Source organism: Microbacterium sp. CH1 (assembly GCF_001595495.1).
Classification (GTDB): Bacteria; Actinomycetota; Actinomycetes; order Actinomycetales; family Microbacteriaceae; genus Microbacterium.
Window position 1 is genome coordinate 140867 of the sequence record NZ_LOSO01000004.1, and the last position, 57375, is coordinate 198241.

Annotated in this window: 51 protein-coding genes and 1 tRNA gene (2 of these 52 only partly in view); 32 read left to right on the forward strand and 20 right to left on the reverse strand. The window is 71.9% G+C overall.

Going from position 1 to position 57375, the window contains the following annotated elements; all coding sequences use genetic code 11:
• Positions 1-4, forward strand: partial view of a dipeptide ABC transporter ATP-binding protein gene (locus tag AUV07_RS02660; protein WP_062633645.1) — the final stretch only. 1670 nt of this gene lie to the left of the window's left edge; 4 of the gene's 1674 nt are visible here — the last part of the coding sequence; its start codon lies off the left edge, out of view; its stop codon occupies positions 2-4.
• Between the two features lies 1 nt (position 5).
• Entirely contained in the window at positions 6-572 is a 567-nt protein-coding gene (locus AUV07_RS02665) for a PH domain-containing protein (RefSeq protein WP_062633647.1), read from the forward strand.
• Positions 573-579: 7 nt separating this feature from the next.
• Here the strand turns inward: AUV07_RS02665 and AUV07_RS02670 are convergent, their stop codons facing one another.
• Entirely contained in the window at positions 580-1386 is an 807-nt protein-coding gene (locus tag AUV07_RS02670; protein ID WP_231868182.1) for a CPBP family intramembrane glutamic endopeptidase, read from the reverse strand.
• 128 nt (positions 1387-1514) lie between these two features.
• Here AUV07_RS02670 and typA point away from each other — a divergent pair, with 128 nt between their 5' ends.
• Together typA and AUV07_RS02680 are read left to right on the forward strand one after the other, a co-directional pair.
• Complete coding sequence (gene typA / locus AUV07_RS02675) at positions 1515-3428, forward strand: translational GTPase TypA (protein WP_062633649.1); 1914 nt, start codon at positions 1515-1517, stop codon at positions 3426-3428.
• Positions 3429-3614: 186 nt separating this feature from the next.
• A complete protein-coding gene (locus tag AUV07_RS02680) occupies positions 3615-4499 on the forward strand; it encodes a hypothetical protein (RefSeq protein WP_062633652.1) in 885 nt (294 codons plus the stop codon).
• A 109-nt stretch (positions 4500-4608) separates the two neighbouring features.
• Here AUV07_RS02680 and AUV07_RS02685 read toward each other — a convergent pair whose 3' ends face one another.
• Positions 4609-5157, reverse strand: coding sequence for a helix-turn-helix domain-containing protein (locus tag AUV07_RS02685; protein ID WP_062633654.1), 549 nt, complete (start codon positions 5155-5157; stop codon positions 4609-4611).
• Between the two features lie 105 nt (positions 5158-5262).
• On the opposite strand from AUV07_RS02685, the gene AUV07_RS02690 reads away from it, so the two are divergent.
• From AUV07_RS02690 to AUV07_RS02715, 6 genes are all read left to right on the forward strand, one after another.
• Entirely contained in the window at positions 5263-5973 is a 711-nt protein-coding gene (locus AUV07_RS02690; RefSeq protein ID WP_025102950.1) for an AzlC family ABC transporter permease, read from the forward strand.
• Positions 5970-6284, forward strand: coding sequence for an AzlD domain-containing protein (locus tag AUV07_RS02695; RefSeq protein ID WP_062633656.1), 315 nt, complete (start codon positions 5970-5972; stop codon positions 6282-6284). The genes AUV07_RS02690 and AUV07_RS02695 overlap by 4 nt, the downstream gene beginning before the upstream one ends.
• 40 nt (positions 6285-6324) lie before the next feature.
• Positions 6325-6735 carry a hypothetical protein gene (locus AUV07_RS02700; protein WP_060922743.1) on the forward strand — a complete coding sequence of 137 codons (411 nt, stop codon included), beginning with the start codon at positions 6325-6327 and terminating at the stop codon, positions 6733-6735.
• Between the two features lie 9 nt (positions 6736-6744).
• Positions 6745-7065: a ferredoxin gene (gene fdxA, locus AUV07_RS02705; RefSeq protein ID WP_017203330.1), complete on the forward strand. Its 321-nt coding sequence runs from the start codon at positions 6745-6747 to the stop codon at positions 7063-7065.
• 9 nt (positions 7066-7074) lie between these two features.
• Positions 7075-8187 carry a succinyldiaminopimelate transaminase gene (gene dapC / locus AUV07_RS02710; RefSeq protein ID WP_062633658.1) on the forward strand — a complete coding sequence of 371 codons (1113 nt, stop codon included), beginning with the start codon at positions 7075-7077 and terminating at the stop codon, positions 8185-8187.
• Positions 8188-8377: 190 nt separating this feature from the next.
• Positions 8378-9667, forward strand: a complete 1290-nt coding sequence (locus AUV07_RS02715) for a citrate synthase (protein WP_025102954.1) — start codon at positions 8378-8380, stop codon at positions 9665-9667.
• Between the two features lie 79 nt (positions 9668-9746).
• Here AUV07_RS02715 and AUV07_RS02720 read toward each other — a convergent pair whose 3' ends face one another.
• Together AUV07_RS02720 and dapD are read right to left on the reverse strand one after the other, a co-directional pair.
• A complete protein-coding gene (locus tag AUV07_RS02720; protein ID WP_062633660.1) occupies positions 9747-11114 on the reverse strand; it encodes a DEAD/DEAH box helicase in 1368 nt (455 codons plus the stop codon).
• Between the two features lie 237 nt (positions 11115-11351).
• On the reverse strand, positions 11352-12305 hold the full coding sequence (dapD, locus tag AUV07_RS02725; protein WP_062633662.1) for a 2,3,4,5-tetrahydropyridine-2,6-dicarboxylate N-succinyltransferase: 954 nt from the start codon (positions 12303-12305) through the stop codon (positions 11352-11354).
• Between the two features lie 66 nt (positions 12306-12371).
• On the opposite strand from dapD, the gene dapE reads away from it, so the two are divergent.
• The 3 genes from dapE (at position 12372) to AUV07_RS17220 (ending at position 14911) form a co-directional block, all read left to right on the forward strand.
• The gene (gene dapE / locus AUV07_RS02730; RefSeq protein ID WP_062633664.1) at positions 12372-13445 is read left to right on the forward strand and encodes a succinyl-diaminopimelate desuccinylase; all 1074 of its coding nucleotides are present in this window, start codon (positions 12372-12374) and stop codon (positions 13443-13445) included.
• Positions 13427-14644, forward strand: coding sequence for a hypothetical protein (locus AUV07_RS02735; protein WP_062633666.1), 1218 nt, complete (start codon positions 13427-13429; stop codon positions 14642-14644). The genes dapE and AUV07_RS02735 overlap by 19 nt, the downstream gene beginning before the upstream one ends.
• 93 nt (positions 14645-14737) lie before the next feature.
• Positions 14738-14911, forward strand: coding sequence for a DUF3117 domain-containing protein (locus AUV07_RS17220; protein ID WP_071328210.1), 174 nt, complete (start codon positions 14738-14740; stop codon positions 14909-14911).
• A gap of 81 nt (positions 14912-14992) precedes the next feature.
• On the opposite strand, the gene AUV07_RS02740 is transcribed toward AUV07_RS17220, so the two are convergent.
• Entirely contained in the window at positions 14993-15631 is a 639-nt protein-coding gene (locus AUV07_RS02740) for an O-methyltransferase (RefSeq protein WP_025102959.1), read from the reverse strand.
• A gap of 90 nt (positions 15632-15721) precedes the next feature.
• Between AUV07_RS02740 and AUV07_RS02745 the strand changes: the two genes are divergently transcribed.
• Positions 15722-16096 (forward strand): twin-arginine translocase TatA/TatE family subunit, encoded by a 375-nt coding sequence (locus tag AUV07_RS02745; RefSeq protein ID WP_025102960.1) that lies wholly within the window; start codon positions 15722-15724, stop codon positions 16094-16096.
• A 9-nt stretch (positions 16097-16105) separates the two neighbouring features.
• On the opposite strand, the gene AUV07_RS02750 is transcribed toward AUV07_RS02745, so the two are convergent.
• Genes AUV07_RS02750 through AUV07_RS02765 form a run of 4 tightly spaced genes read right to left on the reverse strand, consistent with a single transcriptional unit; the run spans position 16106 to position 19530 of the window.
• Positions 16106-16600: a YcxB family protein gene (locus tag AUV07_RS02750; protein WP_025102961.1), complete on the reverse strand. Its 495-nt coding sequence runs from the start codon at positions 16598-16600 to the stop codon at positions 16106-16108.
• A 22-nt stretch (positions 16601-16622) separates the two neighbouring features.
• Complete coding sequence (locus AUV07_RS02755; RefSeq protein ID WP_062633668.1) at positions 16623-17744, reverse strand: Mrp/NBP35 family ATP-binding protein; 1122 nt, start codon at positions 17742-17744, stop codon at positions 16623-16625.
• Entirely contained in the window at positions 17741-18262 is a 522-nt protein-coding gene (locus tag AUV07_RS02760) for a DUF1003 domain-containing protein (protein WP_025102963.1), read from the reverse strand. Before AUV07_RS02760 ends, AUV07_RS02755 begins: the two co-directional genes overlap by 4 nt.
• Complete coding sequence (locus AUV07_RS02765; protein ID WP_025102964.1) at positions 18262-19530, reverse strand: magnesium transporter MgtE N-terminal domain-containing protein; 1269 nt, start codon at positions 19528-19530, stop codon at positions 18262-18264. Before AUV07_RS02765 ends, AUV07_RS02760 begins: the two co-directional genes overlap by 1 nt.
• An 87-nt stretch (positions 19531-19617) precedes the next feature.
• On the opposite strand from AUV07_RS02765, the gene AUV07_RS02770 reads away from it, so the two are divergent.
• Entirely contained in the window at positions 19618-20346 is a 729-nt protein-coding gene (locus AUV07_RS02770) for a general stress protein (RefSeq protein WP_062633670.1), read from the forward strand.
• Positions 20343-21020: an alpha/beta hydrolase family protein gene (locus AUV07_RS02775; protein ID WP_157523881.1), complete on the forward strand. Its 678-nt coding sequence runs from the start codon at positions 20343-20345 to the stop codon at positions 21018-21020. The genes AUV07_RS02770 and AUV07_RS02775 overlap by 4 nt, the downstream gene beginning before the upstream one ends.
• A 33-nt stretch (positions 21021-21053) precedes the next feature.
• Here the strand turns inward: AUV07_RS02775 and AUV07_RS02780 are convergent, their stop codons facing one another.
• Positions 21054-22475, reverse strand: coding sequence for an aminopeptidase P family protein (locus AUV07_RS02780; protein WP_062633672.1), 1422 nt, complete (start codon positions 22473-22475; stop codon positions 21054-21056).
• Positions 22476-22510: 35 nt separating this feature from the next.
• Positions 22511-23533: an endonuclease/exonuclease/phosphatase family protein gene (locus tag AUV07_RS02785; protein WP_062633674.1), complete on the reverse strand. Its 1023-nt coding sequence runs from the start codon at positions 23531-23533 to the stop codon at positions 22511-22513.
• 114 nt (positions 23534-23647) lie between these two features.
• Here AUV07_RS02785 and AUV07_RS02790 point away from each other — a divergent pair, with 114 nt between their 5' ends.
• Both AUV07_RS02790 and AUV07_RS02795 read left to right on the forward strand, forming a co-directional pair.
• Positions 23648-24511 carry a PHP domain-containing protein gene (locus AUV07_RS02790; protein ID WP_062633676.1) on the forward strand — a complete coding sequence of 288 codons (864 nt, stop codon included), beginning with the start codon at positions 23648-23650 and terminating at the stop codon, positions 24509-24511.
• A 62-nt stretch (positions 24512-24573) separates the two neighbouring features.
• Positions 24574-25482: a DUF817 domain-containing protein gene (locus AUV07_RS02795; RefSeq protein ID WP_062633678.1), complete on the forward strand. Its 909-nt coding sequence runs from the start codon at positions 24574-24576 to the stop codon at positions 25480-25482.
• Between the two features lie 6 nt (positions 25483-25488).
• On the opposite strand, the gene AUV07_RS02800 is transcribed toward AUV07_RS02795, so the two are convergent.
• Entirely contained in the window at positions 25489-27009 is a 1521-nt protein-coding gene (locus AUV07_RS02800; RefSeq protein ID WP_062633681.1) for a DEAD/DEAH box helicase, read from the reverse strand.
• Between the two features lie 193 nt (positions 27010-27202).
• On the opposite strand from AUV07_RS02800, the gene AUV07_RS02805 reads away from it, so the two are divergent.
• On the forward strand, positions 27203-27916 hold the full coding sequence (locus tag AUV07_RS02805; protein ID WP_060923156.1) for a ferritin-like fold-containing protein: 714 nt from the start codon (positions 27203-27205) through the stop codon (positions 27914-27916).
• Between the two features lies 1 nt (position 27917).
• Here AUV07_RS02805 and AUV07_RS02810 read toward each other — a convergent pair whose 3' ends face one another.
• Both AUV07_RS02810 and AUV07_RS02815 read right to left on the reverse strand, forming a co-directional pair.
• Positions 27918-28205, reverse strand: coding sequence for a hypothetical protein (locus tag AUV07_RS02810; RefSeq protein WP_062633683.1), 288 nt, complete (start codon positions 28203-28205; stop codon positions 27918-27920).
• Positions 28206-28212: 7 nt separating this feature from the next.
• Positions 28213-28437, reverse strand: a complete 225-nt coding sequence (locus tag AUV07_RS02815; RefSeq protein ID WP_025102974.1) for a DUF3107 domain-containing protein — start codon at positions 28435-28437, stop codon at positions 28213-28215.
• Positions 28438-28588: 151 nt separating this feature from the next.
• Here AUV07_RS02815 and AUV07_RS02820 point away from each other — a divergent pair, with 151 nt between their 5' ends.
• Positions 28589-31798: an ATP-dependent helicase gene (locus tag AUV07_RS02820; RefSeq protein WP_062633685.1), complete on the forward strand. Its 3210-nt coding sequence runs from the start codon at positions 28589-28591 to the stop codon at positions 31796-31798.
• Positions 31795-35277 carry an ATP-dependent DNA helicase gene (locus tag AUV07_RS02825; RefSeq protein ID WP_062633687.1) on the forward strand — a complete coding sequence of 1161 codons (3483 nt, stop codon included), beginning with the start codon at positions 31795-31797 and terminating at the stop codon, positions 35275-35277. The genes AUV07_RS02820 and AUV07_RS02825 overlap by 4 nt, the downstream gene beginning before the upstream one ends.
• On the opposite strand, the gene AUV07_RS02830 is transcribed toward AUV07_RS02825, so the two are convergent.
• Positions 35223-36569: a hypothetical protein gene (locus AUV07_RS02830; protein ID WP_231868177.1), complete on the reverse strand. Its 1347-nt coding sequence runs from the start codon at positions 36567-36569 to the stop codon at positions 35223-35225. The genes AUV07_RS02825 and AUV07_RS02830 overlap by 55 nt on opposite strands.
• A gap of 64 nt (positions 36570-36633) precedes the next feature.
• Here AUV07_RS02830 and nudC point away from each other — a divergent pair, with 64 nt between their 5' ends.
• Both nudC and AUV07_RS02840 read left to right on the forward strand, forming a co-directional pair.
• Positions 36634-37515 carry an NAD(+) diphosphatase gene (gene nudC, locus AUV07_RS02835; protein ID WP_062633691.1) on the forward strand — a complete coding sequence of 294 codons (882 nt, stop codon included), beginning with the start codon at positions 36634-36636 and terminating at the stop codon, positions 37513-37515.
• Complete coding sequence (locus AUV07_RS02840) at positions 37512-39233, forward strand: ATP-dependent helicase (RefSeq protein WP_062633693.1); 1722 nt, start codon at positions 37512-37514, stop codon at positions 39231-39233. Before nudC ends, AUV07_RS02840 begins: the two co-directional genes overlap by 4 nt.
• Positions 39234-40051: 818 nt before the next feature.
• Here AUV07_RS02840 and AUV07_RS02845 read toward each other — a convergent pair.
• Positions 40052-41452 carry a zinc-dependent metalloprotease gene (locus tag AUV07_RS02845; protein ID WP_062633695.1) on the reverse strand — a complete coding sequence of 467 codons (1401 nt, stop codon included), beginning with the start codon at positions 41450-41452 and terminating at the stop codon, positions 40052-40054.
• 118 nt (positions 41453-41570) lie between these two features.
• On the opposite strand from AUV07_RS02845, the gene AUV07_RS02850 reads away from it, so the two are divergent.
• The 4 genes from AUV07_RS02850 (at position 41571) to AUV07_RS02865 (ending at position 47867) form a co-directional block, all read left to right on the forward strand.
• Positions 41571-42662, forward strand: coding sequence for a YlbL family protein (locus AUV07_RS02850; RefSeq protein WP_082802825.1), 1092 nt, complete (start codon positions 41571-41573; stop codon positions 42660-42662).
• A 133-nt stretch (positions 42663-42795) separates the two neighbouring features.
• The gene (locus AUV07_RS02855; protein WP_231868183.1) at positions 42796-45642 is read left to right on the forward strand and encodes a UPF0182 family membrane protein; all 2847 of its coding nucleotides are present in this window, start codon (positions 42796-42798) and stop codon (positions 45640-45642) included.
• A gap of 228 nt (positions 45643-45870) precedes the next feature.
• Positions 45871-46761: a hypothetical protein gene (locus AUV07_RS02860; RefSeq protein WP_062633700.1), complete on the forward strand. Its 891-nt coding sequence runs from the start codon at positions 45871-45873 to the stop codon at positions 46759-46761.
• A gap of 263 nt (positions 46762-47024) precedes the next feature.
• Complete coding sequence (locus AUV07_RS02865; RefSeq protein ID WP_062633702.1) at positions 47025-47867, forward strand: universal stress protein; 843 nt, start codon at positions 47025-47027, stop codon at positions 47865-47867.
• 15 nt (positions 47868-47882) lie between these two features.
• On the opposite strand, the gene AUV07_RS02870 is transcribed toward AUV07_RS02865, so the two are convergent.
• Positions 47883-48758 carry an aminoglycoside phosphotransferase family protein gene (locus AUV07_RS02870; protein ID WP_062633703.1) on the reverse strand — a complete coding sequence of 292 codons (876 nt, stop codon included), beginning with the start codon at positions 48756-48758 and terminating at the stop codon, positions 47883-47885.
• 87 nt (positions 48759-48845) lie between these two features.
• Positions 48846-48919, reverse strand: a tRNA-Met gene (locus tag AUV07_RS02875).
• A 78-nt stretch (positions 48920-48997) separates the two neighbouring features.
• Here AUV07_RS02875 and AUV07_RS02880 point away from each other — a divergent pair.
• Positions 48998-49807, forward strand: a complete 810-nt coding sequence (locus tag AUV07_RS02880) for a carbon-nitrogen hydrolase family protein (protein WP_062633706.1) — start codon at positions 48998-49000, stop codon at positions 49805-49807.
• Between the two features lie 10 nt (positions 49808-49817).
• Here AUV07_RS02880 and AUV07_RS02885 read toward each other — a convergent pair whose 3' ends face one another.
• On the reverse strand, positions 49818-51020 hold the full coding sequence (locus tag AUV07_RS02885) for an aminotransferase class I/II-fold pyridoxal phosphate-dependent enzyme (RefSeq protein WP_062633813.1): 1203 nt from the start codon (positions 51018-51020) through the stop codon (positions 49818-49820).
• 95 nt (positions 51021-51115) lie between these two features.
• On the opposite strand from AUV07_RS02885, the gene AUV07_RS02890 reads away from it, so the two are divergent.
• Genes AUV07_RS02890 through AUV07_RS02900 form a run of 3 tightly spaced genes read left to right on the forward strand, consistent with a single transcriptional unit; the run spans position 51116 to position 55407 of the window.
• Positions 51116-52675 (forward strand): S1C family serine protease, encoded by a 1560-nt coding sequence (locus AUV07_RS02890; protein WP_082802827.1) that lies wholly within the window; start codon positions 51116-51118, stop codon positions 52673-52675.
• Between the two features lie 45 nt (positions 52676-52720).
• Positions 52721-53974, forward strand: a complete 1254-nt coding sequence (locus AUV07_RS02895; RefSeq protein ID WP_062633708.1) for a CDP-glycerol glycerophosphotransferase family protein — start codon at positions 52721-52723, stop codon at positions 53972-53974.
• On the forward strand, positions 53971-55407 hold the full coding sequence (locus AUV07_RS02900) for a CDP-glycerol glycerophosphotransferase family protein (protein ID WP_062633710.1): 1437 nt from the start codon (positions 53971-53973) through the stop codon (positions 55405-55407). The genes AUV07_RS02895 and AUV07_RS02900 overlap by 4 nt, the downstream gene beginning before the upstream one ends.
• Positions 55408-55416: 9 nt before the next feature.
• On the opposite strand, the gene AUV07_RS02905 is transcribed toward AUV07_RS02900, so the two are convergent.
• On the reverse strand, positions 55417-56442 hold the full coding sequence (locus AUV07_RS02905) for a glycosyltransferase family 2 protein (RefSeq protein WP_062633817.1): 1026 nt from the start codon (positions 56440-56442) through the stop codon (positions 55417-55419).
• 149 nt (positions 56443-56591) lie between these two features.
• Here AUV07_RS02905 and AUV07_RS02910 point away from each other — a divergent pair, with 149 nt between their 5' ends.
• Positions 56592-57375, forward strand: partial view of a CDP-glycerol glycerophosphotransferase family protein gene (locus AUV07_RS02910; protein WP_062633712.1) — the 5' portion only. 497 nt of this gene lie beyond the right edge of the window; the window shows 784 of its 1281 coding nt (coding positions 1-784); it begins with the start codon at positions 56592-56594; its stop codon lies beyond the right edge, outside the window.

The following is a 57375-nucleotide window of genomic DNA, read 5'->3' on the forward strand; positions in this document are numbered from 1 at the left end:
CTGAGGTGGCATCTCCCGGACACCCCGAGGGCGCACGGACCTTCCGTGCGCCCTCGGGCACCGTCGTCTTCGTGCTCAGCATCCTGCTGGTGCTGTTCCTGCTCGGGGACACCGTCGTCAACGGCAGCATCGTGCAGGCGCTTCTCGTGGCGCCCTGGCTGCTGCTCGGTCTGTGGATCGTCTACGAGACCGCTTTCGTCTCCTTCGTCCGCGTGGATCAGGACGGGGCCGTGGTGCAGAACCTCCTGCGTCGCACGACCGTCGGCTGGGCGCATGTGCAGGACATCGACATGCGCTGGCAGCTCGAGTTCACGCTGGACGACGGCCGCAGCCTGAGCTGCTGGGGCGGACCGGCGAAGGCGCGTCCGCCCCGTCCGTCCCGCGAGGAGGACGCTGAGGTGAAGGTGCCGTCGGCTCTGCGGGTGCTCACGAGCATCCGCGACCTGTGGAGCGCGGCACCCTCGACGGCGGACGCCCCGATCCGACGCAGCTGGGACGGCCCGGCCCTCATCGCCCTCGCCGTCATCGTGCTGTGGGCCGTCGCGGCGCTCGTCGTCGTCAACCTCGGCTGAGCGCGCCTCAGCCGGGAAGACCGAACAGGGCGGGCCAGGTCGCCGCGGCCCAGGGGTAGCCGACGAACGCCGCCGCGTCGATGAGGAAGTGCGCCACCAGGAACGGCAGCAGCCGACCGGTGCGGTGATAGAGCCACCCGAAGAGCAGTCCCATCGCGAGGTTGCCGATGAACGCGCCGGGCCCCTGATAGAGGTGGTACGTCGCACGGAGCACGGAGGTCGAGACGATGATCGTCCACGGCGACCATCCGAGCTGCCGCAGGCGGGCGAACAGGTACCCGAGCACGACGAACTCCTCCTGGAGCGATGCGCGGGCGGCGGCGAGCAGGAGGATCGGCACGGTCCACCAGTGCGCGTCCAGACCCGCGGGGTTCACGGCCACGAACAGTCCGAGCGCCCGCCCGCCGAGGTAGAGCGCCAGCCCCGGCACGCCGATCGCGAGGACGAGGAGCACGCCGCGGCCGACGTCGCCGGCCACCCGGGTGCCGTCCAGGCCGAGGCGCTCCAGGTGCGGGCGACGGCGCTGCCAGAGCAGGAAGCAGACGAGGAGCACCGGCACCAGGGCGAAGCCGATCGACAGCACCTGGTAGATGAGGTCGAACACCTCCCGGTCGCTGCGGGAGGGGTTGAGGGTGGCGGTCTGATCTGCGAGAGGCGTGTCGTCCGTGAGTCGATAGGCGAGCTGCACGATCGCGTAGATCGCGGACTGGCCCAGTCCCAGGGCGAGCACGATGGCGATCTCCCACCACAGGCGTGCCCGACCCTCACGCGGTTCGTCGCGCCGGATGGGCGCGGTCGACGGCGTCTGCGGCACCGGGGGAGTCGGGTCGGCGAGGGTCACGGGACGATGGTACGACGTGCGTTCAGGAACCCGATCCGCGCGTACGTTATCCTGGAACGTCGGCTTCCCGGCGCAACCCCACACTCTTTGAGGACCCTTGTATGGCGCACGCCCTCCGCTCTGACCTCCGCAACGTCGCAATCGTCGCCCACGTCGACCACGGCAAGACCACGCTCGTCGACGCGATGCTCCGCCAGACGGGCTCCTTCGGCGAACACTCGCACGTGGAGGAGCGCGCGATGGACTCCAACGATCTGGAGCGCGAGAAGGGCATCACGATCCTCGCCAAGAACACGGCGATCACCTACAAGGGCAAGCACGCCGGCGGCAAGGAGATCACGATCAACGTGATCGACACCCCCGGCCACGCCGACTTCGGTGGCGAGGTCGAGCGCGGCCTGTCGATGGTCGACGGCGTCGTGCTGCTCGTGGACGCGAGCGAGGGCCCGCTGCCGCAGACCCGCTTCGTGCTGCGCAAGGCACTCGAGGCGAAGCTCCCCGTCATCCTCCTGGTCAACAAGACCGACCGTCCGGACGCCCGGATCGCCGAGGTCGAGGAGGAGGCGCACGACCTCCTGCTGGGCCTGGCCTCCGACCTCGTCGACGACGTGCCCGACCTCGACGTCGACGCGCTGCTCGACGTGCCGGTGGTCTACGCCTCCGGTCGCGCCGGTGCCGCGTCGCAGAACCGTCCCGCCGACGGCTCGCTGCCCGACAACGACGACCTCGAGCCGCTGTTCGAGGCCATCCTCGAGCACGTCCCGGCCCCGGCCTACGACGACGAGGCCCCGCTGCAGGCCTGGGTCACGAACCTGGACTCCAGCCCCTTCCTCGGTCGCCTCGCCCTGCTGCGCGTCTTCAACGGCACGCTCAAGAAGGGCCAGACGGTCGCGTGGGTCCGCTCCGACGGCTCGACCAGCAACGCCCGGATCACCGAGCTGCTGAAGACGCGCGCCCTGGAGCGCTACCCGGCCGAATCCGCCGGCCCCGGCGACATCGTCGCCATCGCCGGTTTCGAGGACATCACGATTGGCGAGACCATCGCCGACCCCGAGGACATCCGTCCGCTGCCGGCCATCACGGTCGACGACCCCGCGATCTCCATGACGATCGGCACGAACACCTCGCCGCTCATGGGCAAGGTCAAGGGGCACAAGCTCACCGCCCGCATGGTGAAGGACCGCCTGGACCGCGAGCTCATCGGCAACGTGTCGCTCAAGGTCGTCGACATCGGCCGTCCCGACGCCTGGGAGGTGCAGGGCCGCGGTGAGCTGGCCCTCGCGATCCTCGTCGAGAACATGCGCCGCGAGGGCTTCGAGCTCACGGTCGGCAAGCCGCAGGTGGTCACCAAGAAGATCGACGGCAAGGTCTACGAGCCGTTCGAGCACCTGACCATCGACACGCCGGAGGGGCACCTCGGCGCGATCACGCAGCTCCTCGCGAACCGCAAGGGTCGCATGGAGAACATGACCAACCACGGCACCGGCTGGGTGCGCATGGAGTTCGTCGTGCCCTCGCGTGGTCTCATCGGCTTCCGCAGCGAGTTCCTCACGACCACCCGCGGCACGGGTATCGCCAACGCGATCTCGCACGGCTACGAGCCGTGGGCGGGGCAGATCACCACCCGCCAGAACGGCTCGATCGTGGCCGACCGCTCGGGTGTCGTCACCCCCTTCGCGATGATCGCGCTGCAGGAGCGCATGTCGTTCTTCGTGCAGCCGACCGAAGAGGTCTACGAGGGCATGGTCATCGGCGAGAACTCGCGCGCCGACGACATGGACGTCAACATCACCAAGGAGAAGAAGCTCACCAACATGCGCTCCTCCACGGCCGACAACTTCGAGTCGATGACGCCGCCGCGCATCCTCACGCTGGAGGAGAGCCTGGAGTTCGCACGCGACGACGAATGCGTCGAGGTGACTCCGGAGAAGGTCCGCATCCGCAAGGTGATCCTCGACCAGACCGTCCGCGGTCGCGAGGCCTCGCGTCTCAAGCGTCAGGACGCGAACGCCTGATCGCACCGCACTCCTTTCGAGAGGGCCCCACGCCGCCGCCTGGCCGCGTGGGGCCCTCTCTCATGAAAATCCCAGGTGAGGGCTAGTTTTCGTTCAGGTTGATGACGCAGACTCGTTGACTTGCGCCCGGGGCGAGCTCCCGATGAGTCCCCGATATGGGCGTACGACGACCCGAAAGTCAAAGCCTTGCTTCAGAAGACCCGTGCGCTTCGGCGCGCCTCCGACGCGGCAGCCGCTCGCGCCACCGTCACCCGTACACCCCTGATCGCCCTCGGCGCCGCCACGGTCGCGCTCGTCGGCATCACCCTCAGCGTCGGCCTCGCCTCTGCCCCGGCCGCCGGCGCCGAGCGCTCCGACGCCGTGTCCGCCGTCACGAGCCACGACCTCGGCACCGAGCCCCTCAGCCGTATCGCCGATCAGGCCGTCATGACGGTCTCGAACGCGACCGATGCGGTCGCCGCGGCGAAGAGCCTGTCCACGGAGGTCGCCGCGTCTGGCCTCGACGTGGGCGCGGCGGCGTCCGTGGACACCACCGCTCTCGAGGACGACCTGGAGACCCTCGCCGATCGATCCACCCTCCCGCTGGTCCTCATCACCGTGACGGCCGAGCAGGCCGAAGCCGAGACCGAGAAGGTCGTGACGGCCACCGCAGACCTCCAGGAGGCCTTCACGGCCGCGCAGGAGAAGAAGGCGGCCGAGGACGCCGCCCGCGCCGCCGAAGAGCAGGCGGCAGCCGCGGCGGCCGCACTCGCCGCCGCCAACACACCGGACGGCGCTCGCGCCACGGCGCGGCAGATGATGGCGGACCGCTATGGCTGGGGCGGGGACCAGTTCTCCTGCCTGAACTCGCTGTGGAACAAGGAGTCCGGCTGGAACTACCAGGCGTACAACAACGACGGGGGAGCGACCGGCATCCCGCAGGCGCTGCCCGGCAGCAAGATGGCCACCGCGGGTGCCGACTGGCAGACGAACGCCGCCACCCAGATCGCCTGGGGCCTCAAGTACATCGCCGACGCCTACGGCGCCCCGTGCAGCGCGTGGGGACACTCCCAGGCCATGAACTGGTACTGAGCCGCAGAGCTTCTCGTCGACCCGGCCCCTTGGGGGCGAACCGGCCCCTTGCGTACGAACGCAAGGGGCCGGTTCGGCTGCAAAGGGGTGGGTCGAGGGTGTGAGAACCTCAGCGGAGCTCGGAGATGAGCACGGCGCTCGTGCCGGGCGCGATGGCCTCGAAGACGTGCGCGGCGTCGCCGGCATACGTCAAGTAGTCGCCCGGGTTCAGCACCACGGCATCCTCGGGCGGGCCGACCCGCGCCTGCCCGGCGATGAGGATCACGTGCTCGATCGTGCCCGCATGGTGGGGGTCCGAGCGTCGGGGGTCGCCGGGCTCCGCCTGGATGAGGTACACGTCGCGCCGGGCGCCCGGAGGGCTCGCGGAGAGGAGAGTGGCGCTGTACGCGGCGGCGGAGGACGGCACCCCCGCGAGGTCCTCCGCCCGGATCAGTGTCGGGGCGTTGGCCTGCTGGTCGACGAGCACCGCGAAGGGCACGCCGAGCGCGACGCCCAGCGCCCACAGCGTCTCGACGCTCGGGTTGCCGGCACCGCTCTCGAGCTGGGAGACCGTCGCCTTGGAGATGCCGGCCCGCCGGGCGAGCTCGGAGACGGACAGGTTCGCCGCCTCGCGCTCGCGGCGGAGCGTGCGGGCGATGCGGGTGCGGAGATCGTCCATGCGTTCATCATGGCAAACGATCGTTCGCTTGACTATGCATCGGGGCATGTTCAGAATGATGATCGTGTGTTCAGTGAAGCGAACGTCGTGGCGGAGCGGACCTCGATGACCGCAGAGCGTGAGGTGTGGCGCGAGGCGCTCGGCGTGGTGCTCGCGACGAGCGCCTACGGGATCTCCTTCGGCGCGCTCGCCGTGGCGGCCGGCCTCGACGTGTGGCAGACATGCGTGCTCAGTCTCCTGATGTTCACCGGGGGATCGCAGTTCGCCTTCGTGGGAGTCTTCACTGCCGGCGGACTGGCCGCCCTGCCCTCGGCGATCGCGTCCGCCGCCCTGCTCGGGGTGCGCAACGTCGCCTACGGGATGCGCATGTCGCCGGTCGTCGGCGGGGGACCGGCACGACGAGCGCTCGCCGCGCACTTCACGATCGACGAGTCCACCGCCGTGGCGATCGCGCAGGACGATCCGCGCCTGCGCCGGGTGGGATTCTGGGTCACGGGTGTCGGCATCTTCCTCGGCTGGAACCTCACCACGCTCGTCGGTGCGCTGGTCGGCGACGTGCTCGGCGACCCGAAGGCCTGGGGTCTGGATGCGGCGGCCGCCGCGGCGTTCCTCGCCCTGCTGTGGCCGCGTCTGCGTCAACGGCAGGCGGTCGCCGTCGGGATCGCGGCCGCCGTGATCGCGGCCGCCCTCACCCCGTTCCTCCTGCCCGGACTCCCGGTGCTCGTCGCCGCTCTCGTCGCGATCGTCGTCGGATGGTTCAACTGGCTCGGAACGCCGCGACCCGCGGGCGCCGGCGAAGGGGAGGGGTCCGCATGACCCTCTGGAGCGCCATCCTCCTCGCGGCCCTGATCTGCCTCGCCCTGAAGGCCGTGGGCTATCTCGTGCCGCCGAAGGTGCTCGAAGCGCCGCGCCCGGCCCGTATCTCTGATCTCCTCACCGTCGCGCTGCTCGCCGCCCTCGTCGCGGTGCAGTCGCTCGGCGACGGGCAGGCCATCACCGTCGACGCGCGTGTCCCCGCCCTGCTCGTCGCAGCGGGACTCCTCTGGCTGCGGCAGTCGTTCCTCGTGGTGGTGGCCGCCGCCGCCCTCGTCGCCGCGCTGCTGCGGCTGGGGGGTCTCGCCGCCTGACACGTCGTTCCGCCGGACAGCGCCCGGGTAGGATCGGGGGGTGCGCGGGAAGTGGTTGTCGAGGGTGCTGTCCTGGGTGGCTGCTGCCCTGGTGGGTGGGGTCTACGGCGTGGCCGGGACCATCGCGCACAGCGTCATGTGGGGGCCGATCCCGATCGGCCTCATCGTCGCCGCCATCGCCTGCGCCGCGATCCTCATCGCCGTCCGTGCGCTCACCCACGACCGGGGAGCGGCCGTGGCCGCCGGTCTGGGGATGCTGGGCATGATCGTGCTCATCTCGGGCGTCGGCCCCGGCGGCTCCGTCGTCGTGCAGGACACCCTCGCCGGGCGCATCTGGACGTATCTCGCTGCCGGCATCGTGCTGCTCGTCATCGCGTGGCCGTCGTTCTCCCGGCAGCCGGTCCGCCCCGCCACGCCGTCCTCGGAGGAACCCGAGGTCCACGGGTCGTAGACTGAGGGGGTGACGTATGTGATCGCCCTCCCGTGCGTCGATGTCAAGGATCGCGCCTGCATCGACGAGTGCCCCGTTGACTGCATCTACGAGGGCGAACGGTCGCTCTACATCCACCCCGACGAGTGCGTGGACTGCGGAGCGTGCGAGCCGGTGTGCCCGGTCGAGGCGATCTACTACGAGGACGACCTGCCCGACGAGTGGCAGGACTACTACAAGGCCAACGTCGAGTTCTTCGACGAGATCGGCTCGCCCGGCGGCGCCGCCAAGGTCGGCGTCTACCCGTTCGACCACCCGATCATCGCCGCGCTCCCGCCGCAGGGCGAGTAGGCCCGCTCCGTGAGCGTCCGCGACCTCGCCGACTACCCGTGGGACGCCGTGGTCCCGTATCGTGAGCGCGCCGCCCGGCACCCGGGCGGTCTCGTCGACCTCTCCGTCGGCTCGCCCGTCGACCCCACGCCGGAGATCGTCCGTCGGGCCCTCGCGGCGGCGACCGACGCCCACGCCTACCCGCAGACCGCCGGCACCCCCGCGCTCCGGGAGGCGATCGTCGACTGGTACGCCCGCCGCCGCGGCGTCCCGGACCTCCGGGTCGACAACGTGCTGCCGACGATCGGCTCCAAGGAGCTCGTCGCGCTCCTGCCCACGCTGCTGGGGCTCGGCGCCGGCGATATCGTGGTGCATCCTCGCGTCGCCTACCCGACGTATGAGGTCGGCGCGCGGGTGGCAGGGGCGACGCCCCTCGCGGTCGACGACCCGGCGGAGTGGCCGGAAGGCGCCAAGCTCATCTGGATCAACACCCCGGGCAACCCCGACGGCCGCACCTGGACGGTCGACGAGCTCGCCGCGGCGGTGCAGCGGGCGCGGGAACTGGGTGCCGTGCTGGCCAGCGACGAGTGCTACGCCGAGCTCGGCTGGGACGGCCCCTGGACGGACGAGGCCATCCCGTCGGTGCTCGACCCCCGGGTGACCGGCGGCACGCGGGCGAATCTGCTCAGCGTGTACTCGCTGAGCAAGCAGTCCAACCTCGCGGGCTATCGGGCGGCCTTCGTGGCCGGCTGCGCCCGCGTGGTCGGTGAGCTCCTCGCCGCGCGCAAGCACCTCGGCCTCATGCCGCCCGCGCCGGTGCAGCAGGCGATGATCGTCGCCCTCGGTGACGACGCACACGTCGCGGCGCAGAAGGAGCTCTACCGTGAGCGGCGGGCGCTGCTGCTGCCCGCCGTCGAGGCTGCCGGCTTCCGCATCGACGGCTCGCAGGCCGGGCTGTACCTCTGGGCGACCGAGGGGCGCGACGCCTGGGAGTCGATGGCGCGTCTCGCCGACCTCGGGATCCTCGCGGGCCCCGGGCACTTTTACGGCGCCTCGTCGCCTGCGCACGTGCGGCTGTCGCTGACGGCGCCGACCGACCGCGTCGCGGAAGCAGCGCGACGCCTGCGCGGCGCGGATCTGTAGGATCCCTCCCTGGTGCAGCCATCCCTTTGGCGGTTGTCACAGTAGGCCTGCGTGACGACTAGGCTGTAAAGGCGATTCGGTCGGCACCCGGCCCGGCGCTCGGCGCCAGAGATATCGCCAGTTCCGGCTTGATCAAGAACTTGCTGACGCCCGCGATGCCGGGGCGATCAGACAGAAGGAGGAGGTCCGCGTGAGCGCTGCGGCAGACCAGACGGCGAAGCTGACGATCGGCGACACCACCGCCGAATTCCCCCTGGTGCGCGGTACCGCGGGCCACGACAGCATCGACTTCTCGACGCTGACCCGTCAGACCGGCTACACCGGGCTCGACTACGGCTTCGTCAACACCGCATCCACGAAGTCGGACATCACCTTCATCGACGGAGACAAGGGCATCCTGCGCTACCGCGGCTACCCGATCGAGCAGCTCGCCGGCAGCACCAGCTACCTCGAGGTCGCATGGCTGCTCATCTACGGGGAGCTCCCGTCCGCCGGAGAGCTGGCCGAGTTCGACGAGAAGATCCGTCGGCACACGCTGCTGCACGAAGACCTCAAGCGCTTCTTCTCGGCGCTGCCACACACCGCGCACCCCATGTCGGTGCTCTCCTCCGCCGTCGCCGCCCTGTCGACGTACTACGAGGGGCAGACTGACCCGCACAACCCCGAGCACGTCGAGCTGAACACCATTCGCATGCTCGCCAAGCTGCCGGTCATCGCCGCCTACGCGCACAAGAAGAGCGTCGGCCAGGCGTTCCTCTACCCGGACAACTCGCTCGGCTTCGTGGAGAACTTCCTCAAGCTGAACTTCGGCGTGAACTCCGAGCCGTACGAGATCAACCCGACCATGGTGAAGGCCCTCGAACTGCTGCTCATCCTGCACGAGGACCACGAGCAGAACGCCTCGACCTCCACCGTCCGCCTCGTCGGCTCGACGGGGGCGAACCAGTTCGCCTCCGTCTCGGCCGGCATCCAGGCCCTCTCCGGGCCCCTGCACGGTGGTGCGAACGAGGCTGTGCTGACCATGCTCGGCCAGATCCGCGACTCGGGCCAGAGCGTCTCCCGGTTCGTCGAGCGGGTGAAGAACAAGGAAGAGGGCGTGAAGCTCATGGGCTTCGGGCACCGGGTCTACAAGAACTACGACCCGCGCGCCAAGCTCGTCAAGGAGGCCGCGGACGAGGTGCTGAGCTCGCTCGGCGTCACCGACCCGCTCCTGGACCTCGCGAAGGAGCTCGAGGAGATCGCCCTCGCGGACGACTACTTCCGTGAGCGTCGTCTGTATCCGAACGTCGACTTCTACACGGGCGTGATCTACAAGGCGATGGGCTTCCCCACGCGGATGTTCACGGTCCTCTTCGCGATCGGACGCCTGCCCGGCTGGCTCGCCCAGTGGCGCGAGCTCCAGCTCGACCCGCAGACGAAGATCGGCCGTCCGCAGCAGCTCTACACCGGGTCGCCGGAGCGCGCCTTCCCGACGCGCTGAGCGCGGCGCCGCAGACGCCGAAGGCCCCCTCGCACCGGAGTGCGAGGGGGCCTTCGTCGTCGTCAGGCGCGAGCCGGGATCAGCGTCCCTGGCCGCCGCGCGCGCCCTGGCGGCCCTGGCCGCCCTGGCGCCGCGCACCCGGCGCGCCCTGGCCGGCCGAGCGCGGACGGCGACGACGGCGGGAGGGCGGGGTGGTCGCGGTGCTCTTCTCGCCGCCCGCGGGCCGCTGCTTCGCAGAGCGCTGCTGCTGCGGCTGCGGGGGAGCGGGGCGCACGTGCGGAGCCCGCTCGGGGACGAGCTCGGTGACGGCGTCGGCGGTGAGGTTCTCCAGCGGTGCCGTGATCGCGGCCTTGCGCAGGAGGTCCTTCACGTCGCGGCGCTGCTCAGGCAGGACCACGGTGACGACCGTGCCGGCGGCGCCGGCGCGCGCCGTGCGGCCCGAGCGGTGCAGGTAGGCCTTGTGCTCGACGGGCGGATCGACGTGGACGACGAGGTCGACGTTGTCCACGTGCACACCGCGCGCCGCGACATCGGTCGCGACGAGGACGCGGACGCCCCCGTCGGCCGGGTCGGTGGAGAAGGCGCCGAGGTTGCGCTCCCTGGCGTTCTGGGACAGGTTGCCGTGCAGGTCGACGGCCGGGATGCCGGCGGCGGTGAGCTGCTTGGCGAGCTTCTTCGCCTGGTGCTTGGTGCGCGTGAAGAGGATGCGACGGCCGGTGCCCGAGGCGAGATCGCGCACCAGCACGGTCTTGTTCTCGGGGGAGTCGACGACGAGCACCCGGTGGGTCATCTCGCCGACGGGCACGCTCGCCTCGTCGACCTCGTGGCTGACGGCGTTCGTGAGGAACCGGCGGGCGAGGGTGTCGATGCCGCGGTCCAGCGTCGCGCTGAAGAGCAGGCGCTGACCGTCGGCGGGCGTCGCCGAGAGGATGCGGGTGACGCCGGGGAGGAAGCCCAGATCGGCCATGTGGTCCGCCTCATCGAGCACGGTGACCTCGATCGCGCTGAGACGCACGACCTGCTGCTTCATGAGGTCTTCCAGACGGCCGGGGCAGGCGACGACGATGTCGACGCCGCCCTGCAGCGCCTGCTCCTGCGGACGCTGGCTGACGCCGCCGAACACGGTGGTGACACGAAGGCCGACGGCCTCCGCGAGCGGGGCGACGGTCGCGGCGATCTGGGTGGCGAGCTCGCGGGTGGGGGCGAGCACGAGGCCGCGGGGAAGGCCGGAACGACGCTTGTAGCCGGAGGCCGCCAGGCGGGCGACGAGCGGGAGCGCGAAGGCGATGGTCTTGCCGCTGCCCGTGCGTCCGCGACCGAGGAGGTCACGGCCGGCGAGCGAGTCAGGCAGGGTGTCGCGCTGGATCGCGAACGCCTCGGTCTTTCCGGAGGCGGCGAGAACGGTGGCGAGCTCGGCGGGAACGCCGAGATCGAGGAAGGAAGGCATGCAGAGAACTCCGTCAGCGCACGAGAACGGCGCGGGATAGTGGGGTGAGGTGGGCGAAGACGCAGCGAGTGCGCGTCCGTTCGCCGTGCGAATGGCCAGTTCGGGCTGGAGAGGGGAGCGCGGACGCTCGCTTCGGTCCTCGGAGACCCCTAGACGACGACGATGCTGACCGGCCGGCGGCGCGGGCAACGGAGCCAGTCTACCAGCGGAGACCGGTCGAAGGCTGCAGGCGGGCTGTCAGGCGTGGAGCGCCTCGTTGAGCGTGACGCCGACGCCGGCGCGGCGGACCGCCTCGACGGCACCCGTGAGGGAGTTGCGACGGAAGAGGAGGCCGTCCTGGCCCGAGAGGTCGGCGCCCTTCACGGTCTTCCGTCCGCCCTCGGCCGTCGCAGGACCATCGGCGAGCACGATCTTCGTCCCGGCGGTGACGTAGAGCCCGGCCTCCACGACGCAGTCGTCGCCGAGGGAGATGCCGATGCCGGCGTTCGCGCCGAGAAGCGTGCGGGCGCCGATCGACACGCGATGCGACCCGCCGCCGGAGAGCGTGCCCATGATCGAGGCGCCGCCGCCGATGTCGCTGCCGTCGCCGACCACCACGCCCTGCGAGATGCGCCCCTCGACCATCGAGGCGCCGAGGGTGCCGGCGTTGAAGTTGACGAAGCCCTCGTGCATGACCGTGGTGCCGGGGGAGAGGTGGGCGCCGAGCCGCACACGCGAGGCGTCGGCGATGCGCACCCCGGCGGGCTGCACGTAGTCGGTGAGACGAGGGAACTTGTCCAGGCCCTGGATCTGGATCCCGGCGCGCTGGAGCTGCGGACGCAGGCGCGCGGCATCGGCGGGGAGCAGCGGGCCGGCATTGGTCCAGGCGACGTTCGGCAGATGACCGAAGATGCCGTCGAGGTTGAGGGCGTTCGGCCGCACGAGCAGGTGCGACAGCGCGTGCAGACGCAGATAGGCGTCCGCGGTGGAGGCCGGGGCGGCGTCCAGGTCGATAGTGAGCTCGACCACCGCGAGGGTGACGTCGCGGCGCTCGTCCGGTCCGGTCTGTGCGTCGAGCGCGGTGCGCGCGGCGGCGACCTCGGTCTCGGACGGCGCGGACGAGCGGACCTCCGGGTACCACGCGTCGAGGACCGTGCCGTCGCTCGCGGTGGTCGTCAGGCCGAGTCCCCAGACAGATCGTGCGTCGCTCATGCCTCCACGGTATCGCGCCGACGAGGGTGTCCCGTCCCGCATGACGGGCATCAGTAGGCTGGGGGCATGGTGCTCGATCTGACCGCGTCCTCCGCCGACATCACCCGCGCGATCTGCGACGTCCCGAGTGTTTCTGGCGACGAGAAGACACTGGCCGACCTGATCGAGGAGGCCGTGTCCGGTCTGCCGCACCTGGAGGTCATCCGGCACGGCAACACGGTCGTCGCCCGCACGGATCTCGGTCGGGCGCAGCGCATCGCGATCGCCGGGCACATCGACACCGTGCCCCTCAACGACAATCTGCCCACGCGCGACATCGAGATCGACGGCGTGCCGTATCTGTGGGGCCGCGGCACCGTCGACATGAAAGCCGGGGTCGCGGTGCAGCTCAAGCTGGCCGCCGAGCTCACCGACCCCGCGATCGACGTGACCTGGATGTGGTACGACAACGAGGAGGTCGCGGCCTCCCTGAACGGCCTCGGGCTTCTCGCCGCCGCGCGTCCCGATCTGTTCCAGGCTGATTTCGCCATCCTCGGGGAACCGTCGAACGGCCAGGTCGAGGGCGGGTGCAACGGCACGCTGCGAGCGATCGTGCGGACCACGGGCGTCCGCGCGCACAGCGCCAGGGCCTGGATCGGTGAGAACGCGATCCATCGCGCGGCGCCCATCCTCACCCGGCTGTCCGAGTACCGGGCCCGGGAGGTGCTGGTGGAGGGCCTGCTCTATCGGGAGGGGCTCAGTGCGGTCCGCATCGCGGGTGGAGTCGCGGGCAACGTCATCCCGGACGCCTGCGAGGTCGAGGTCAACTACCGCTTCGCGCCGAACAAGTCCGCGGCCGACGCCGAGGCCCACGTCCGGGCGGTCCTCGCCGGCTTCGACGTCGAGATCACGGATGCCGCCGAGGGCGCCCGCCCCGGGCTGGACGCCGACATCGCGCGCCGGTTCGTCGCGGCGGTCGGCGCGGAGCCGCAGCCGAAGTACGGATGGACCGACGTGGCGCGCTTCTCGGCCCTCGGCATCCCGGCCGTGAACTACGGGCCCGGTGACCCGCATCTCGCCCATCACGACGAGGAGCGTGTGCCGCTCGCCCAGATCGACGCCGTCGAGCGGGGTCTGCGCGCATGGCTCACGTCGCACTGACGCTCGCACGGCGCTGGGCGCGGATGCCGCTGGCTCTGCGCATCGGCATCATCTACGTCCTCGCACGGGTCGTGACGACCGGATTCCTCATCGCCGCGGCCTCCCTGTCCACGGTATTCTCGCGCTTCGGCGGCGACGCCGGTCTCGTGGACTTCGTCCTCGGATGGGATGCCCAGTGGTACTGGCAGGTGGCGGTGCACGGCTATCCCGCCGACCTCCCGCTGACCGACGACGGGGAGGTGGCCGAGAACGCGTGGGCCTTCATGCCCGTGTTCGCGTACGCCGCGAAGGCGTTGGGCTTCCTGTTCGGCTCCTGGGGCGCCGGAGCGCTCGTGCTCGCGCTCGTCGCCGGCTACCTGGCCTGTCTCGCCCTGCATCGTCTGCTCCGCGACCGCATCGGGAACGCGGCGGCGCTGTGGGCCGTCGTCTTCTTCGCCGCCGGCCCCCTGGGCGCCCTGTTCCAGGTCGGCTACGCGGAGACGCTCTTCCTGCTGCTGCTCTTCCTCGCGCTGGACGCGACGATCCGCCGGAACTACGCCTGGCTGTACGTGCTGATCCCGGTGCTGGGGTTCACTCGCCCCGGCGTGCTCGCCTTCGCCCTGTACCTCGGCCTGCACGGGATCCTCCGCTGGACGCACCGTCGCACGGATCCGCTCGGGGGCAGGGAGGTCGTGCACATCGTCGCCCTCGGCGCACTGGCGACGGCGACCGGGTTCGCGTGGCAGGTGATCGCCGGTGTCGTGACCGGGGACCCCGGCGCCTACCTCGCCACCGAGCTCGCCTGGCGCCGGCACTGGGTCACCGGGGGCGTCGAGGGGTTCGTGCCCTTCGAGGGCTGGGTGCAGGCATCGCAGTTCTGGTTCGAGCTGTGGGGCCTGCCGGCCGGCTGGGGGCCGGTCGCGCTCATCGTGCTCGTGGTCGCGGCGGCCGCCGCGCTGCTGCTGTCCCCGCAGGTGCGGGCGCTCGGCCCCGACCTCCGTCTCTGGAGCGCGAGCTACCTGCTCTACCTGCTCGCGGTGTTCTTCCCGCAGTCGAGCACGTTCCGCCTGCTGCTGCCCCTCAGCCCGGCGTGGGGTGCGGTCGCGGTGCCCCGGTCACGAACCTGGCGCCTGGGGGTGCTGGCACTGTGCCTCGTCGGCCAGTGGGTGTGGATCTACCACGTGTATGCCCTCGGCAGTACGTTCTGGCAGGTGCCCTGACGACGCGGGGGAGCGGATTGTGTCCCCGTGACGTCCACGGCGCGGTCGCACCCGATAAACTCGTCCCATACCACCGGAGGAAAGGGAGCCACGATGGCAGCGATGAAGCCGAGGACCGGAGACGGACCCATGGAGGCCGTGAAAGAGGGACGACTCATCATCGTGCGTGTTCCGCTCGAAGGAGGAGGCCGCCTGGTCGTCTCCGTGAACGACGCCGAGGCCAAGGAGCTTCACGACGTGCTCGGTGCCGTCGTGGCCCCGGCCTGATCGTACCTGGTCCGCTGCAGCGCGACCGAAGAGGGCGAGGGATCCGCGGATCCCTCGCCCTCTTCGCGTCGGCGGACCCGGTCAGGCCCGGTCGTCGAGGCGGATCAGCTGCAGCAGGCCCTCGCCCGCGGGCGAGACCGTGGCCAGCACCGCCGAGGATTCCTGCGTCTCCTGGACGAGCGATCGGTAGGCGGAGGTGACGTCGTCGCGCTGGACAGGGTCGGCCACCCGGCCCCCGGCGAGGATGCGCGGCACGAGCACCAGGCCGCCGGTGCGGGCGAGGCGGAGACCATGCGAGACGTACTCGATGACGTTCTCGGGGTCGGCGTCGACGAGGACGATGTCGTACGACGCCTCGTTCATGCGGGGGAGCACGTCGATCGCGCGGCCGGCGATGAACCGCGCGCGGGTGGCGGGCACCTTCGCGTCCGCGAACGCCTGACGGGCGGCGGCGAGGTGCTCGGGCTCGTTGTCGATCGAGGTCAGCACCGCGTTCGGGGCCCCGCGCAGCAGCCAGAGTCCGGAGACACCGGCGCCGGTGCCGATCTCGACGATGGAGCGCGCCGTTCCGGCGGCGGCGAGCACGGCGATCTGCGAGCCGACGACCGCGCTGATCGGGGCCGCTCCGAGCTCCACGGCGTGGGCGCGAGCGCGGGCGATGGTCTCCGGCTCGACGATGGACTCGCGAAGGAAGCGCGCGTTGGCGTCGTGCTCGCTCATGACCTGCCTCTCCCTGCGTGCATGGCTGATGTGTCCAGGGTATTCGCTCACCGCGCGCAGAGCCCGCAGGCGCGGCGGTAGCCTGGTCACATGACGTTCGGCCTCACCTTCGAGAAGCTGCTGCTCATCGGCCTGATCGCAGTGCTGATCATCGGCCCCGAGCGTCTGCCGCGTGCCGCGGAGGCCTTCGCGAGCATCGTGCGCAGGGCCGGCGAGTACATCCGCGACACGAAGTCCCGTGTGCGCGAGGAGATGGGACCGGAACTCGACGACGTGGACTGGCGCAAGCTCGACCCGCGGCAGTACGACCCCCGGCGCATCATCCGCGACGCGCTCCTCGAGGAGCCGGAGCCCGCGACCCCCGCGCAGGCGACGGCGACGATCGCCGAGCCGGTGGCCCCGCGCACGGCGCCGCCGACCTTCAGCGCGGAGGACCGCCCGCCGTTCGACAGCGAGGCGACCTGAGCCGTCCGGTCAGGAGATCCGCGTCCGCAGGGTCGCCAGCTCCTCGTCGCTGAAGAGCGAGCGCGGGATGGCGGTGGCGACGGAGGCGTCGCGCACCTTGAAGATCACGGCGTCCCGTCCGACGCGGAGACTCTGGAACGTGGCGTAGGGGATCTCGGAACGACGACGATCGCTTCCCAACTGCAGCCGATCCTCTTCGAGTGCGACCCACACGACGCTCTCCACCGGCATCGCGGCCCGCACGGCGCGACGGGCGCTCGAGGTGGTCAGGAGCACCGCGTAGGCGCCCAGTCCCACCGTGACCACGGGCATCCAGGCGACGATCGCGCTGACCTCGGCTCCTGTGGAGAGGAGGTCGTTGAGGGTGAAGACGGAGAGGACGAGGCCCGCCGCCAGCGCGACCCACATCACGATCGCGACGGGACGGGTGAGCGCGTAGACGGCCGCGTCGCGCGCCATCCTCCGCAGCAGTCCCTCATCCACGGTCACGGAGCGGTGCGGCATCCGTCCATCCTCCCACGCGTGCTCATCCGATCGACAGGGGCAGCGAGCGGCCGGACAGGCCCCGGCCCCGTCGGGCGAGGGCGGCGGCCATCGTGCGGATCGCCTGCGCGGCGGCGTCGTCCGGCGCCGAGGTGACGACCGGGACGCCCTCGTCCCCGCCCTGGCGGAGCGCCGGGCTGAGCGGGATGGAGGCGAGCAGGGGGACCGGCGCGTCGGGCGCGGACAGGGCCTCCGCGACCGCCGCTCCGCCGCCCGCACCGAACAGGTCGATGACGGTGCCGTCGGGGAGGGTGTACGCGGACATGTTCTCGATCACGCCGATCACGCGCTGACCGGTCTGACGGGCGACGAGTCCGCTGCGGATGGCCACGTCGGAGGCCGCCGCCTGCGGCGTGGTGACCACGAGCACCTCGGCGTGGGGGAGGATCTGCCCGATCGAGATGGCGATGTCCCCGGTGCCGGGCGGCATGTCGATGAGCAGGATGTCGAGGTCGCCGAAGAAGACGTCGGTGAGGAACTGCGAGACCGTGCGGTGCAGCATCGGTCCGCGCCAGGCCACGACCGACTCCCCGTCGCGCAGGAACATCCCGATCGAGATGGTCTTCACCCCGTGGGCCACCGGCGGCAGCATGAGGTCGTCGATGCGCGTCGGCTGCGTGCCGGCCGGGATGCCGAGCAGACCGGGGATCGAGAAGCCGTGCACGTCCGCATCGACCAGGCCGACGGCGAGGCCCTGATCGGCGAGGGCGACCGCGAGGTTCGCGGTGACCGTCGACTTGCCGACGCCGCCCTTGCCGCTGGAGACGAGGATGACGCGGGTGAGGGAGTCCGGCCCGAACGGCATGTGCCGCGCCGGACGACCCGCGCGGAGCCGTTCGGTGAGCGCCGTGCGCTCGGCCGGGGTCATCACGCCCACCTCGACCTCGACGCCCGTGACCCCGGGGACCGCGGCCGCGGCACCGCGCACGTCGCGCTCGATGCGGTCGGCGGCGGGGCACCCCACGATCGTCAGCACGATGCCCACGTGCGCCACGCCGTCTTCGACCGTGATGTCGCGCACCATGTCGAGGTCGCCGATCGGCCGCCGCAGCTCGGGGTCGGTCACCGCCGCCACCGCGGCTCTGACGCTCTCGGCCGCGGTCATGAGGCGGTGCCGCCTGCGGGCTTCTCCTCGGCGTCGCCCAGCTCGGCCAGCAGGGCACGGAGCTCCTGCCGCAGCACGTCGCGGGTGACCACCTGCGCGTTGCGCTCCTCCAGCGACATCCGCAGCGCGACGATCTCGCGGGCGAGGTACTCGGTGTCGGCGAGGTTGCGCTCGGCGCGCTGCCGGTCCTGCTCGATCTGCACGCGGTCGCGGTCGTCCTGGCGGTTCTGCGCGAGGAGGATCAGCGGTGCGGCGTACGAGGCCTGCAGCGACAGCATGAGGGTGAGCGCCGTGAAGCCCAGCGCGGCGTCGTCGAAGCGCACCTCGCGGGGCATCAGCGTGTTCCAGCCGATCCAGAGGATGCAGAAGAGGCTGAGGATGACGAGGAACGCCGGCGTGCCCATGGCACGGGCGACCCATTCCGTGAAGCGTCCGAAGCGGTCGCGTGAGGTCGACCGGGGGCGGGTGCTCGTCCGTCCCGGCGCGTCGAGGCGGGCGGCCCGCTCCTTGCGTGCCATCAGCGCGCCTCCGTCACGGGCGGGGCGACGTCGTCGCTGTCGTGCGTGCGCCAGTCGTCCGGCAGCAGGTAGTCGAGGACGTCGTCGATGCTGATCGCGCCGACGAGGCGGTGGGCCGCGTCGATCACGGGCAGGGAGACGAGGTCATAGCTGGCGAGCATACGGGCGACCTCGGCGGCGGAGGCGGTGACGGGCACCGGCTCGAGGCTGTCGTCGAGGATGGCGCCGAGCCGCTCGTGCGGCGGATAGCGCAGCATCCGCTGGAAGTGCACGAGGCCGAGCAGCCGCCCGGTCGGCGTCTCGAACGGCGGGAGCGTCACGAACACCGCTGCCGCCAGGGCCGGGTGCAGCTCGTGGCGACGGATGAGCGCCAGGGCCTCGGCGACCGTGGCGTCGGCGGACAGGATGATCGGCTCCGGGGTCATCAGACCGCCGGCCGTGTCGGGACCGTAGCGCAGCAGCATCCGCACGTCTTCCGCCTTCTCCGGCTCCATCCGCTGGAGCAGCTCCTCCAGCTGGGTGGGCGGAAGCTGGGCGAGGAGGTCGGCGGCGTCGTCCGGCTCCATCTGGTCGAGGATGTCAGCCGCGCGCTCCTCGCCGAGGCGGTCGAGGATGTGCACCTGCTCGTCCTCCGGCATCTCCTCGAGGGCGTCGGCGAGGCGATCGTCGGAGAGCTCCTCCGCGACCTCGATCATCCGCTGCTGCGGGAGGTCGAGGAGCGTGTTGGCGAGATCGGCGGCGTGCAGCTCGGAGTACGAGGCGACGAGCTGCTCGGCGGACTGCGACTCGCCCGGTGCGTGCTCCTCGGTGACCTCGCTCCAGGCCGCGAACGTCGTCGGGCCCTTGGCGAACGGCGACGCGCCGGTCTTCGGACGGCGCAGGAAGAGCTGACTGATCGCCCACTCGCCGAGACGGTTCGGCTCGATCGCCACGTCCTCGATCACCGCGGTGCCGCTGCCGTCGGTCAGGCTCACCCGCCGGCCCAGCATCTCGGCGAGGACGCGCACCTCGCCGGCGCGGGGAGAGAAGCGCCGCACGTTGATGAGGCCGGTGGTGATGACCTGCCCGGACCGGATCGACGTGACCCGGCCGATCGAGAGGAACACATGGCGCCGGCCGGGGATCTCCACGACCAGTCCGATCACGCGCGGGGCCGCGGTACTTCGATACACGACGACGACGTCCCGGACCTTGCCGAGCCGGTCGCCGACGGGATCGAAGACGGCGCACCCTGCCAGGCGCGCGGCGAAAACCCGTTGTGTGCTCACCCGACCAGCGTAGCCCGCGGCGTGCCGGGGCGGCTGTCGGGGCGGTCGCTCGGCCGGCCGCGAGGCACGACGTGGAAGAATAGCCGGATGAGCATGCTGAATCGCCCCGCGAGCGGCACGGACACCGGTGAGATCGTCGCCTCCATGCGCGACTACGAGAGCGCGCAGAAGGCGGTGTCGAAGCTGATCGCCGGAGAGGTCCCTGCGCGCGACATCGCGATCGTCGGGCAGAGCGTGCGGACGGTCGAGCGGGTGACCGGACGGCTCGGCTACGCCGCGGCCGCGCGCTCGGGCGCGATCAACGGGGTGCTCATCGGCCTCTTCCTGTCGGCGATCCTCGTCCTGGGCAACCCCGAGGTGCCGATCCAGCTGTTCGTCGGCTTCGTCCTCATCGGCGTCGCGGTGGGCATGCTGCTGAGCCTCATCACCTACGCCATCGTGCGTCGCCGCCGTGACTTCGCGAGTGTGACGCAGTTCGCCGCGGATCACTACGAGGTGACCGTGCAGCCCGGGTCGCTGGCGAAGGCGCGGCAGGTCCTCGGCGCGCAGCGGGTCGCCCCCGTGCGTCCTCCGGTGAACCTGGACGAGCCGCCGAAGTACGGCGAGCGGATCCCGCAGGGCGCTCCTGCTCCGGCCCCTGAGCCGGCTCCCGCTCCTGCCCCTGAGCCGACTCCTGAGCCCGGCCCGGCTCCTGCTCCGGCCCCTGAGCCTGCTCCTGAGCCCGGCCCGGCTCCTGAGCCTGCTCCCGCTCCTGAGCCCGGTCTTCCGCCGCGGCCCGCCGACCCGGAGACCGGCACCCCCGGATCCGTGCGGTGACCCTGGAGCCCTCCGCCGTCCGGATCGAGGTCGCCCTGCCCTCCGGCGTGACCCCGGTGTCCGCCGACTGGACGCCGGGCACCCGCGATGACGTCGTGCTGATCGCCCACGGGGCCGGAGCGGGGAAGGACCACCCGTTCCTCGTCGGCTTCGACCGGGCCCTCGCCGCGTCCGGCTACTCGACGCTGCGTTTCTCCTTCCCGTACGCCGAGCAGGGGCGCCGCATGCCCGGTCCCGCCGCCCATGCGGTCGCGACGTGGGAGGCCGCGGTCGCCGAAGCCCGTGCACGGGCGCCGCATGCGGCCGTGTGGGCGACCGGGAAGTCCTACGGCGGGCGCATGGCGTCCCTGGCCGTCGCGGAGGGGCTCGTCGTGGACGGCCTCGTCTACCTCGGCTACCCGCTCCACCCGCCGGGGCGTCCGGACAAGCCGCGGATCGCCCATCTCCCCTCGATCACCGTCCCGCAGCTCTTCGTGGAGGGCACCGCGGACCCGTTCATCCAGCCGATCGCCCAGCTCGAGGAGGCCGTCGCGTCCTGTCACGACGCGCGCGTGCACTGGGTCGAGGGTGGCGGCCACTCCTTCGAGGTGAAGGGCCGGCGGCGACCACCGGCGGACGTCGCCGCGGACCTGGCGCCCGTGGTTGACGCCTTCGTCAGCGCGCTGCGGGGGTGAGGAGCGGGGCCGCGGCCCCGCTCCCTCCCGTCGTCAGCCCTGCAGGCGCGCCATCCAGGCCTCGACCTCGTCGGCCGTGCGCGGGATGTCCGCGGAGAGGTTGACCGGGCCGTCCTCGGTCATCAGGATGTCGTCCTCGATCCGGACGCCGATGCCGCGCAGCTCGGCGGGCACCGTGAGATCGTCGATCTGGAAGTACAGCCCCGGCTCGATGGTGAAGACCATGCCCGGCGTGAGGATGCCGTCGTAGTACATCTCGCGGCGCGCCTGCGCGCAGTCGTGCACGTCGATGCCGAGGTGGTGCGACGTGCCGTGCACCATGTAGCGCCGGTGCTGGCCGCCCTTGTCCGCGTCCAGGGCCTCCTCGGCGGTGACCGGGAGCAAGCCCCACTCCGCGGTGCGCTCGGCGATCACGGCCATCGCCGCGGCGTGCACGTCACGGAAGCGGACACCGACCTTCGCCGCCGCGAAAGCCGCGTCGGCGGCCTCACGCACGGTCTCGTAGACGCGGCGCTGCACGTCCGTGAAGGTCCCGGACACCGGCAGCGTGCGGGTGATGTCGGCGGTGTAGAGGCTGTCCGCCTCCACGCCCGCGTCGACGAGGATGAGGTCTCCCGGCACGACCGTGCCGTCGTTGCGCGTCCAGTGCAGGTAGCACGCGTGCGGCCCGGACGCGGCGATCGTGTCGTAGCCCTCGCCGTTGCCGTCCTCGCGGGCGCGGCGGTGGAAGACGCCCTCGACGACGCGCTCGCCCCGGGCGTGCGCGACCGCGGCCGGGAGCTCACGGATGATGTCGTCGAAGCCCTGCGCCGTGATCGCCACGGCCCGGCGCATCTCGGCGATCTCGAAGTCGTCCTTGATGAGGCGCAGCTCGGAGACGAAACGCGTGAGGGCCTCGTCCTCGTCGAGGACGAGCTCGCCGTCGACCGGGGCGAACTCGTGCAGGTGCGCCGTGGCCACCTGAAGGTCGGCGGCGACGCCGGCCAGCGACGGGCGCGGGCCGATCCAGAACTCGCCGACGGTGGCGTCGGCGTAGAACTCGGTCGTGGTGCGGTCGGCGCGCTCGCGGAAGTACAGGGTGATGTCGTGTCCGTCGGACGTCGGCTCGAAGACGAGCACCGAGTCCGGCTCCGCGTCGGAGGCCCAGCCGGTGAGGTGCGCGAAGGCGGAGTGCGCGCGGAAGACGTAGTCGGTGTCGTTGCTGCGCTGCTTGAGCGAGCCGGCGGGGATCACGAGGCGCTTGCCGGGGAACGCGGCCGAGACGGCGGCGCGGCGGCGCTCGGCGTACGGAGCCTGGGCGCGCGGCGCGGGCAGCGTCTCCGGACGCTCGGCCCAGCCGGTGGAGATGGTGTCGAGGAAGCCCTGCGGGAAGGGCTGCTTGCGGTTGGTCGAGCTGTTCTCGACGGGGGCTTCGACGGTCTCGTCAGCGATCGTGTCGTTTTCTCCGGTGCTCATCCGTCCAGTCTCTCACCTGGAGGCCCCCGGCGTGATCAGCCGGCCGGCTCGAGCTGCACGATGAGGGCGCGATGATCGCTGCCCCCGGCGTCGTCGAGCACGGCGGAGCCCGTCGGGCGCCAGTTGGCCGACGCCATCACGTGGTCGATGGGAGCGCCGGCGAGGGCGGGGAACGAGCTCGGCCAGGTGCCGGACATCCCGTTGCCGGTCCGGGAGGCGACGTCGCGGCAGTACCCGACGTCGCCGCCGTCGATGCCGAGGGAGGCCATGTGATCCACGGTCGCGTTGAAGTCGCCGGCGAGGATGAAGTCACCTGCGGGGCACTGGTCGGCGATCCACTGCAGGTCGCTCTGCCACTGCTGCATCTCCTCCATGCGCGGCGCGACGGCATGCACGGCGACGATCGTGGGGCCATCGCCGTCGATGGGCATGAGCACGGCGCTGGGCACGGATCCGGTGTTGTTGCTCCCGTCCTTGGACGACTCGATGACGGAGTACTCGCCGAGCTCCGGAGCCACGAGCACGGTGGTCTGCCACGACTGCGGACCGTCCTCCACGTCCGGGCGGAACTGCACGTGGTGCACCCACATCGGATGCCCCTGCTCGCGCAGCATGAGCGCGATCCGCTCGCCGACCTCCTCGGTGGTCTCGGGCAGCGCCACCACGTCGGCTTCCTGCTCCAGGATCTCCTGGGCGATCTGCTCGGCGGAGACGGCTTCGCCCGCCGTGTTCCAGGTGAGCACCCGCAGGCTCGTGTCGGTCCGCGCGGGGAGGGCGGCCACGCCGAACCCCCGCGTCGCCCCGATCACCCCGGTCGCGGCGGCACCGAGCAGCGCGACGATCAGGATGGACGCCGCGAAGCCCCGCAACGGCCGGGCGAGCAGGAGCAGCAGCGCCAGCACCGCGATGACCAGGAAGCCGCCGAGCACGAGGCCGCGGGCGGCGACGAGCTGAGCGAACGGGTAGGTCTGCTCGAGGCGGAAGAACTGCGGCCACACGACGACCGCCGTCGCGATCGCGAACAGGACGGTCAGCAGGATCCCCAGGAGTCGAAACATCTCGTCCAGCCTAGAAGCGCCGCCTGTGAAGTCCCTGCCTCAGGACCGGCTCGTCGCCGCGATCGGTGTCCGGGATTCCGCGCCACGCGCGTCGGCGCTCGGTACGCTCGGAGGATGCCCGTTCCGCCCGCCGGTCCCGCCGACCTGCACCTGCATTCCAACCACTCCGACGGCACCGAGACGCCCGCCGAGGTCATGAGACAGGCGCATCGGCACGGGGTGCGGACCGCGGCGCTCACGGATCACGACCGCACCACCGGCTGGGCGGAGGCCGGCGACGCCGCCGTCGCCCTGGGCATGACCTTCCTCCCGGGCATGGAGCTCTCCGCCAAGCACGAATGGCGCAGCGTGCACGTGCTCGGCTACCTCTTCGATCCGGAGGATGCGGCGTTGCGGGCCGAGACCGACCGGATCCGGAACGACCGGATCGGGCGCGCGGAGCGCATCGTCCGCAACATCGGCCGCGACTACGACCTGCACTGGGACGACGTCCTCGCCCAGACGACGCTCGACGCGACGGTCGGCCGTCCCCACATCGCCGATGCCCTGGTGGCCCGCGGCATCGTGCGCGATCGGGGGGAGGCCTTCGACGGCATCCTGCACCCGCGGGAGGGCTATTACGAGCCCCACTACGCGCCGGACCCGCTGACCGCCGTGCGACTGCTCACCGAGGCGGGAGGCGTGGCGATCATCGCGCATCCCGTGACGGCGGGCCGTGATCGGATGATGCCGATGCCGTACATCGAGCGGCTGCTCGACGCGGGGCTGGCCGGGTTCGAGGTGGACCACCGAGAGAACACGGCCGCCGGCAAGCGGCTCCTTCGCGAGCTCGCGGAACGACACGACCTCATCGTCACCGGGTCCAGTGACTACCACGGCACGGGCAAGCCCAACGTGCCGGGGGAGAACACCACCGCGGAGGCCATGGTGGCCCGCATCATCGACCGCGCCACGGGCACCCCGCCGCGGCGTCCCTGAGCCCGGCGGACTGTCGGCGGTCTCCCGGCGTTCTGTCGACACCGACCGCTACGGTCCGAGGCATGCAACGTGCCACCTCCCTGGAGCGCCGCGTCGATGCGGCCGCCCGCCGTCTCCTCCGCGCGGTGCCGACGACGGGCTTCCGCGCCGGACTCGCCGAGTTCGTCGTGTTCGTGCTCAAGCAGGCGTGGGCGTGCGTGTTCGGCGCGGCGCTCCTGGTGGTGATCATCGCGGCCCGCCTCTGGTATCCCGACGACGCGGCGCTCGCCCGCAACGACGCCCTGACGATCGCGGCCGTCCTGATCCAGGTGGCGATGCTCGTGTTCCGGCTGGAGAGCGGACGGGAGCTCTGGGTGATCGTGCTCTTCCACATCACGGGGACCGCGATGGAGCTGTTCAAGACCGACGTCGGCTCCTGGGCGTACGCCGCGGACGGCATCCTGCGCATCGGCGGCGTCCCGCTGTTCAGCGGCTTCATGTATGCCGCGGTCGGCTCGTACATGGTGCGGGTGTACCGGCTGTTCGACCTCGGGTTCACCCGCTATCCGCGGCGGTGGATGACGGCCGTGCTGGCCGCGGCGATCTACGTCAACTTCTTCACCCACCACTGGTGGTGGGACGCGCGGTGGGTGCTCCTCGCCGCCGTGGTCGTGCTCTGGCTGCCCACGATCCTGCACGCGCGCGTGTGGCGCCGCACCATTCGCCTTCCGCTCCTGGTCGTGTTCGCCGGCGTCGCGGTGTTCATCTACCTCGCCGAGAACATCGGCACGTGGGCGGGCGCCTGGGCCTACCCGGACCAGGCGGAGGGATGGCAGCCGGTGTCGCTGAGCAAGCTCAGCTCCTGGTTCCTGCTGATGATCATCTCGGTCGTGCTCGTCGCCTGGGTCTACCCGCCGCAGGTCCCGGCCGCGCTCCTGCAGAACGAGGGGCGCCGCACGGAAGACCGTGCGGCGCCCCTCGGACGACGATGATGCGGATCAGGCGCCCGTGACGGGTGCCGCTCCGGTGCCGGAGCCGCCGCGACGACGGCGCCGGCGCCGCGCGGGAGCGGGCTTGCCGTCGTGGTGCTCCTTGCCGGCGCCGTCGTGCGTGCCGGCGCCCTCGGCGCCCCGGTCGGCGGCCTGCGCGGTCGAGCCCTCGGCGGACCCGCCCTCGGCCGCCCCTTCGGCGAAGGTCGAGCCGACGGGCGTGGAACCCGTGCGGCGGCGGCGACGGCGGCGCGTGCCGCCCTCCCCGGTCCCTTCAGCGGCGGCGTCGGCAGCGCGCTCCGGGCGGCGGGAGCGCTCGGTCTTGACCGCCTCCTTCTTCGGCGCGCTCACGAGCCGGCCCTTCGTCCCCTCGGGGATGTCGAGGTCGGTGTAGAGGTGCGGGCTCGAGGAGTATGTCTCGATGGGCTCGGGCTGGCCGAACTCGAGGGCGCGGTTGATGAGGGCCCACTTGTGCAGGTCCTCCCAGTCGACGAACGTGACGGCGATGCCGGTCTTCCCCGCGCGGCCGGTGCGTCCGGCGCGGTGCAGGTAGGTCTTCTCCTCGTCGGGGATCGTGTGGTTGATGACGTGCGTGACGTCGTCCACATCGATACCGCGCGCGGCCACATCCGTCGCCACGAGCACGTCCTTCTTGCCGGCCTTGAACGCGGCCATGGAGCGCTCACGCTGGTCCTGGCCCATGTCGCCGTGCACGCCGCCCACGTTGAAGCCGCGGTCGGTGAGCTCGTCGACGAGGCGCTGGGCCGCGCGCTTGGTCCGCGTGAAGATCACGGTCTTGCCGCGCCCCTCGGCCTGCAGGATGCGCGCGATGACCTCGTCCTTGTCGAGCGAGTGCGCGCGGTAGACGAGGTGCTTGATGTTCGCCTGCGTCAGACCCTCGTCCGGGTCGTTCGCGCGGATGTGGATGGGGTTGGTCATGAACCGCCGCGCGAGCGCGACGATCGGGCCGGGCATGGTCGCGGAGAACAGCTGGGTGTGCCGCACCGCCGGCACCTTCTGGAAGATCTTCTCGATGTCGGCGAGGAAGCCGAGATCGAGCATCTTGTCGGCCTCGTCGAGCACGACCTCGGTCGCGTTCGAGAGATCGAGCAGGCGCTGGCCGGCGAGGTCGATGAGACGACCCGGCGTGCCGACGACGATCTGCGCGCCGGCCTTGAGCTGATCGATCTGCCCCTCGTAGGCCTTGCCGCCGTAGATGGCGACGACGCTCGTGGAGCGGTTGCTCGTGAGGAGGTCGATGTCCTCGTAGACCTGCACTGCGAGCTCGCGGGTGGGGACGACGATGAGGGCCTTGACGCCCGGCTCCGGGTCTTTCCCGAGTCGCTGCACGACCGGGATGCCGAAGCCGAACGTCTTGCCGGTACCGGTCTTGGCCTGCCCGATGATGTCCTGGCCGGGGAGGCCGAGGGGAATGGTCTGCTCCTGGATCGGGAAGGCATCGACGATGCCCTTCGCTGCCAGTGCGTCGACGATGTCCTGATCGATGCCGAGTTCGGCGAAACTTGTCACTGTGTTCAGATGCCTGTCCGGCGACCTCGCGATCGCCTCGTAAACGGAGCCACGCCGTCTCGTGTGCCACAGGCGCGGGGCCCCGCTCCGACGGCGGGGACACGCCCAGCCTACCGGAGGGGTGGCTCCGGAAAGGGAGGGCGCCGTCGCCCGAGTATTGTGAACGACGTGGCCGACTCGGGAGGAACACCTCGTGGTTAAGTGGTTCTGGCAGCGCGATGCCGCGCCGCGACGCACCCTGGCGCTGCGAAGCCGCGGCGAGCAGAGCGATGCGACGCGTGTCGACTTCGCGGAGCTGGCGCCCGAGCTCGACCGGTTCCTCGGCCAGGCGGCCTACCTCCAGCTCGGGTACTTCGAGACGCTGACGCGGCTCATCCGTGCGACTCCCGAGCTGGCCGAGAAGGAGTCGCTGTCCCGGGCCGCCGGTGCCGCGCTCACCAAGCACCGGGGCATCGTCGACATCATCGCGGCACGCGGCCAGGACCCGACGCAGCTCATGCTCCCGTTCCGCGAGCACCTGGACGCGTTCCGGCGCAAGACCATCGGGGCGCGCCCGCGCGAGACCCTGCTCGCGGTCTACATCACGGCGGGCATGCTCGACGACTTCTACCTCGCCCTCGCCTCGAGCTACGGCGAGACGGGGCGGCGGGTCGCCGAGATCCTGCGCGAGGACGATGCGCGACACGAGATCGTCGCGATCATCCAGGAGACGATCGAGAGCGACGAGGAGTGGCGCTCGCTGCTGTCCATGTGGGCACGGCGCCTCGTGGGAGACACGATCCTCGTCTGCCGTGCGGCCCTGCGGCCGGAGCTCCTCGCCGTGGAGGAGGCCCGCATCGAGCCGGTGTACACCGAGCTCATGGGAGCGCACGCCCGCCGCATGGATGCGATGGGCCTCGCGTCCTAGGTCAGATCCCGAGCGCGACTCGCCTTTGCGCGTCGCCGCGTCGACGCCCTGCGGTGAGAGCCGCGGTCGCCAGCGCCGCGACGACCACCGCGCCGAGGATGCTCGCGAGCCATAGCCAGACGCTGTCCTCGCCCACGCCGGCCCATTGCATGCTCGTGTAGACGATCGCCGAGACGGCCGTCGCGATCGCCGGGGCGAGGGCGACGCCCCGCAGCTCGCGACCGCCGATCAGGAAGTGCGCGGCGATCCCGAGCACGCAGGCGCCGACGAGGGCGAGGAGGATGTACATGCGCGGGTCAGGCGACGAAGCCCACGCGACGCGACTCCTCGGTGCCCAGCTCGATGTAGGCGAGGTTCGCGGTCGGCACGATGTAGGAGTTGCCCTTCACGTCGGCGAAGCTCAGGTGCGAGGCGCTCTGCTCGAGTGCCGCGGAGACCTGGGTGCGGACCTCGTCCGCCGTGGCAGCGGTGTCGAAGCTCAGCTCGCGGCCGGTGTTGATGATGCCGATGCGGATTTCCACGGGTGCTCCTTGCAGGTCGTCGGACTCGCCCAACTCTATCGCGCAGCCGGTGGCGGAGACCGGTGACGGGGGCCGTTTCGCCCTGAGCGCACAACCTGCGAGGAGCCCCGCCCTCGACGCCGATGTCCGCGCCTCCCGATAGCGTGGAGGGATGATGTCGGATGCCGCGCAGCGAGCTGTGATCACGGCGCCGCCGACCGCGTCCGGCGTCGTGATCGGCGCCCCCGGCACGGGTAAGACGCGCACGCTCGTCGACCGGGTCGTGCAGCTCCTCGAGGTCGAGGGGCTGCGTCCGGAGGAGGTGCTGGCGCTCACCCCGAGCCGGCAGGCGGCCACCGCGCTGCGCGACCGCATCGGCGTGCGCATCGGCCAGGCGACGCCAGGGCCACTGGCACGCTCGCTCGGGTCGTTCGCGTTCCAGCTGGTCCGGGGGGCGATGGTCCGCGAAGGGGCCGAGCCGCCGGCGCTGCTCACCGGCGCCGACCAGGATCGCATCATCGCCGAACTGCTGGCCGGAGATGCCGAGGACGCCCGCATCTCCTGGCCGCCGGCGCTCAGCGAGCCCGTCCGCGCCTCGAAGGGCTTCCGCTCCGAGCTGCGCGCCTTCCTCGCGGAGTGCACGGAGCTGGGGGCAAGCCCGGCGGAGCTGCGCGCCACGGGCGACGCGGTGTGGACGGCGGCCGCCGACTTCGTGGAGGAGTACCGCGCGGTGCTCGACGCCCTGCGGGCCGCGCACCGTGACACCGCCGACCTCCTCAGCGAGGCGGCGGGGATCCTCCGCACCGCTGACGGCGCCACTCTCGGGCCGCTCGCACCCCTGCGGGTGGTGCTCATCGACGACGCCCAGGAGCTCACGCGCGGCGGGATCGGCGTGGTGCGCGCGCTCCGGGAGCGGGGCGTCGCAGTGCAGGCGTTCGGCGATCCCGACATCTCCTCCGGTGCCTTCCGCGGTGCCAGTCCCGAGCTATTCGCGCAGCTCACCGGCGCGCTCGGCACCGTGCACGTGCTCGACGGCGCGCACCGGCAGCGCCCCCTGCTGACCGCACTGACGCGCACGGTGACGCAGGCGATCGGGGCGTCAGGACGGGTCGAGCACCGGCGGGCGCCGGCGCCCGCGGCGGAGGACGACGAGGCCGAGGTGTCGACCTTCCTCGCCCCGTCGCCCTACGAGGAGTTCGACCGCATCGCCGGGGTCATGCGCGACTGGCATCTTCGCGCCGGGATCCCGTGGGAGCGGATGGCGGTCATCGCCCATGACACCCGTCAGGTCACAGCCCTCGAGACCGAGCTCGCCGCGCGCGAGATCCCGACGAGGGCCGCCGGTGTGCAGCGCCCGCTCGGCAGCGAGGGGATCGTGCGCGACATCGTCGGCATCGTCCGGCTCGCGCTGACCCCGGACGACGAGCGCACGGTGCAGGCCTGGGAGGAGGCGCTGCGCACACCGTTCGGCGGCATGGATGCGATCGCGCTGCGGCGGCTGCGCGCGCGGCTCCGCCACCTCGAGCTCGGGCAGGGCGGGTCGACCCCGGCGCGCGAGCTGCTGCGCGCGGCGATGTCGGCGCCGGCCACCCTCACGCTCATCGATGCGCCGGAGTCGCGGACCGCCGAGCGCTTCGCCGAGACGGTCGCCGGCGTCGCCCGTGCGGCGGCGGAGGGCGAGACGATCCACGACCTCCTGTGGCGCATCTGGGAGCAGGCCAGGGCCGTCGACGGGCGGCGGCTGCACGTCGCGTGGCGGGAGATCTCGCTGCTGCCCACCGGCGCCGAGACGGCGCGGTCGCTCGACGCCCTCGTGGCCCTCTTCGACGCGGCCAAGCGCTTCGTCGAGCGCACCCCGAACGAGCGTCCCGAGGTGTTCGTGCGCGACATCCTCGACAGCGAGGTGCCGGAGGACACGCTGTCGTCGCCCGAGCGGCCGGGCACGGTGACGCTGCTCACGCCGGCCACAGCGCTCGGCACGGAGTTCGACGCCGTGGTCGTCGCCGGGGTGCAGGACGGCGTGTGGCCCAACGTGCGGCTGCGGGGCGGGCTGCTCCAGACCTGGCGGCTCGCCGACGCGCTGATCGCGGCGCGCTCTGGCCTGCCGGCGGAGGTGCCCGGCGTGCTCGACCGGCGTCGCGCCGCTCTGCACGACGAGCTGCGCCTGTTCGTGCGGGCGCTCTCCCGGGCGCGCCATCGACTGCTCATCACCGCCGTGGACGACGACGACCTGTCGCCCAGCGCGTTCTTCGGATTCCTGCCGCCGCCCGAGCCGCCGGAGCGCCATGCCTCCGCGGAACACCCCCTCACGCTGCGCGGGCTCGTCGCGCGGCACCGTCGCGTGCTCACCACGGCCCCCGCCGAGCCGGCGCGGCGCGAGGCCGCCGCCCAGCTCGCCGTCCTGGCCAGGGAGGGGGTGCCCGGTGCGCATCCGCACGACTGGTACGGAGTGACGGCGCCGTCGACCGCGGCACCGCTCCGCGATCTCGCCGCGAACGGCGCACGGGTGTCGCCCTCGGCCGTGGAGTCGTATGAGGAGTGCGGGCTCAACTGGGTCGTCTCGGCCCTCGGGGGCGATACGGTCATGCCGCCGACGGCCGGCATCGGCACGATCGTCCACGAGGCGATGGAGCGCGTACCGGACGGCGATCTCGCGCGCATGCGGGAGATCGTCGAGGAGCACTGGCCGGAACTCGACTTCGAGACGGCGTGGATCGGACGCAAGGAGCGCCGCCGCGCCGACCTGTTCGTCGACCGGCTGCACAGCTACCTCGGCGAGGTGAGAAGAGACGGCGGGCGCGTCCTCGGCAGCGAGGTGGAGTTCCGGTTCGCCGTCGACGTGTCCGGTGCGACCGCCGAGCCCACGGTGCACCCGGTGGGAGAGGACCGCGGGCACCGTGCCATCGTGCACGGCTACATCGACCGGGTCGAGGCGTACCCGCCCGGTGCCGGCGAACACGGCCCGGCGCGCGGCCGCGGGTGGCAGACGATGGCCGGCGGGCCGGAGGGGACCACGGTGGTCGTCGACCTCAAGACCGGGAAGACCGATCCGGAGTCGGACGGCGGCGTCGTCCAGCACGCCCAGCTCGCGGCGTATCAGATCGCGGTGCAGGAGGGTCTCGTGCCCGGTGCCGCGCCGGGCTCGCTCGGGGGCGCGCGGCTCGTCATCGTCTCGAAGACGCTGGCCAAGAGCGACTACCGCGTCGCGCACCAGCACGCCCTGGACGCCGAGGCCCGATCGCAGTTCCTGCGCCGGGTCGCGGAGGTCGCCCGCGGCATGTCGGCGGCGAGCTTCACGGCTCAGGTCGAGGCGCACTGCGCCGACACCCAGCGCCGGGTGCATCCGTGCCGCATCCACACCGTGCCGGCGGTGAGCGCATGACCGCAGGACCCGCGGACGCCGTGCTCTCGGCGACCGATATCGCCGCCGCGCTCGGACTCCCGACCCCGACGCCCGCCCAGCAGCAGGTGATCGAGGCCCCGCTCGAGCCCGCCCTCGTCGTCGCCGGAGCCGGCAGCGGCAAGACGGAGACCATGTCGGCCCGGGTCGTCTGGCTCGTCGCGAACGGGCTCGTCCGCCGGGACGAGGTCCTCGGACTCACGTTCACGCGCAAGGCGGCGGGGGAGCTGGCGGAGCGCATCGGCGCCCGCCTCGCCGTCGTCGACGAGTACGGGCGGCGGGGTCTGCTCCCGCACCTCCCGGAGATCGTCGCCGGAGGAGCGCTGCGCCGGGTGGCGGACGCCGCGCCGGGGCGCCAGCGGGAGCTCGTGCGCGCGCAGGTCCTCGACGACCTCGCCCGGCAGCACGGCACGGGCGGAGAGCCGGCGGTCCGCACCGCCGACGACCTCCTCATCCGCCCGCGCGTGTCGACCTACAACGCCTTCGCGGACGGCATCGTGCGCGAGCACGCCGCCCGCATCGGCCGGGATCCGGATGTGGCGATGCTGAGCCAGGCGGCCTCCTGGATGCTGGCGCGGGAGGTCGTGCTCCGCAGCGACCTGCCGGAGCTGGAGGAGGTCGACTACGCCCTGGGGACGGTCATCGACGCCGTGCAGCGGCTCGCCGGCGAGGCCCTCGACCACCGCGTCGACCTCGCGGAGGCGGAGCGCCTCGCCGCGGCGCAGGCCGCGGCGTTCGAGCCCTACCGCTCCCACGCCGACGTCGAGAAGGCGGCGGTCAACCTGCGTACCCTCCCGACCCTGACCCGCCTCGTGCGGGACTACATCGCCGAGAAGGACCGCCGCGGCGTGCTCGACTTCGCCGACCAGGTCTCCGGCGCGTACGACATCGTCGAGTCCGCGCCGGACGTCCGCGCCGAGCTCCGAGAGCAGCACCGCGTGGTGCTGCTCGACGAGTATCAGGACACCTCGGTGATCCAGACGCGCTTCCTCGCGGAGCTGTTCCGCGACACGGCCGTCATGGCCGTCGGCGATCCGCACCAGTCGATCTACGGCTGGCGCGGTGCCAGCGCCGACAACCTCTACGCGTTCCCCCGGTCGTTCTCGAGCGCAGGCGGCGTGCGCACCTACAGCCTCATGACGAGCTGGCGCAACGATCGGAGGATCCTCGACGTCGCCAACCGGGTGCTCGAGCCTCTGCAGCGCCCCGGACTCGATGTGCCGCCGCTGGAGCCGCGGCCGGGCGCGGGGGAGGGCACGGTCGCCGTGCGCTATCCCTTCACCGTCGACGACGAGGCCGCCGAGGTCGCGGCCTGGTTCGCCGAACGCCGCGCCGCCCACGAGGCGACCTCGGCCTCCCCGCACACCGGCGCCATCCTGTTCCGGTCCAAGCGCCACATGCAGACCTTCGCCGGCGCGCTCGCCGCGCGGGGCATCCCGCACCGCATCCTCGGCCTGGGCGGCCTGCTGGCCACGCCCGAGGTCGTCGATGTGGTCTCGACGCTGCGGGTGGTGCACGATCCGACGGCGGGCTCGGCGCTGATCCGGCTCCTCACCGGCCCGCGCTTCGGCGTCGGGGTGGCGGACATGGCGGCGCTCTACGAGCTGGGGCGCGCACTCGCGGAGCGCGACACCGCCCTCATGCCCCTGCCCGAGGAGGTCAGGGCGCGGCTCCGCTCCTCCCGCGGTGCCGATGAGGCCGTCTCCATCGTGGACGCGGTCGACATCGTGCGCGCGGTCCGGGACGACTATCGCCTGCTGGAGGCGATCACGCCGGAGGGACGCGCCCGGATCCGCGCGGCAGGGGAGATGCTGGAGCGTCTGCGTCGCGCGTCGTCCCAGCCCATCCCGGAGCTCATCCGGCTCATCGAGCTGGAACTGCGGCTGGACATCGAGCTCGCCGCCAACGAGACCCGAGGCCCCGCGCGCGTCGCGGCCACCCAGCTGCGGGCGTTCGCCGACGAGGTGCGCGCGTTCCTCGCCGCCGACGAGCGCGGCACGATCGGCAGTCTCCTCGCCTGGCTCGACAAGGCCGAGAGCACCGACGAGCTGATGCCGCGTCCGGAGCCGCCGGAACCCGGCGTCGTGCAACTGCTCACGATCCACGGGTCGAAGGGCTTGGAGTGGGACGCGGTCGCGGTCGTGCGCCTCGTCGTCGACGAGCTGCCGGGACGCGTGTCCGACACCTCCGGCTGGTTCGGCTTCGGCGTCGTTCCCTTCGCGCTGCGCGGAGACCGGGATGCGCTCCCGCGCTTCGTCTGGGATCCGGAGGAGGCGATGGAGGGGGAGACCGACCCTGGCACGCGGCAGAAGCGCGCCCAGGCGTCGCTGTCGGGCGGTGTGACGAAGGCGAATCCGTACGGTGGCGCGCTCAAGCGCTTCAAGGACGCCTACCGGGAGTATCAGCGCCAGGAGGAGCGTCGCCTCGCCTATGTGGCGATCACCCGCGCCAAGAGCGATCTTCTGCTCAGCGGAGCCCACTGGGCGGGCCAGAAGGCGCCGCGCACACCGAGCCCGTACCTCCTCGAGGCCATCGACGTCCTCGGCCACGACGAGATCCCGCCGGTCGATCCCGACGAGAACCCGTACGACGGTCCCGGCGCCACGCTCCACTGGCCGCTCGATCCCCTCGGGGGGCGGCGTGCCGTGGTGACCGCCGCGGCCGCGATGGTCGAGGAGGCGCTGCGGGACGACGCCGTCATTCCGACGGAGGAGCTGCGCCGGCTCCTCGACGAGCGGGCGGCTCGCCAGCGCGGAACGGACGCGGAGGCTCCCACCCGCGTTCCCGCCTCCCGGTTCAAGGACTACGTCACGGATTACACCGGCACCCTGTCCTCGCTCGTGCGTCCGATGCCGGAGCGTCCGTACCGCCAGACCCGTCTGGGGACCCTGTTCCACGCGTGGGTGGAGCAGCGCTCCGAGCTCGTCGGTGTCGGGACCCGGGTCGATGAGGCGCTCTGGGAGATCGACGAGGACGAGCCCGAGGGCGACAGCGTACCGGGCGCTCCGGGGTCAGGGGCAGCGGCGGATGCCGCCGACCTCGCGGCGCTGCAGGAGACCTTCGAGCGGAGCGAGTGGGGGCCGCTGCAGCCCCTCGCCGTGGAGATCGAGATCGACTTCGCGCTGGGCGCCGGCCTTCCGGGGGCGGGTGCCGGCGCCACGGACGCGCACATCGTGATCTGCAAGCTCGATGCGGTGTACCGACGCGCCGACCGCGGCGGACGGATCGAGATCGTGGACTGGAAGACCGGGCGGGCGCCGCGGACGCCGCAGGAGCGCGAGGAGCGCATGCTGCAGCTCGCCCTCTATCGGCTCGCGTACCACCGACGGTTCGGTGTCCCGCTGGAGGAGATCGACGTGGCGCTGTACTACGTGGCCGACGACCTCGTCATCCGCGGGGATCGCGTCTACTCGGAGGAGGAACTCTTCCAGCGCTGGAGCGCCGCCCGCGCCGCGCGCTGAGCCTCCTCGGAGTCGTCGTCGGCTGCGGGTGAGGGCGAGGGGGCGGAGTACTCAGCTCGTCCGCTCCCGCGCGTCTCGGCGAACGCGTGGGCGACGCCGGAGAGGTCTTCGGTCTCGATGCTCGCCGCCGCGGCGCGCCGTTCCGCGTCCGGCTGTGACGGTGCATTCGCGGGCTCCTCCGCGTCCGTCGACGACGCCGCCGGGGCGTCGCGGTCGGCGTCGTCCGCCTCCGCCGCCCAGAGCTCTTCGGGGTTGTAGGCGTCGGTCTGCATCGAGGTGTCCACCTCGGGGGCGGCCGCCACCGGCACGCGGTCGAGCGCGTCCATCGCGGAGTCCACGTCCGAGCGTCGATCGCCGGGCACGCCGAGGTCGTCATGACGGAGGCCGTCGGCGAGAGCCTCGAGCAGCGCCGCGGCGTCCTCCACGATGTCCTCGCGCCGCAGCGCGTCGCCGTGGACGAGCCAGCGCGCGAACTCCAGCTCGGCGAGCAGACGCGCGCGGACCTCGAGCCCGGCATCGGGGGTGCGGTCCATGGCACGGGCGTAGGCGCCGTGCACGTCGGCCGCCGCGTCGGGAGCCGCGGACAGCCAGGAGAGATCGAGTGCCGGATCGCCGACCGCGAGACCGTGCCAGCCGATCACGCCGGTGACCTCGGGGCCGCGCTCGGGGTGGTCGTCGAAGAGGAAGGACGTCGCCTGCGCGCCGCCGAGCACGACGGTCGACTCGAAGCGCCAGAGGTCGTCGTCGGCGACGGCATCCCGCCACCGCACGGTGAGGCGGGCAGGGACGCGTCCGGTGGCGGCCGCGGTGTCGACGAGCCGCTCCAGTTCGGCGCGGCTCTCCTCGGCGCTGCGCATCACGAGCCCGGCGCCGCGGACGACCGACGTCGGCAGCCCGTGCACGGCGGCGATCGCGGCTCCCATGGACTCCGCCGCGCCGCGTCCGGCGGGCACCATCGACGCCTCGATCTGGAAGCCGGGGAGCAGCTCGGTCACGAGCGCACGCCCTTCGCCCACCCTGGTCTCGCCGATGTAGCCGGGGGCGCGGAACGGCAGCATGGCACGCGCACCGTCGGTGAGGGCGCGCAGCGCCAGGGCCTCCGCCGCCAGCTCCCGCGCCGCGTCATCGTCGTCTGCGACGCGGATCGCGAGTTCCCGGCCGTCGGCGAGCGAGGCGACGGCGGAGTCGAAGCGCCCGTCGCCGTCCGCAGTGAGCGCCCGGGTGCCCGTGACCTCCGCGCCGGGAAGTGCGGCCGTCACCGCCGCGGCTAGAGTGAATGGAGAGCGTCCCATGCCCCCAGGGTAGGTCGGCTCAGGGGCGGTCCCGCCTCCGCCACGCCCGTGAAAGGGGGAGTCGATGAGCATTCCGCGCCCGTTCTTCGACCGCGCCGCCGAACTCCGCGAGGAGGAGGGCGTGCTCGAGCGTCTGCGCGACGACGCGGGCTCGCGCGTCGTCGTCGTCCGGGAGGGACGTGTGCGCGTGGCGGCCTCCGCGCTGCTGCGCGTCTCCGCGGACGAGGTCGCGGACGGGACATGGGCGCTGCTCGGCCGGGATGCCGACGGCGCGGCGCTCCTGCTCGCCGCGCTGCCGCCGGAGACCGATGCGCTCGACACCGCGCCCGACGAGATCTGGCTCGGGCTCCGCGACCTCGGCGGGCGCCTGGACGCGGGGGAGTCCGAGGTCCTGGTCGCCGCCGTCGCCCTGGCCGGCTGGCTCCGCGACGCCCCGTTCTGCCCCACCTGCGGCGGAGGGACGGAGCTGCGCACCGCGGGCTGGTCTCGACGGTGCCTGGTGTGCGGGCGCGAACACTTCCCGCGGACCGATCCCGCCGTGATCGTCGCCGTCGAGAGCGCGGACGGCGAGCGGCTGCTGCTCGGCGCCAACGCCAACTGGGGCGGACGCATGTACTCCTGCTTCGCGGGTTTCACCGAGGCGGGCGAGTCCCTTGAAGCCACCGTGCACCGGGAGATCGAGGAGGAGTCCGGCGTGCGGCTGTCGGCCCTCCGCTACGTCTCCTCGCAGCCGTGGCCGTTCCCGCGGTCGCTCATGGTCGGCTTCCGGGCGGTCGTCGAGGACGACGCGGCGGCGCGCCCGGACGGCGAGGAGATCATCGACGTCCGGTGGTTCACGCGGACGGAGATCGGCTCCGCGCTCGCGGGGAACGGTCCGGTCGGACTCCCGGGGCCGGCCTCGATCGCGCGGGCCCTCATCGTCGACTGGTTCGAGGAGCGCCCGTGAGCGCACTCGATGCCCTCGACGAGCGGCAGCGAGCGGCGGCCTCGGTCCTGCGGGGCCCGGTGGCGGTGCTCGCGGGGGCCGGGACGGGCAAGACCAGGGTCATCACGCATCGCATCGCGCACGGGGTGGACACGGGTGCCTACTCGCCGTCGCGCGTGATGGCGGTCACGTTCACCGCGAAGGCCGCCGGCGAGCTCCGCGGCCGCCTGCGTGCGCTCGGGGTCGAGGGCGTCGCCGCCCGCACCTTCCACGCGGCGGCCCTCGCACAGCTCAACTTCTTCTGGCCCACCCTGGCCGGTGCGCCCGCGCCGTCGATCATCGACAACAAGGTGCGCCTGCTGGGCCAGGCCGCCGATGCCATCCGCCTGCGTCCGAGCACGGCGACCCTGCGCGACATCGCCGCGGAGATCGAGTGGCGGAAGGTCTCGATGATCTCGATCGACCGGTACGCCGAGCTCGGTCGCCCGATCAGCGGGATCGACCCCACGCAGCTCGTGGAGCTGATGCGCGGCTATGAGGCGCTCAAGGACGAGCGTCATCAACTCGACTTCGAGGACGTGCTGCTCGCCTGCGCGGGGATGCTGGAGACCGAGCCCCGGGTCGCGGCCGCCGTCCACGAGCAGTACCGGCACTTCACCGTCGACGAGTTCCAGGACGTGTCGCCGCTCCAGAACCGGCTCCTGGAGCTCTGGCTGGGCGATCGGCACGACATCTGCGTGGTCGGCGACGCCAGCCAGACGATCTACTCGTTCGCCGGGGCGGAGCAGCGCTTCCTCCTCGAGTTCGAGCGGCGGCACCCGGACGCGACCGTCATCCGTCTCGAGACGAACTACCGGTCCCAGGCCCCCATCCTGACGGCGGCGAACGCCTTGATGCACGGCAGGCCCGGCGCGCTGGAGCTGGTCCCGGCCCGGGAGCAGTTCACGGCGGAGCCGCCGACGGTCACCGCGTACGACACGGAGGCCGAGGAGGCCGCGGGCATCGCCGCCGGCGTCGCGGCCCGGATCGCCGGGGGCGCGTCCCCGGCGGAGATCGCCGTGCTGTATCGCGCCCATGCGCAGTCCGCGGTGCTCCAGCAGGCGCTCGCCGCCGAGGGCATCGCCACCTCGGTGCTCGGCGGCACGCGGTTCTTCGCCATGCCGGAGGTGCGGCAGGCGATCCTCGCGCTCCGTGCGGCGGCGGTGGCGCCGACCGAGCACGGATTCCTGCCCGGGGTGCGACGGGTGCTGCGCGAACTGGGGCTCACCGAGGAGCCTCCGGCGGCCGGGGGAGCCCAGCGCGACGGGTGGGAGGCGCGGCGTGCCATCCTCCGTCTCGCGGAGGAGGCGGGGCCGGAGACGACTCTGCGGTCCTTCAGCGACGAGCTCATGGCCCGCGCGAAGGATCAGCACGAGCCGACGATGCGGACGGTGACGCTGTCGACGCTGCATGCCGCGAAGGGCCTGGAATGGCCGCACGTGTACCTGGCCGGATGGGCGGAGGGCTCTCTGCCGATCTCCTACGCCACGACGTTCGAGGCCGTCGACGAGGAACGGCGTCTGGCCTACGTCGGGGTCACGCGGGCTGCGCGCACGCTGGAGCTGTCGTGGGCACGGACGGCGGGGCGCGGCGAGCGGGCGCCGTCGCGGTTCCTGGCGGAGATGGGCACGACGGCGCGCGGCACAGGCATTCTGCGCGAAACCGCACCGAACGCCACGCGATCCCGCCGTCCGCGCTGACCCTGGCGATGCGCGCCGGAACGGCCGCGCGCAGGAGATGCGCGGCGACGGCCCCGGCGGCAGCCACCCTGGCGAGCGTGAGGCGTCCGGGGTCGCGGCCGACGAGCTGACCGTGCAGGAGCGGCCAGGCCGGATCGCGAGCGGTGTCCTCGGCGTCCCGGCAGCTCAGACACGGCGTGACCCCGGGGATCACGAGCGGCCCCACGGTGATGCGCGCGGGCTCGACCGCGACGGGCAGGTGCGGGTGGTCGGCGCGCAGCATCGGGGCGAACTGCACGGCGGCCGCCGCGCCGGGGACGAGGACGACGGCGACCGCCGTCGACCCCCGCTCCTCGGCCGTCGCGAGCGGCACTCCCTCGTCCTCGAGCGTCTCGCACAGCCGCCCCTCCGCGCGCGTGTCGGTGAGGCCGAGCGCGGAGACGCGGGCGGCGCGCGGCGGAGCGGGCTCGTCCTGCAACGCGGGTTCGACGACGGCCAGCAGCCGTCGTGCCTCGGACCACGGTGCACCCGCGCGGTGCGCGATGACGTCGAACGCGCTGCGCCGGAATCCTCGGCGCATGCGGCTGAGGAGCCGTTCGACCCAGGGTGCGGAGGCCGGGACCCGGACGCCGGGGTCGTCGCCGATCTGGAGGGTCGTCCCATCGCGCCAGAGCAGCGGGTACGCGGGATCGAGACGGGTCAGGGTCGTCGGGGTGAGCGGCACCCCTCGATTCTGCGGAGCCGCGCGACGCCGCAGGCCGGTTCGAGGGATCGGTGGAGAAATCGGCGGGCTCTGCCCGGTCGGGGAGGGAGAGTGCCCGGCCCCCCGATGACCGGACTCAGACCGGGCGCTCGCCCTCCGGAGCGTCGTCGTCGCCGTCCTCGCCGCTGCCCTCGGCCGGCGTCTCCCCGGAGAAGTCGTCGCCGTCCAGCAGGCGCGCGAGCGCCTCGTCGAACTCGTCCGCCTCGGGCTGCTCCCCGCGCTCGGCGGCCTGCAGACGTGCGATCAGCGCCGTCGGGTCGTCGATGTCCTCGGCGGTGGGCATGAGGTCGGGGTAGTCCCACAGGGAATCCCGCGCGGCGACGCCGACGGCATCCGTGACCGCGCGCCACATGGCCGATGCCTCGCGGATGCGCCGGGGGCGGAGCTTGAGCCCGACGAGCGCGCCGAGGGCGTCCTCCGCCGGGCCGCCGACCGCGCGACGGCGGCGGGCCGCCTCGGCGATCCTGCCGCCGTCGGGCAGCCGGGTGGTGGCCTCCTCCGTGACCACGTCGACCCAGCCGTCAATGGTCGCGATGAGGTTCTCCAGGCGGGCGAGGGCCTCGCGCTGCGCCTCGGTCTGCGTGGGCAGGAGGGCGCCGCCCTCGATCGCCGCGCGCAGCTCCTCGGGGTTCGAGGGATCGAGGCGGCTCGCCACGTCTTCCAGGGCGTCGACGTCCACCGTCACGCCGCGGGCGAAATCGGTGATCTGCGCCATCACGTGCAGATGCAGCCACTTGGCGTGACGGTACAGGCGGGCGTAGGCGAGCTCGCGGGTGGCGATGTAGAGCGCGATCTGGTCCTCGGGGATCTCGAGCCCCTCACCGAAAGCCGTCAGGTTCTGCGGGATCACGGCGGCCGTGCCCGCCGGCAGCACGGGGATGCCCACGTCGCCGCCGGAGACGACCTCGAGCGAGAGGTTGCCGAGCACCTGCCCGAACTGGGCGGCGAAGACGGACCCGCCCAGGCCCCGCATCAGGCGTCCCGCACCCTGCACGACACCGCGCATCTCCTCGGGGACCTGGGTGTCGAGCGCGGCCGTCAGGGCGTCGGCGATGCTCGTCGAGACGGGGCCGGCGATCTCCTTCCACACCGGCAGCGTCTTCTCGACCCACTCGCCGCGTGTCATCGCCACCGGGGGAGCGGCGAGTTCGGAGATGGTGGTCACCTCGCCCAGCCACAGGTTCGCGAGAGCGAAGGAGTCGGCGAGGGAGGATCGCGAGCCGTCGGCGATGCCCTGGCCCTCGCGGTTGGCGATGTGGAGGGCCTGCCGGAGCGAGTTCTCCCACGGATCGCCGCCGAAGGCACCCTGGAGCTGCGCCATGATCGTCTGCATCATCGCCGGGTCGAACGTGAAGCCGTCCATCCCCTGGAAGGCGCCGCGCAGCGCCTCGGGGTCGATGTCGCCGCCGCCCTGGTTCGAGAGCATCCGTCGCAGGAACTCCTGGAAGTCCTCCGGGTTCGGTTCGTTGTCTGCCATGTCGCTCGCCCTCTCAGCACGTCTGAAGCCGTGGCATCTACGCTAGTCACAGGTTTCAGTGCGCGACCCCGAAGCGGGCAGATCGCTGTACGCCGCTCGCGAACGACGGAGGATTGCTGTGGAACGACCGCGCGCAGGGAAGCTCGGACTCGGGGTCTGGGCGCTGGTGGTCGCGCTCGCGGCGCTCGCCGTCCTCACGTTCCTGCCCTCGCCGTACGTCATCCAGCGCCCCGGTCCCGTGTACGACACCCTCGGCACCGCGAAGAACGCGGACGGCGAGCAGGTCCCGCTCATCAGCGTGGAGGGGACGGAGACCTACGAGACGGGCGGAACGCTCGACCTCACCACCGTCCAGGTCGTCGGCAACCGGGAGCGCACGCCGAGCTGGTTCGAGCTCGCCCTCGCCTGGATGGACGCGTCGCGGGCCGTCGTGCCGCTGGACGCGGTCTTCCCCGAGGGCGTCACCACCGAGCAGCGGGACGAGCGCAATGCGATGCTCATGGTCGACTCGCAGCACGAGGCGACGGCCGCCGCGCTGAACGAGCTCGGCTACGACACGGGAGCCGAGGTCGTCGTGGTCGATGCGGTCGAGGGGTCGCCGGCCGACGGTCTGCTCCAGGCGGACGACGTGATCACCGCGATCGACGGCACGCCCGTGACCTCGGCCACCGCGCTGCGCGAGGCCATCCAGGAGGCGGGCGGCGATCCGGTCGCGCTCACGGTGCGCCGCGACGGCGACGAGCAGACCGTGGAGATCACGCCGGAGGAGCAGGCCCAGGACGGCACGACGACGTGGCTGATCGGCATCACGCTGCGCACGGACTACGACTTCGAGGTCGACGTCACGATCCAGCTCGACAACGTCGGCGGCCCCAGCGCAGGGATGATGTTCGCTCTCGGGATCATCGACACCCTGACGCCGGGCGAGCTGAACGGCGGCAAGGAGATCGCGGGTACGGGGACGATCGACGCCGAGGGGACCGTCGGGCCGATCGGAGGCATCCGCCAGAAGCTCTACGGCGCCCGCGACGCCGGTGCGGACTACTTCCTCGCCCCGGAGGCGAACTGCGACGAGGTCGTGGGGCACGTGCCGGACGGCCTGCAGGTCATCCGCACCGCGACCCTCGACGAATCGCTCGCGGCGCTGGAGGTCATCGCCGAGGACGGCGACGTCGACGCGCTGCCGACCTGCGACATCCCGGCCACCTGAACCGGCGCGGGTCGTGACCCCGCCGTGACCGGTGTGACAGCCCGCCCACAGCGAGCGGTGCCTAGGATGGAGGGGTACCTCGACCCCAGCCCAGCCCCCGGCCACGCCTCGAACCTCCCGACGCATCCTCGGAATCTCCCTGGTGATCATCGCCGCGCTCATCGCGGCGTTCTTCGTCTTCGCGTCGCTCTACACCGAATTCCTCTGGTTCGACCAGGTCGGGTTCACCGGCGTGCTCACCACGCAGTGGATCGCGACGGCGGTGATGTTCGTCGTCGGTTTCCTCGGCATGGCCGTGCCGCTGTTCGTCGTCATCCAGCTCGCGTATCGGCTCCGCCCGGTCTACGTCCGGCTGAGCTCGCAGCTCGACCGCTACCAGGAGGTCATCGAGCCGCTGCGGCGCCTGGCGATGTGGGGCATGCCCATCTTCTTCGGCCTCTTCGCGGGGTTCGCGGCGGCCGGCAACTGGAAGACGGTCTGGCTGTGGGCCAACGGCGTCGCCACCGGTGAGGTCGATCCGCAGTTCAAGGTCGACACCGGGTTCTACATGTTCGCGATGCCGTTCTACTCGATCCTCCTCGCGTTCGTCTCGGCCGTCCTGCTGCTCAGCCTCCTCGTCACCGCACTCGTGTCCTACCTCTACGGCTCGGTGCGCGTCGGCCAGGGCGAGCTGCGCATCTCCAAGCCGGCCCGCATCCAGCTCGCGGTCATCGCCGGTCTCTACCTGCTCGTGCAGGCCGCGAGCCTGTGGCTGGACCGCTACAAGACGCTCGTCGAGCCGGACGACCGCATCACGGGTGCCGCCTACACGGGTGCCAACGCGACCATCCCCGGCCTCGGCATCCTCGCGATCATCGCCGCCGTCGTGGCCATCCTCTTCTTCGTCACCGCCGTCATCGGCCGCTGGCGCTTCCCGCTCGCGGCGACCGCGCTGCTGATCGTGGCCTCCCTCGTCATCGGCATCGGCTACCCCTGGGTGGTCACCACCTTCCAGGTGAAGCCGAACCAGAACGCCTACCAGGCCGAGTACTACCAGCGGAACATCGAGGGCACGAAGGAGGCCTACGGCGTCGCCGACCTCGAGACCACGGCCTTCGAGGCCGAGACCGACGCCGAGGCGGGCCAGCTCCGCGCCGACGCCGAGACCACCGCGTCGATCCGCATCATGGACCCGAAGGTCATCCCGCCGACGGTCCGCCAGCTCGAGCAGTACCGCGGCTACTACCAGTTCCAGACGACCATGGACGTCGACCGCTACGAGATCGACGGCGTGAAGCAGGACACCGTCGTCTCCGTCCGCGACCTCGACATGTCGGGCCTCGGCGACGGTGACAACTGGAACAACCGGGTCGCGGTCTACACGCACGGCTACGGCCTCGTCGCCGCGGCGGGCAATCAGCGCACGACCGACGGCGAGCCCGTCTTCCTCGAGCGCGGCATCCCCACCTCGGGCTTCCTGTCTGAGCAGGGCGACTTCGAGCCGCGGGTCTACTTCGGCGAGAACTCCCCGGAGTACTCCATCGTCGGCGCCCCCGAGGGGGCCGACCCGGTCGAGATCGACTACCCGCGCGGTAAGGACGGTTCGAGCGAGACGAAGACGACGTTCACCGGGAACGGCGGGCCGAAGATCGGCGACAGCTTCACCAAGCTGCTCTACGCGCTCAAGTTCCAGTCGGAGCAGATCCTGTTCTCGAACCTCGTCAACGAGGACTCGCAGATCCTCTACGACCGCGACCCGAAGACCCGCGTGCAGAAGGTCGCGCCGTACCTCGAGCTCGACAGCGACCCGTACCCGAGCGTCGTGGACGGCCGCATCGTCTGGATCGTGGACGGCTACACGACGAGCTCGACCTACCCGTACTCGACGAGCGTGAGCCTGTCCGACGCGATCGCCGACTCGAACGTGCCGACGCCGTCGCTCGCGATCGACGACATCAACTACATCCGCAACTCGGTCAAGGCCACGGTCGACGCCTACGACGGCTCGGTCACGCTGTACGCCTGGGACGAGGAGGACCCGGTCCTGAAGACCTGGCAGAAGGTCTACCCGTCCACCCTCAAGCCGATCAGCGAGATGTCCGGCGAGCTCATGAGCCACGTCCGGTACCCGACCGATCTGTTCAAGGTGCAGCGCGACATCCTCGGCATCTACCACGTCGACAAGGCCGGCTCGTTCGCCCAGCAGGACAACCGCTGGCAGACGCCGAACGACCCGCGCAGCGACGCGATGCTGCAGCCGCCGTACTACCTGACCATGCAGATGCCGGGTCAGGACGAACCGCGGTTCTCGATGTTCTCCACGTTCATCCCGGCCTCCCAGGGCGCGGGTGGCAGCCGTGACGTGCTGATGGGCTACCTCGCCGTCGACTCGGATGCCGGCGCCGAGAAGGGGGTGAAGGCCGAGGGGTACGGGCAGCTGCGCATGCTCGAGATCGACACCGACACCACCGTGCCCGGTCCCGGTCAGGTGCAGAACACGTACAACTCCGACACGGCCGTGGTCCCGCAGCTCAACCTGCTCCAGCAGGGGGAGTCCGAGGTCATCTACGGCAACCTGCTGACCCTGCCCGTCGGTGGCGGTCTGCTCTACGTCCAGCCGGTCTACGTGCAGTCGTCCGAGGGCACGCAGCTGCCACGTCTGCAGAAGGTGCTCGTCGCCTTCGGCGACCGGGTGGCCTTCGAGAACACGCTCACCGAGGCGCTGGACACGCTGTTCGGCGGCGACTCCGGCGCGACCGGTGGTGACGACGAGGTCGAACCCACCGATCCGGGTACGACCGATCCCGACACCGGCGAGACGCCGACCACGCCGACGCCGACGGACGAGCAGGCCGATGCCCTGGCGAAGGCGCAGCAGGCGCTGCTCGACCGCCAGGCGGCTCTCGCCGAGGGCGACCTGGAGAAGTTCGGCGAGGCGGACAAGCGCCTCACCGCGGCCGTCGAGAAGCTCCTGGAGCTGGAGGCCGCCGCGGGAGAGTGATCCTCCCCACGCACACGAGAGGGCACCCTCACAGGGGTGCCCTTTCGCATTCCCGGAACCCGTGGTGCGCCGGAAGCCGGTCCGCCGCACCAGGCGCTCGCGCGAGATCAGGCGCGACTCTGCCCGGTGGCCTGATGCGGCGCGGGTGCATGGTGGTGAGCGTGTTAGCGTGGGGTTGTACCGCACCCGGTGGCGGCCTTCATTTCCTGATTCAACTGGAGGCCCGCAATGCAACACCCACCCCGCGCTCGATTCTTCCGTCGCGACGACAGAGACCAGCTCACAGACCTGGTCAACGCACACCTCTCGACCGTGATCCCGGGAGCCCGCGTCTCGGTCAACACCGTTCTCAGCGCCCTCGAGCGTCAGCCGGACGAGTACGTCCTCGACCCCTGGGTCACTGAGCGTGCGACCATCGTCGTCGAGCAACGCGAACGTCTCGTCGCGGCGGCGCATCTGCAGCGGTTCTCCGGCGACACCCGCGTGAGCGACGACTATCGCGACGCGGGGCTGATCCAGTTCGCGCTGGCCTTTCCGGACTCCGATGATCCTTCGGCCTTCGATGTGCTCCTGCGCGCGTGCGTGGTCCAGCTCCGGAGTTGGCGTGTGGCGGCGGTGTACGCAGAGGGACAGCTCCCGTTCCCGGGAGTCACCGGGATTCCCGATTCCTGGCCCCACGTGCGCGAAGCCTTCGCGAGGGCGGGGTTCGTGCATGCGGGAACGACCGAGGTCGTGCTGATGGCGACGCCGACCGAGCTCGTGGGAGCGGGAGCCGGAAGCGAGGGGATCACGGTGCGCCGCGAGCTCGGTCCCGGCGGGGTCCGTTTCGTCGCACGCACCGACGGTGCCGACACCGGGTACCTCGAACTGGACCTCACGGTCGGTCGCCCCGAGCGCCACCCCGTCGGCCCCGTGCGGGCGGAGGTGTCCGATGAAGATGCCGAGGACCCAATCGTGCGGCGCGTGCTCCTGGCAGAAGCCGGCCGGTGGCTGCTGGTCGGGGGCGTGCACGCCGTCCTCGTCGTCGTCGATGGCGAGGACGCGCAGGAACGGGCCCGATGGACAGGATTCCGGGAGGTCACCGAGAGCTCCCGGGGTTGGCGGTACGTCGGCGAGTAGTCGCCCCGCGCATTCAGGCACTCGCGCCGCTTCAGGCGACCCCCTGCCCGCGGGCCTGATGCCGCGCGTGTGCCTGGTTTCGCGCGCCGCACGCCAGGACAGGCGGTCTCGCGGCAGCAGGCGGGCGCGCGAGGTCAGGCGCCCTCTGGGCAGGAAGCCTGAACTGGCGCGAGTGCCTGAGTAGACGGAGGGTTTTGTCCGGGACGAACCGTCGCGCGGGGAGGGGGTGGCATGGGAGGGTGGAGGGGAACAGGGAGGGTGCCGTGGCTGAGCGCATCGTTGTGGGAGTGGTGGACACGTCGGCGGGACGACGAGCACTGGAATGGGCGGCGCATCGCGCCCGGTCGCGGAAGGCCTCGCTGCTCCTCGCGAGCGTCGTCGGGGGAGCGGTCGGCGCCGTCGGGGAGGGCTCTGTGGTCGACGCTGCGATCGCGGCGGCGCGGAGCCTGCTGGAGGAGCACGCGGAGACGCTGAAGGCCCAGGGGCTGGACGTCGACATCGTCGTGCTCCGCGGCGACCCTGTCCGTCAGCTCGTCTCGACCACCGCGGGCGCGAACCTCCTCGTGATCGGCAGCGACTTCCGTCCCGATGACGCGGACAGTCCGCGGCGCGGGGCCCACGGGCTGCGCATCGTCGCTGACTCCTCCTGCCCCGTCGTGGTGATCCCCGACATCGAGACGAGCGACCGTCGCGGTGTCGTCGTCGGGGTGGACGGGTCTCCGACCTCGGAAGCCGCCGTCGCGTTCGCCGCTGCCGAAGCCGACCGTCTCGGCGAGCCCCTCGTCGCGGTGACGGTATGGACTCCCGTCCCCCTCCCGCGCGGAGCGAGGGCGTATCCCGAGCAGTACCTCTCCTCCATGCAGGAGCTGTCCGAGGAGACCCTCGCCGTCGCTCTCGGCGGATTGCGCTCGACCTATCCGGATCTCGAGATCCAGCCCCGGGTCGAACGCGGATACCCATCCGAGGTCATCAACCGCGCCGCCGCCACTGCCAGCCTCGCCGTGGTCGGCTCGCACGGACGGGGGGCGGTCGCCCGGTTCCTGCTCGGCTCCATCAGCCACGAAGTGCTCGCCGCGCTCGTGGCGCCCACCGCCGTCGTCCGCTGACCGGAGGCCGCGGGCCTAGAGCGGGCTGGTCAGCACCTCGTGGAGCACGCGTCGGCTGTCGTCGCCGCCGGGCCCTGACCCGTCGGAGAGAGTCACCAGGGCCTTCCAGAGCGCCCAGCCGCGAGCCCGTCGCCAGGTCGCGGCATCGAGGTCGACGGCGTCGCGGAAGGCGGCGCGCGCGTCCCCGTCGAAGTACGTCCATGCCATGACGAGGTCGCAGGCGGGATCGCCGACGCCGCAGGTGCCGAAGTCGATCATCGCCGACAGGCGGCCGTCGCTGACCAGCAGGTTGCCGACGGCGACGTCGCCGTGGAACCAGACCGGCGAGGCCTCCCACGCGCTGCTCGTCGCGTCGAGCCAGACGCTCCGGCAGAGTTCCGCGTCCAGGGTGCCGTCCAGCCGCTGGAGCGCGGCGTGGACCTCATCGCTGTAGACGCTCGGATGCGAACCGCGGAAGAACGAGTGCCGACCGGCCGCCCAACCCGCGTCCACGGGAAGGGATCTCACGGTGCGGAGAACGGCCCCGAGATCCACGGCGAGGCGAACGCGATCGAGCCGTGCGGCGCGCTCGACGGTGTCGCCGTCGAGCCACCGGCGGATCGACCACGGAAACGGGTAGCCCCGGCCGGGCGCCCCCAGCGCCACGACGGAGGGAACGGCGACGGGAAGCCTTCCGTCGAGGAACTCGAGCGCTCTGCTCTCCTTCTGTACGGCCGCGGCGTAGGCCTCGGCACGAGGAAGTCGCACCGACAACTCGTCACCGAGACGGAACGTCCTGTTGTCCCACCCCTGACGCGCCACGGCGCGGACGGGCAGGTGCGCCCCGCGGGGGAACTGCTCCGCGACGAGCTCCGCGACGAGCCGCTCATCGATGTCGACCGGTCGGTTCACCCCTCGATACTCGCAGAGGTCGCCGCACGCCACATGCGAAAGGCCCTCCGGCCTGGGATTTCTCCCGGCCAGAGGGCCTTCCATTTGTTGCGGGGACAGGATTTGAACCTGCGACCTCCGGGTTATGAGCCCGGCGAGCTACCGAACTGCTCCACCCCGCGGCACAAGAGATAACTTATCACGGATCCGGGGAGGCGTCGAATCGAGCGCGGCACCGGCGGGTGCGAGAGGATGGCGTCATGTCTGAGAACACCGCCGTGCCCGTCGCCGTGTGCCAGTTCGCCCCCACGGATTCCCGCGAGGCCAACCGGGAACGGATCGCGGAGCTGGCGACGGAGGCCGCGCGACTCGGGGCGAAGCTGATCGTGTTCCCGGAGTACTCGAGCTACTTCGTCGATCCGATGGACGAACGCCTCGCGGCGAACGCAGAGCACCTGGACGGCGAGTTCGTGACCGGGCTGATCGGTCTGGCCGCCGAGCTCGCCGTCGTGATCGTCGCGGGCGTCACGGAGAAGGCCTCGGACGAGGGGCGCGTGCGCAACAGCGTCGTCGCCGTGCGCGGCGACGGCATCCTCGCGGTCTACCGCAAGCAGCACCTCTACGACGCGTTCGGGCAGACCGAGTCGGACTGGGTGGAGCCGGGGGAGATCGGCGAGCCCGCGGTGTTCGAGGTCGGCGGACTGCGCTTCGGGCTGATGACCTGCTACGACCTGCGGTTCCCCGAGCTGTCGCGGCTTCTCGCGGTCGCCGGTGCCGATGCGCTCGTGGTGCCCGCGGAGTGGGTGCGGGGACCGCTCAAGGAGCAGCACTGGACCACCCTGCTCGCCGCGCGGGCCATCGAGAACACGGTCTTCGTGATCGCCGCCGACCACCCGGCGCCGATCGGCGTGGGGCACTCGCGCATCGTCGACCCGCAGGGCGTGGTCCGCGCCGGCATCGGGCCGGAGCCGGGAGTGGCGGTCGGCGTGGTCGACGGCGCGGCGATCGCCCGCGTCCGTGCGACGAACCCTTCGCTGCGCGCGCGACGCTACGCCGTGGTCGCGCGCTGATCCGATCGGTTCAGGGGCGCAGATCCGCGAGACGGGCGGACGCCTCCTCCAGCACCTCCACGCGCTTGCACGCCGCGAAGCGGATCAATCCCGCGAACTCGGCGCGCCGGGCGGGGGAGACGAAGGCGGTGAGGGGGATGGCCACGACACCCGCACGGTCCGGGAGGGCCCGGCAGAAGGCCGCCGCATCGGCGCCGCCGAGGGCCGTCGCATCGGCCACCGTGAAATAGCCGCCCTGCGGCGCGTGGACCGTGAAGCCGGCGGCGCGGAGACCGTCGCCGAGGATCGCGTGCTTGCGGGCGAGCACGGCGGCCGCGTCGGTGAAGAACGCGTCGTCGAGGCGGAGCCCGACGGCGACGGCGGGCTGGAACGGGGCGCCGTTGACGTAGGTGAGGTACTGCTTGACGGTCAGGACGGCGGTGATGAGCGCGGCGGGGCCGTGCACCCAGCCGATCTTCCACCCCGTGGTCGAGAAGGTCTTCCCCGCCGATGAGATGGTGAGCGTCCGATCCGCGGCACCGGGCAGGGTGGCGATCGGAACGTGCGGGGCGTGGAAGGTGAGGTGCTCGTACACCTCGTCGGTGACGATCACGGCGTCGTGCCGCGCGGCCAGGCGCACCACCTCGCGGCGCACCTCCTCGTCGAAGACGGCTCCGGTGGGGTTGTGCGGGTCGTTGACGAGGATGATCCTGGTGCGGTCCGTGACGGCCTCCGCCAGCTGATCCAGGTCGGGCTGGAACCCGGGCGCCCGCAGGGGCACCGTACGGAGCCGGGCACCCGCGAGCGCGACCGCGGCGGCGTACGAGTCGTAGTAGGGCTCGAAGACGACGACCTCGTCCTCCGGCCCGTCGATCAGGGCGAGCAGGGTCGCGGTGAGGGCCTCGGTGGCGCCGGCGGTCACGATGACCTCGGTGCCCGGGTCCACCTCGAGTCCGTAGAACCGCCGCTGGTGCTCGGCGATGGCCGTCAGGAGGTCGGGGAACCCGCGCCCCGGCGGGTACTGGTTGACCCCGTCGGCGATGGCGGCGCGCGCGGCGTCGAGCACCGCCTCCGGGCCGTCCTCGTCCGGGAATCCCTGCCCCAGGTTGATGGCACCGGTTCTGACCGCCGCGGCGGACATCTCTGCGAAGATGGTGGGCGCGACGGTTCCGTCCGCGTCGAGCAGACCGGCACCGGCCGCCGTGCGACGCCATGCGCCGGGGATGACACTCATGAAGAACAGGCTAAGGCCATAGCGGAAACTCACGCTGGGCATAAGGAACGCACAGGGATGCGGGGCATCCTGGAGGGGCGTTGAAGGAGCACACCATGAACCAGGACAACCCGCAGGACCGCCCGGCACCGGCGTCGGACGACGCCGTGTCGGCCGGACACACCCCCCAGATCCCCGAGACCCCGCAGAGCGCGCCGTCTCCGGCCGCCGACACCCCCGTGGGCACCCCGGCCGCCTCCGCCCCGGTCGCCCCGCAGGGCCACCACATGCCGCCGACGTTCGCCTCGCACGCCGCCGGCGCCCCGACCGTGGCACCCGTGCCGCACGGGCTGGCCGCGCCCGGTCCCGCCGCGGCGGGCGTGCCGGGCGCCGCATTCGGCGTCCCGGCGCAGGACACCCGGCCGCTCGACGGCACGGTGCCGCCGGCCGAGGGCACTCCGACCGCCACGAAGGAGAAGTCGCGCGGCGGCACCCGCGTGGCGGCGTTCATCGTCGCGGCCGCCCTCGTCGGCGGCGTCGCCGGCTTCGGTGGCGGCGCCCTGCTCACCGGGCTGCAGGACTCCCCGTCCACCGGCACTGCCCAGGGCCCGCAGACCGTCACCGTCAACAACCCCGGCTCGGTCAACGAGACCACCGCGGTCGCGACCGAGGCCCTGCCCTCCGTCGTCACCATCGAGGTGGCCGGATCGCAGGAGGCCGGCAGCGGCTCGGGCGTCATCATCAGCAAGGACGGCTACGTCCTCACCAACACCCACGTGGTCACCCTCGGTGGGGCGGCGGCCGATCCGACGATCCGCGTCACGACCTCCGACGGCCGTATCTACGACGCCACCGTGGTCGGCACGGACCCGATCTACGACCTCGCGGTGATCAAGCTCACCGATGCGGAGGGCCTCACGCCGATCGAGTTCGCGGACTCGTCGAAGCTCAACGTCGGCGACACCGCCGTCGCGCTCGGCGCCCCGCTGGGCCTGGCGAACTCGGTCACCACCGGCATCGTCAGCGCGCTGAACCGCAGCATCCAGATCGCCTCCTCCGCTCTGCCCGACTCCTCCTCCGAGGACGCCCCGCAGCAGCAGGCGCCGGAGGACGGCCAGAGCGAAGGCCCGTTCCAGTTCGATCTGCCCGGCAACAGCGGGCAGCAGGCCACCGAGTCGATCTCGATCGCCGTGATCCAGACGGACGCCGCGATCAACCACGGCAACTCGGGCGGCGCCCTCGTCAACAGCAAGGGCGAGCTGATCGGCATCAACGTCGCCATCGCGAGCTCGGGCAGCTCCGAGGAGTCGGGCTCGATCGGCATCGGCTTCGCCATCCCGTCCAACATCGCCAAGCGCGTCGCGGACGAGATCATCGCCGACGGCGCGGCCACCCACGGTCTGCTCGGGGCATCGGTCCGCGATGCCTCCGGCGTCGAGGGCGCGACCGAGGCCGGTGCGTACATCGCCGAGGTCACCGATGGGGGCGCGGCCGCGGCCGCCGGTCTCCAGGCCGGTGACGTCGTGACGAGCTTCAACGGGGTGCCGATCACGAGCGCGACCGACCTGACGGCTCAGGTCCGCGCGGCGGCGGCCGACAGCACGGCCGACGTGACCTACGTCCGCAACGGCAAGCAGAGTCAGATCGAGGTGACGCTCGGCACGCTCGCCGGCTGATCGCCCCGTCAGAGAAGGACGCCACCCGCGCGATAGGCTCGCCGGGTGGCGTCCTTCTCTTTCGGCACCGGCAACGCGGCCAAGCTGCTCCGGATCCCGCTGTACGCCCTCGGTCGCCTGGGCACCCTCGTCGTGCCGCGCGGCCGGCGCTGGGTCTTCGGATGCGGCGCCGGCGTCGGCGACGGTGCGCTCGCCCTGCACCGGTATGCGGCAGGGGAGGGGCATGACACCCTCTGGCTGACCGGGTCGGCGCGCGAAGCGGCAGACGCCGAGGCCCTCGGCCTGCGGACCGTCCCGCGGGGCGGCCTCCGCGGCTGGTGGGCCACTGCCCGCGCCGGCGTGCTGGTCGTGACGCACGGCCTCGGCGACGTGAACCGCTACGGCAACGGCGGTGCTTTCGTCGTGCAGCTGTGGCACGGCATCCCGCTCAAGCGCATCGGACTCGACTCCCCGGCCACGACGCAGGCGCCGGCCGTCCCCGGCGCCCCGATCCTGCGGCGCCTCGTCGGGCTGCTGTATCGCGGCGCCGCGCAGCGGATCCGCGTGCTCCCCGCGGCGTCGCACCGGGCCAGGGCACGCCTCGAGTCCGCGTTCGGACTGAGCGACGACCGGGTCGTGGTCACGGGGGAGCCGCGCGTCGACGTGCTGTCGAGCGGCGCACCCCAGGAACGCCGCGCCCACGCACGGGCTCTGCTCGCCGAGGCCGTGGGTGTGATCGGCGACGCCGACCGCGTCGTGCTCTACGCGCCGACGTGGCGGGACGGCGCCCCCGATCCGTCCGTGCCGACGGCCGAGGAATGGATGCGGATCATCCAGGTGCTGGAGGAGCACGACGCCGTCCTCCTCGTGCGCTCTCATCCGCTCGGCGACGGCAGCTACGCGCCGCCCCTGCCGACGACACGGGTGCGGGCGCTGCCCAGCACGGTCGTCAGCGACGTCACGCCGCTCCTTCCCGCCGTCGACATCCTCATCACCGACTACTCCTCGCTCGCCTACGACGTGGGCCTCCTCGCCATGCCGGTCGTCTTCCTCGCGCCGGATGTGGCGGAGTACGCCCGGACCCGCGGTTTCTACGGCCGCTTCGAGGAGGTCGCCGCGTCGGGCGTCGCGACCGGGTGGGAGCCCGCACTCGCGCGGCTGGCATCGCTGCTGGGCGACGCGGCCGCGTTCGACGAGGCCGCCGGGCGTTCCGCTACGCTCAGCGCGGAGATGCACGCGTTCCGCGACGGCCAGAACACCCGTCGGGTATACCGCGCGATCCGTGCGCGGGGAGTCCCCGCGCCGAAGGGAGCAGCATGACGACGGCCCGCATCGATGACACGGCACAGGCGCTGGTCATCGCAGGGACCGGGCAGCGTCCGACGAGCGCCGAGCTCGTCGGACCGCGAGCGCGGGTGGAAGCCCGCCTCACCGGCGGGGGAAAGACCTGGAAGGCGACGTTCGTGCTCCGTGCGTCGCGATGGGGCGGTCCGGAACTGCCTCTGCCGTCCGGGAGATACGAACTGCGTATCGACGGCGTCGATCTGACGGACCTCCGTCTCGCGCCGGTCGTCCTCCCGGGGGTGCGGGTCGTCCTCGACGGCGCCGTCGTCCGCATCGGGGCTCCTGTCGACCCGGTGTACGACACGGCGGAGGGACGCTCCACGCTCGAGGAGCGTTACGTGGCGCAGGCCGGCGGTACAGAGAACGCCGTGTTCTTCGAGAGCTTCTACGGCCGGAGCGTGGGCTGCAACCCGCGCGCCATCGACCGGGAACTCGCCCGGCGTGCCCCGCAGGTCCGCCGATACTGGAGCGTCGTGGACCTGTCGGTCCAGGTGCCGGACGGCGCGATCGCGGTGATCGAGGGCAGCCCGGAATGGTGGCGCGCCCGCGGCGCTGCGCGGCTTCTCATCGTGAACGACTGGATGCGGCGCCGCTTCGCACGCAAGCCGGGGCAGAAGGTGCTGCAGACCTGGCATGGCACGCCCCTCAAGCGCCTGGCCCTGCATCGTCCCGGCTTCGACCCCCGCCGGATGGCGGCGGTGGTCAAGGAGTCGCGGCGGTGGGATGTGCTTCTCGCGCAGAACACGTACGCCGCACGGATCCTCCGCAAGGCCTACGCGTTCTTCGGGCGGCCGATCTGGATCGACGGCTATCCGCGCAATGATGCGCTGCGCACGGGTGACCCGGTCGCGGTGCGCGCGGCGCTCGGCATCGGGGCGGACGAGCGCGTCCTGCTCTACGCGCCGACCTGGCGGGACGATCGGGCGGAGATGGTCGACTTCGTCGATCCCGAGCTCCTGGCGCGGCAGACGAACGCGGTCGTGCTGGTGCGCGGTCACTCGCGCACGCTGGGGGAGGGCAGGGACCGTGCCGGCGCGCGGGTGATCGACGTGACCGGCTACCCCGAGACGTCGCAGCTCCTGCTCGCCGCCGACGCCCTCGTCACGGACTACTCCTCCGTCATGTTCGACTACTCCGTCACCGGCAAGCCGATGTACTTCCTCGTGCCTGACCTCGACCACTACCGCGGCCAGCTCCGGGGCTTCTACTTCGACCTGGCGGAGCGCGCACCCGGCCCTCTGGTGCGCACCCAGGACGAGCTCGTGGCGGCGATGGCGGACGAGGGCCACCGGGAGCGGTACGCGGAGCGCTATGCGGCGTGGCAGCGGCAGTTCAACGCGCTCGACGACGGTCGGGCCGCGCAGCGGGTGGTCGATCGGATCCTCGACCTCGGATTCCTGACCGCCTGACGGTCGGCCTCAGGGCAGCGGGGTGTTGCGCGTGCCGAGCCGGGACGCGTCCACGGTGTCGCCGGCTCCGCGCAGCACACCCCCGAGGAAGCCCAGGCCCCACGAGAGATGCATGGTGGGCAGCACGAGGAGCGTCCACAGGCGCTGCCGCACGCCACCCCCGCCCGGGGCGAGGGCCACACCGATCACGAGCAGCACGTAGAGCGCGAGCGGGAGGTAGACCAGGCCCGAGGCGATGAGGGAGGCCGCGCCGGACACGACCCCAGTCAGCTGCAGGATGCCGAGGACGACCGCGAGCACGACGAACAGCAGGAGCACCGGCGGGGCGAAGTAGCGCAGACCGTTGCGGCGCCCGAAGCGGCGCACCAGCTCTCCTCGCCAGGCCCCCGTCGCGCGGAACTGCCTGGCCAGTCGCAGCCAGCTCTCCCGCGGCCAGTAGGTCACCGCCAGCTCGGGGTCGAACCACACGCGGTGACCGGCCTGACGGATGCGCAGGTTCAGCTCCCAGTCCTCGCCGCGGCGGATGGACTCGTCGAAGAGACCGACCTCGTCGAGGACCTCTCGTCTCATCACACCGAGGTAGGCCGACTCCGCCTCACCCTCGACCCGGCCGCCGTGATACGCGCCGCCGCCGAGGCCGACGGGGGAGTTGTACAGCCGGGCGACGGCCTTCTGGAACGGGGTGCGACCCTCCGCGTGCATGACGCCACCGACGTTGGCGGCCCCCGTGCGGTGCAGGGTCTGCAGGGCACGGGCGGCGTATCCGGGGGCGAGCTCCGAGTGGGCATCGACCCGGATGACGGTGCGGTAGCGGCTGGCCCGGATCGCGGCGTTGAGCCCGACCGGGATGTGCGCGGCGGGGTTGTCCACCAGCCGGATCCGGTCGTCGGCGGCCGCGAGGCGGCGGGCGAGGTCGGTGGTGCCGTCCGACGACGGTCCCAGCGCGAGGACGAGCTCGGTCGGAACCCCCACCTCCTGGGCCAGCACCGAGGCGACAGCGTGCTCCAGGTAGGCGCGTTCATTCAGCACCGGCATCACGAAGGACACCCCGGTGACGGGGGCGGGGGATCCGTTGGCGGGCACACGTCGATCATGTCACGCGCGCCTCCCCGCGCTCTCCCAGGCGGAGCATCGGGATCCCCGGAGCCCAGGGGGAGGATAGGGGGACGAACTATCCTGGAGGGATGGGTGCACTGTCTGACGCGAAGAAGGCCTATCGGCTCCTGCGACGGGCGCTCGCGTCCCGGTCCGCGGTGCAGCGCGTCCGTCGCCGCCTCGCGGCCCAGGAGCCCTACCCCGCCGATCACTTCCGGGTCGCGGTGTATTTCGCCGACGGCGCCGTGAACATGTACCAGATGCGCCAGTGGTACCGCCCGCTCGCCGCGCTCGCGAAGCGCTGGCCCGTCGTGGTGCTGGCCCGCCAGGCGACCGGAGCCGAGATGCTCCTCGAGGAGGACGCCCCGCCCGTCGCCTTCGTGCCGACCGTGCGCGATCTCGAGCGTTTCCTCGCCACGCAGGACATCCGCGTCGTGCTGTACGTCAACCAGAACACCCGCAACTTCCAGATGTTCCGCTACGGCCGCCGCTGGCACGTGTTCATCAACCACGGCGAGTCCGACAAGATGTACATGACCACGAACCAGTACAAGGCGTACGACTACGCCTTCGTCGCCGGGCAGGCCGCCAGGGACCGTCTCTCGCGCACGCTGTGGGACTACGACGTGGAGCGCCGCACGATCGAGATCGGCCGCCCGCAGGCGGACCACTATTCGGGCTCGCTTCCCTACACGCCGGACGACCGCCTCGTCGTGCTCTATGCGCCGACCTGGGAGGGGGACCGCCCCAGCGCGCATTACGGTTCCATCGCCTCGCACGGCGAGCGTCTCGTGGCCCGGCTCCTCGCGACCGGGAATCACCGGGTCATCTACCGGCCGCACCCCCGGAGCGGCGTCGTCGATGCGGCCTACG

Coding starts and splice junctions, on each gene's coding strand:
- typA (WP_062633649.1), top strand. CDS start 1,515: ATGGCGCACGCCCTCCGCTCTGACCTCCGCAACGTCGCAATCGTCGCC.
- AUV07_RS02685 (WP_062633654.1), bottom strand. CDS start 5,157: ATGGACGATCTCCGCACCCGCATCGCCCGCACGCTCCGCCGCGAGCGC.
- AUV07_RS02690 (WP_025102950.1), top strand. CDS start 5,263: ATGACCGCAGAGCGTGAGGTGTGGCGCGAGGCGCTCGGCGTGGTGCTC.
- AUV07_RS02695 (WP_062633656.1), top strand. CDS start 5,970: ATGACCCTCTGGAGCGCCATCCTCCTCGCGGCCCTGATCTGCCTCGCC.
- AUV07_RS02720 (WP_062633660.1), bottom strand. CDS start 11,114: ATGCCTTCCTTCCTCGATCTCGGCGTTCCCGCCGAGCTCGCCACCGTT.
- dapD (WP_062633662.1), bottom strand. CDS start 12,305: ATGAGCGACGCACGATCTGTCTGGGGACTCGGCCTGACGACCACCGCG.
- dapE (WP_062633664.1), top strand. CDS start 12,372: ATGGTGCTCGATCTGACCGCGTCCTCCGCCGACATCACCCGCGCGATC.
- AUV07_RS02735 (WP_062633666.1), top strand. CDS start 13,427: ATGGCTCACGTCGCACTGACGCTCGCACGGCGCTGGGCGCGGATGCCG.
- AUV07_RS17220 (WP_071328210.1), top strand. CDS start 14,738: ATGGCAGCGATGAAGCCGAGGACCGGAGACGGACCCATGGAGGCCGTG.
- AUV07_RS02740 (WP_025102959.1), bottom strand. CDS start 15,631: ATGAGCGAGCACGACGCCAACGCGCGCTTCCTTCGCGAGTCCATCGTC.
- AUV07_RS02745 (WP_025102960.1), top strand. CDS start 15,722: ATGACGTTCGGCCTCACCTTCGAGAAGCTGCTGCTCATCGGCCTGATC.
- AUV07_RS02750 (WP_025102961.1), bottom strand. CDS start 16,600: ATGCCGCACCGCTCCGTGACCGTGGATGAGGGACTGCTGCGGAGGATG.
- AUV07_RS02755 (WP_062633668.1), bottom strand. CDS start 17,744: ATGACCGCGGCCGAGAGCGTCAGAGCCGCGGTGGCGGCGGTGACCGAC.
- AUV07_RS02760 (WP_025102963.1), bottom strand. CDS start 18,262: ATGGCACGCAAGGAGCGGGCCGCCCGCCTCGACGCGCCGGGACGGACG.
- AUV07_RS02770 (WP_062633670.1), top strand. CDS start 19,618: ATGAGCATGCTGAATCGCCCCGCGAGCGGCACGGACACCGGTGAGATC.
- AUV07_RS02780 (WP_062633672.1), bottom strand. CDS start 22,475: ATGAGCACCGGAGAAAACGACACGATCGCTGACGAGACCGTCGAAGCC.
- AUV07_RS02785 (WP_062633674.1), bottom strand. CDS start 23,533: ATGTTTCGACTCCTGGGGATCCTGCTGACCGTCCTGTTCGCGATCGCG.
- AUV07_RS02790 (WP_062633676.1), top strand. CDS start 23,648: ATGCCCGTTCCGCCCGCCGGTCCCGCCGACCTGCACCTGCATTCCAAC.
- AUV07_RS02795 (WP_062633678.1), top strand. CDS start 24,574: ATGCAACGTGCCACCTCCCTGGAGCGCCGCGTCGATGCGGCCGCCCGC.
- AUV07_RS02810 (WP_062633683.1), bottom strand. CDS start 28,205: ATGTACATCCTCCTCGCCCTCGTCGGCGCCTGCGTGCTCGGGATCGCC.
- AUV07_RS02820 (WP_062633685.1), top strand. CDS start 28,589: ATGATGTCGGATGCCGCGCAGCGAGCTGTGATCACGGCGCCGCCGACC.
- AUV07_RS02825 (WP_062633687.1), top strand. CDS start 31,795: ATGACCGCAGGACCCGCGGACGCCGTGCTCTCGGCGACCGATATCGCC.
- AUV07_RS02830 (WP_231868177.1), bottom strand. CDS start 36,569: ATGGGACGCTCTCCATTCACTCTAGCCGCGGCGGTGACGGCCGCACTT.
- nudC (WP_062633691.1), top strand. CDS start 36,634: ATGAGCATTCCGCGCCCGTTCTTCGACCGCGCCGCCGAACTCCGCGAG.
- AUV07_RS02845 (WP_062633695.1), bottom strand. CDS start 41,452: ATGGCAGACAACGAACCGAACCCGGAGGACTTCCAGGAGTTCCTGCGA.
- AUV07_RS02860 (WP_062633700.1), top strand. CDS start 45,871: ATGCAACACCCACCCCGCGCTCGATTCTTCCGTCGCGACGACAGAGAC.
- AUV07_RS02880 (WP_062633706.1), top strand. CDS start 48,998: ATGTCTGAGAACACCGCCGTGCCCGTCGCCGTGTGCCAGTTCGCCCCC.
- AUV07_RS02885 (WP_062633813.1), bottom strand. CDS start 51,020: ATGAGTGTCATCCCCGGCGCATGGCGTCGCACGGCGGCCGGTGCCGGT.
- AUV07_RS02890 (WP_082802827.1), top strand. CDS start 51,116: ATGAACCAGGACAACCCGCAGGACCGCCCGGCACCGGCGTCGGACGAC.
- AUV07_RS02900 (WP_062633710.1), top strand. CDS start 53,971: ATGACGACGGCCCGCATCGATGACACGGCACAGGCGCTGGTCATCGCA.
- AUV07_RS02905 (WP_062633817.1), bottom strand. CDS start 56,442: ATGCCGGTGCTGAATGAACGCGCCTACCTGGAGCACGCTGTCGCCTCG.